The 55,917-nt window shown below is 66.1% G+C and carries 48 protein-coding genes, 1 other RNA gene and 1 pseudogene (2 of these 50 only partly in view); 27 read left to right on the top strand and 23 right to left on the bottom strand.

The genetic code is table 11. The features are described 5' to 3' along the window. On the top strand, nt 1-715 hold the 3' portion of the coding sequence (locus ACLB1G_RS13535; protein WP_491627731.1) for a GGDEF domain-containing protein. Its footprint begins 269 nt before the window's first position; 715 of the gene's 984 nt are visible here — the last part of the coding sequence; its start codon lies beyond the left edge, outside the window; it ends in the stop codon at nt 713-715. Nucleotides 716-746: 31 nt separating this feature from the next. On the opposite strand, the gene ACLB1G_RS13530 is transcribed toward ACLB1G_RS13535, so the two are convergent. Beyond that, on the bottom strand, nt 747-1,355 hold the full coding sequence (locus tag ACLB1G_RS13530; protein WP_491627730.1) for a DUF5610 domain-containing protein: 609 nt from the start codon (nt 1,353-1,355) through the stop codon (nt 747-749). 73 nt (nt 1,356-1,428) lie between these two features. On the opposite strand from ACLB1G_RS13530, the gene sbcB reads away from it, so the two are divergent. Further along, entirely contained in the window at nt 1,429-2,874 is a 1,446-nt protein-coding gene (sbcB, locus tag ACLB1G_RS13525; protein WP_491627729.1) for an exodeoxyribonuclease I, read from the top strand. Between the two features lie 135 nt (nt 2,875-3,009). On the opposite strand, the gene pyrF is transcribed toward sbcB, so the two are convergent. After that, a complete protein-coding gene (pyrF, locus tag ACLB1G_RS13520; RefSeq protein WP_491627728.1) occupies nt 3,010-3,831 on the bottom strand; it encodes an orotidine-5'-phosphate decarboxylase in 822 nt (273 codons plus the stop codon). Nucleotides 3,832-3,928: 97 nt separating this feature from the next. Between pyrF and ACLB1G_RS13515 the strand changes: the two genes are divergently transcribed. From ACLB1G_RS13515 to ACLB1G_RS13505, 3 genes are all read left to right on the top strand, one after another. Next, the gene (locus tag ACLB1G_RS13515) at nt 3,929-4,690 is read left to right on the top strand and encodes an SDR family NAD(P)-dependent oxidoreductase (protein ID WP_491627727.1); all 762 of its coding nucleotides are present in this window, start codon (nt 3,929-3,931) and stop codon (nt 4,688-4,690) included. A 428-nt stretch (nt 4,691-5,118) separates the two neighbouring features. After that, complete coding sequence (locus ACLB1G_RS13510) at nt 5,119-5,502, top strand: VanZ family protein (protein ID WP_491627726.1); 384 nt, start codon at nt 5,119-5,121, stop codon at nt 5,500-5,502. A gap of 364 nt (nt 5,503-5,866) precedes the next feature. Then, nucleotides 5,867-6,472 carry a hypothetical protein gene (locus ACLB1G_RS13505; RefSeq protein WP_491627725.1) on the top strand — a complete coding sequence of 202 codons (606 nt, stop codon included), beginning with the start codon at nt 5,867-5,869 and terminating at the stop codon, nt 6,470-6,472. Between the two features lie 8 nt (nt 6,473-6,480). Here ACLB1G_RS13505 and ACLB1G_RS13500 read toward each other — a convergent pair whose 3' ends face one another. Continuing rightward, nucleotides 6,481-7,410, bottom strand: a complete 930-nt coding sequence (locus ACLB1G_RS13500) for a TraB/GumN family protein (protein ID WP_491627724.1) — start codon at nt 7,408-7,410, stop codon at nt 6,481-6,483. A gap of 235 nt (nt 7,411-7,645) precedes the next feature. Between ACLB1G_RS13500 and ACLB1G_RS13495 the strand changes: the two genes are divergently transcribed. Next, nucleotides 7,646-8,653, top strand: a complete 1,008-nt coding sequence (locus ACLB1G_RS13495) for an LLM class flavin-dependent oxidoreductase (RefSeq protein WP_491627723.1) — start codon at nt 7,646-7,648, stop codon at nt 8,651-8,653. A 199-nt stretch (nt 8,654-8,852) separates the two neighbouring features. Next, nucleotides 8,853-10,016 (top strand): MFS transporter, encoded by a 1,164-nt coding sequence (locus ACLB1G_RS13490; RefSeq protein ID WP_491627766.1) that lies wholly within the window; start codon nt 8,853-8,855, stop codon nt 10,014-10,016. 33 nt (nt 10,017-10,049) lie between these two features. Here ACLB1G_RS13490 and ACLB1G_RS13485 read toward each other — a convergent pair whose 3' ends face one another. Then, nucleotides 10,050-11,693 carry a M28 family peptidase gene (locus ACLB1G_RS13485; protein ID WP_491627722.1) on the bottom strand — a complete coding sequence of 548 codons (1,644 nt, stop codon included), beginning with the start codon at nt 11,691-11,693 and terminating at the stop codon, nt 10,050-10,052. A 91-nt stretch (nt 11,694-11,784) separates the two neighbouring features. On the opposite strand from ACLB1G_RS13485, the gene gluQRS reads away from it, so the two are divergent. Both gluQRS and ACLB1G_RS13475 read left to right on the top strand, forming a co-directional pair. Beyond that, on the top strand, nt 11,785-12,765 hold the full coding sequence (gluQRS, locus tag ACLB1G_RS13480; RefSeq protein WP_491627721.1) for a tRNA glutamyl-Q(34) synthetase GluQRS: 981 nt from the start codon (nt 11,785-11,787) through the stop codon (nt 12,763-12,765). Continuing rightward, nucleotides 12,750-14,357 carry a CYTH and CHAD domain-containing protein gene (locus ACLB1G_RS13475; RefSeq protein ID WP_491627720.1) on the top strand — a complete coding sequence of 536 codons (1,608 nt, stop codon included), beginning with the start codon at nt 12,750-12,752 and terminating at the stop codon, nt 14,355-14,357. Before gluQRS ends, ACLB1G_RS13475 begins: the two co-directional genes overlap by 16 nt. Before the next feature lie 32 nt (nt 14,358-14,389). Here ACLB1G_RS13475 and ACLB1G_RS13470 read toward each other — a convergent pair whose 3' ends face one another. Further along, nucleotides 14,390-15,346: a LysR substrate-binding domain-containing protein gene (locus ACLB1G_RS13470; RefSeq protein ID WP_491627719.1), complete on the bottom strand. Its 957-nt coding sequence runs from the start codon at nt 15,344-15,346 to the stop codon at nt 14,390-14,392. Between the two features lie 204 nt (nt 15,347-15,550). On the opposite strand from ACLB1G_RS13470, the gene ACLB1G_RS13465 reads away from it, so the two are divergent. Next, entirely contained in the window at nt 15,551-16,246 is a 696-nt protein-coding gene (locus ACLB1G_RS13465) for an HAD family hydrolase (RefSeq protein ID WP_491627718.1), read from the top strand. A gap of 2 nt (nt 16,247-16,248) precedes the next feature. Here ACLB1G_RS13465 and ACLB1G_RS13460 read toward each other — a convergent pair whose 3' ends face one another. Beyond that, nucleotides 16,249-17,733, bottom strand: coding sequence for an ATP-binding protein (locus tag ACLB1G_RS13460; protein ID WP_491627717.1), 1,485 nt, complete (start codon nt 17,731-17,733; stop codon nt 16,249-16,251). 182 nt (nt 17,734-17,915) lie between these two features. Between ACLB1G_RS13460 and ACLB1G_RS13455 the strand changes: the two genes are divergently transcribed. Next, on the top strand, nt 17,916-19,295 hold the full coding sequence (locus ACLB1G_RS13455; RefSeq protein WP_491627716.1) for a DUF3422 family protein: 1,380 nt from the start codon (nt 17,916-17,918) through the stop codon (nt 19,293-19,295). On the opposite strand, the gene ACLB1G_RS13450 is transcribed toward ACLB1G_RS13455, so the two are convergent. Continuing rightward, a complete protein-coding gene (locus ACLB1G_RS13450; protein ID WP_491627715.1) occupies nt 19,257-20,177 on the bottom strand; it encodes an alpha/beta hydrolase in 921 nt (306 codons plus the stop codon). The two genes, ACLB1G_RS13455 and ACLB1G_RS13450, sit on opposite strands and share 39 nt — an antisense overlap. 177 nt (nt 20,178-20,354) lie before the next feature. On the opposite strand from ACLB1G_RS13450, the gene ACLB1G_RS13445 reads away from it, so the two are divergent. Both ACLB1G_RS13445 and ACLB1G_RS13440 read left to right on the top strand, forming a co-directional pair. Continuing rightward, on the top strand, nt 20,355-20,498 hold the full coding sequence (locus tag ACLB1G_RS13445; protein ID WP_491627714.1) for a hypothetical protein: 144 nt from the start codon (nt 20,355-20,357) through the stop codon (nt 20,496-20,498). A gap of 119 nt (nt 20,499-20,617) precedes the next feature. Further along, nucleotides 20,618-21,430, top strand: coding sequence for an alpha/beta fold hydrolase (locus ACLB1G_RS13440; protein WP_491627713.1), 813 nt, complete (start codon nt 20,618-20,620; stop codon nt 21,428-21,430). 10 nt (nt 21,431-21,440) lie between these two features. Here ACLB1G_RS13440 and lpdA read toward each other — a convergent pair whose 3' ends face one another. From lpdA to aceE, 3 genes are read right to left on the bottom strand one after another with little or no spacing between them, the layout of a single operon-like run. Next, nucleotides 21,441-23,219, bottom strand: a complete 1,779-nt coding sequence (lpdA, locus tag ACLB1G_RS13435) for a dihydrolipoyl dehydrogenase (protein ID WP_491627712.1) — start codon at nt 23,217-23,219, stop codon at nt 21,441-21,443. 10 nt (nt 23,220-23,229) lie between these two features. After that, nucleotides 23,230-24,891 carry a dihydrolipoyllysine-residue acetyltransferase gene (gene aceF, locus ACLB1G_RS13430; RefSeq protein ID WP_491627711.1) on the bottom strand — a complete coding sequence of 554 codons (1,662 nt, stop codon included), beginning with the start codon at nt 24,889-24,891 and terminating at the stop codon, nt 23,230-23,232. Between the two features lie 21 nt (nt 24,892-24,912). Further along, on the bottom strand, nt 24,913-27,609 hold the full coding sequence (gene aceE, locus ACLB1G_RS13425) for a pyruvate dehydrogenase (acetyl-transferring), homodimeric type (protein ID WP_491627710.1): 2,697 nt from the start codon (nt 27,607-27,609) through the stop codon (nt 24,913-24,915). A 255-nt stretch (nt 27,610-27,864) separates the two neighbouring features. On the opposite strand from aceE, the gene folD reads away from it, so the two are divergent. The 8 genes and pseudogenes from folD to ACLB1G_RS13385 all read left to right on the top strand — a co-directional run bounded on the left by folD (nt 27,865) and on the right by ACLB1G_RS13385 (nt 35,079). Further along, entirely contained in the window at nt 27,865-28,710 is an 846-nt protein-coding gene (folD, locus tag ACLB1G_RS13420; RefSeq protein ID WP_491627709.1) for a bifunctional methylenetetrahydrofolate dehydrogenase/methenyltetrahydrofolate cyclohydrolase FolD, read from the top strand. A 23-nt stretch (nt 28,711-28,733) separates the two neighbouring features. After that, complete coding sequence (locus ACLB1G_RS13415; RefSeq protein WP_491627708.1) at nt 28,734-30,830, top strand: M3 family metallopeptidase; 2,097 nt, start codon at nt 28,734-28,736, stop codon at nt 30,828-30,830. A 6-nt stretch (nt 30,831-30,836) separates the two neighbouring features. Then, on the top strand, nt 30,837-31,262 hold the full coding sequence (locus tag ACLB1G_RS13410) for a DNA polymerase III subunit chi (RefSeq protein WP_491627707.1): 426 nt from the start codon (nt 30,837-30,839) through the stop codon (nt 31,260-31,262). After that, entirely contained in the window at nt 31,259-31,678 is a 420-nt protein-coding gene (locus ACLB1G_RS13405; RefSeq protein ID WP_491627706.1) for a DUF2486 family protein, read from the top strand. Before ACLB1G_RS13410 ends, ACLB1G_RS13405 begins: the two co-directional genes overlap by 4 nt. A 203-nt stretch (nt 31,679-31,881) precedes the next feature. Next, a complete protein-coding gene (locus tag ACLB1G_RS13400) occupies nt 31,882-33,015 on the top strand; it encodes a branched-chain amino acid ABC transporter substrate-binding protein (protein WP_491627705.1) in 1,134 nt (377 codons plus the stop codon). 83 nt (nt 33,016-33,098) lie between these two features. Further along, a pseudogene (locus tag ACLB1G_RS13395) lies at nt 33,099-34,150 on the top strand (PDDEXK nuclease domain-containing protein). Nucleotides 34,151-34,258: 108 nt separating this feature from the next. Next, entirely contained in the window at nt 34,259-34,657 is a 399-nt protein-coding gene (locus ACLB1G_RS13390; protein ID WP_491627704.1) for a BPSL0067 family protein, read from the top strand. Next, a complete protein-coding gene (locus ACLB1G_RS13385; RefSeq protein ID WP_491627703.1) occupies nt 34,654-35,079 on the top strand; it encodes an STY0301 family protein in 426 nt (141 codons plus the stop codon). The genes ACLB1G_RS13390 and ACLB1G_RS13385 overlap by 4 nt, the downstream gene beginning before the upstream one ends. Nucleotides 35,080-35,090: 11 nt before the next feature. On the opposite strand, the gene ACLB1G_RS13380 is transcribed toward ACLB1G_RS13385, so the two are convergent. From ACLB1G_RS13380 to ilvD, 4 genes are all read right to left on the bottom strand, one after another. Beyond that, nucleotides 35,091-36,170 (bottom strand): SMP-30/gluconolactonase/LRE family protein, encoded by a 1,080-nt coding sequence (locus tag ACLB1G_RS13380; protein ID WP_491627702.1) that lies wholly within the window; start codon nt 36,168-36,170, stop codon nt 35,091-35,093. Between the two features lie 4 nt (nt 36,171-36,174). Then, the gene (locus tag ACLB1G_RS13375; protein ID WP_491627701.1) at nt 36,175-37,194 is read right to left on the bottom strand and encodes a lysozyme inhibitor LprI family protein; all 1,020 of its coding nucleotides are present in this window, start codon (nt 37,192-37,194) and stop codon (nt 36,175-36,177) included. Nucleotides 37,195-37,264: 70 nt separating this feature from the next. Continuing rightward, nucleotides 37,265-37,585 carry a c-type cytochrome gene (locus tag ACLB1G_RS13370; RefSeq protein WP_491627700.1) on the bottom strand — a complete coding sequence of 107 codons (321 nt, stop codon included), beginning with the start codon at nt 37,583-37,585 and terminating at the stop codon, nt 37,265-37,267. 192 nt (nt 37,586-37,777) lie between these two features. Beyond that, the gene (gene ilvD / locus ACLB1G_RS13365; RefSeq protein WP_491627699.1) at nt 37,778-39,640 is read right to left on the bottom strand and encodes a dihydroxy-acid dehydratase; all 1,863 of its coding nucleotides are present in this window, start codon (nt 39,638-39,640) and stop codon (nt 37,778-37,780) included. Between the two features lie 107 nt (nt 39,641-39,747). On the opposite strand from ilvD, the gene ACLB1G_RS13360 reads away from it, so the two are divergent. Both ACLB1G_RS13360 and lgt read left to right on the top strand, forming a co-directional pair. Next, nucleotides 39,748-40,638, top strand: coding sequence for a LysR family transcriptional regulator (locus ACLB1G_RS13360; protein ID WP_491627698.1), 891 nt, complete (start codon nt 39,748-39,750; stop codon nt 40,636-40,638). Then, nucleotides 40,632-41,495: a prolipoprotein diacylglyceryl transferase gene (gene lgt, locus ACLB1G_RS13355; RefSeq protein ID WP_491627697.1), complete on the top strand. Its 864-nt coding sequence runs from the start codon at nt 40,632-40,634 to the stop codon at nt 41,493-41,495. Before ACLB1G_RS13360 ends, lgt begins: the two co-directional genes overlap by 7 nt. Here lgt and ACLB1G_RS13350 read toward each other — a convergent pair. The 4 genes from ACLB1G_RS13350 to ACLB1G_RS13335 all read right to left on the bottom strand — a co-directional run bounded on the left by ACLB1G_RS13350 (nt 41,476) and on the right by ACLB1G_RS13335 (nt 42,811). Continuing rightward, nucleotides 41,476-41,937 (bottom strand): EVE domain-containing protein, encoded by a 462-nt coding sequence (locus ACLB1G_RS13350; RefSeq protein WP_491627696.1) that lies wholly within the window; start codon nt 41,935-41,937, stop codon nt 41,476-41,478. The genes lgt and ACLB1G_RS13350 overlap by 20 nt on opposite strands. Before the next feature lie 85 nt (nt 41,938-42,022). After that, a non-coding RNA gene (gene ssrS / locus ACLB1G_RS13345) (6S RNA) lies at nt 42,023-42,202 on the bottom strand. Nucleotides 42,203-42,248: 46 nt separating this feature from the next. Next, entirely contained in the window at nt 42,249-42,560 is a 312-nt protein-coding gene (locus tag ACLB1G_RS13340; protein ID WP_491627695.1) for a cell division protein ZapA, read from the bottom strand. Beyond that, complete coding sequence (locus ACLB1G_RS13335) at nt 42,557-42,811, bottom strand: hypothetical protein (protein WP_491627694.1); 255 nt, start codon at nt 42,809-42,811, stop codon at nt 42,557-42,559. The genes ACLB1G_RS13340 and ACLB1G_RS13335 overlap by 4 nt, the downstream gene beginning before the upstream one ends. Nucleotides 42,812-43,067: 256 nt before the next feature. Between ACLB1G_RS13335 and groES the strand changes: the two genes are divergently transcribed. Then, nucleotides 43,068-43,358 (top strand): co-chaperone GroES, encoded by a 291-nt coding sequence (gene groES / locus ACLB1G_RS13330; RefSeq protein WP_491627693.1) that lies wholly within the window; start codon nt 43,068-43,070, stop codon nt 43,356-43,358. Nucleotides 43,359-43,406: 48 nt separating this feature from the next. Beyond that, nucleotides 43,407-45,056 carry a chaperonin GroEL gene (gene groL, locus ACLB1G_RS13325; protein ID WP_491627692.1) on the top strand — a complete coding sequence of 550 codons (1,650 nt, stop codon included), beginning with the start codon at nt 43,407-43,409 and terminating at the stop codon, nt 45,054-45,056. An 89-nt stretch (nt 45,057-45,145) separates the two neighbouring features. Here the strand turns inward: groL and aroG are convergent, their stop codons facing one another. Then, nucleotides 45,146-46,207: a 3-deoxy-7-phosphoheptulonate synthase AroG gene (aroG, locus tag ACLB1G_RS13320; protein WP_491627691.1), complete on the bottom strand. Its 1,062-nt coding sequence runs from the start codon at nt 46,205-46,207 to the stop codon at nt 45,146-45,148. Nucleotides 46,208-46,302: 95 nt separating this feature from the next. Continuing rightward, on the bottom strand, nt 46,303-46,578 hold the full coding sequence (locus tag ACLB1G_RS13315) for a hypothetical protein (protein WP_491627690.1): 276 nt from the start codon (nt 46,576-46,578) through the stop codon (nt 46,303-46,305). On the opposite strand from ACLB1G_RS13315, the gene ACLB1G_RS13310 reads away from it, so the two are divergent. Then, complete coding sequence (locus tag ACLB1G_RS13310; protein WP_491627689.1) at nt 46,577-49,225, top strand: TonB-dependent receptor; 2,649 nt, start codon at nt 46,577-46,579, stop codon at nt 49,223-49,225. The genes ACLB1G_RS13315 and ACLB1G_RS13310 overlap by 2 nt on opposite strands. A 91-nt stretch (nt 49,226-49,316) precedes the next feature. After that, nucleotides 49,317-50,204, top strand: coding sequence for a hypothetical protein (locus tag ACLB1G_RS13305; protein WP_491627688.1), 888 nt, complete (start codon nt 49,317-49,319; stop codon nt 50,202-50,204). A 10-nt stretch (nt 50,205-50,214) separates the two neighbouring features. Here ACLB1G_RS13305 and tldD read toward each other — a convergent pair whose 3' ends face one another. The 3 genes in view from tldD to ACLB1G_RS13290 are tightly spaced (at most 53 nt apart) and all read right to left on the bottom strand, a layout consistent with a single transcriptional unit that may run on beyond the window. After that, nucleotides 50,215-51,675 carry a metalloprotease TldD gene (gene tldD, locus ACLB1G_RS13300; protein ID WP_491627687.1) on the bottom strand — a complete coding sequence of 487 codons (1,461 nt, stop codon included), beginning with the start codon at nt 51,673-51,675 and terminating at the stop codon, nt 50,215-50,217. Nucleotides 51,676-51,728: 53 nt separating this feature from the next. Then, on the bottom strand, nt 51,729-52,526 hold the full coding sequence (locus ACLB1G_RS13295; RefSeq protein WP_491627686.1) for a carbon-nitrogen hydrolase family protein: 798 nt from the start codon (nt 52,524-52,526) through the stop codon (nt 51,729-51,731). Nucleotides 52,527-52,560: 34 nt separating this feature from the next. Then, nucleotides 52,561-55,917: the 3' portion of a YhdP family protein gene (locus ACLB1G_RS13290; protein ID WP_491627685.1), read on the bottom strand. The gene runs 822 nt beyond the window's last position; only the last 3,357 of its 4,179 coding nucleotides appear in the window; its start codon lies off the right edge, out of view; it ends in the stop codon at nt 52,561-52,563.

Raw genomic sequence — 55,917 nt, 5'->3', positions numbered from 1 at the left:
GTCGGTGCTGGACGAGGAAGCGAACCTGTCCTCGATCACGGCGCTGGCGCCGTCCGAGCTGCTGGTGATCGAGGCCGAGCTGGTGTGGCGGCTGATCGATGAATCGGACGTCCTGGCCCGTAACCTGCTGCGCCTGCTGTCATTCCGTATCCGCGCCGCCAACGCCCAGCTGCGGCGGCGCCAGAAGCTCGGTGAATTCTACCGTCAGCTGTCCATGGTGGATGGCCTTACCGGCCTGTACAACCGGGCCTGGCTCAACGACCTGCTGCCCTCCATGGTGACCACCGCGCACGGCACCCAGGCCCCGCTATCGCTGATCATGCTGGACCTGGACCACTTCAAGCGCTTCAACGACAGCCACGGCCACCTGGCAGGCGACCAGGCCCTGCGCACCGCCGCCCAGGTGCTGAGCGGGGCGCTGCGGCCGACGGATTTCGCGGTGCGCTACGGCGGCGAGGAAATGATGGTGCTGCTGCCAGATACGCCGGACACGGTGGCGGTGGCGGTGGCCGAGCGCCTGTGCGAGCGTATGCGCCAAGCCCTGGTGTTTGCCGACATGCGGCTGCCGCTGCCGCACATCACGGCCTCGTTCGGGGTGGCCGCGCTGCAGCCGGACCAGGACGAGCACGCCTTGATCGCGGCGGCTGACGCGGCCCTGTACCGCGCCAAGGAAAGCGGGCGTAACCGGGTGGCGCGGCAGGAGCTGGCGGCATAGAAAGGCGGCGCGCCCATGCCGGTTCTGCTGCCTAAGCCGCCTTGGCCTGGCCTGGGCCGGCGCCGGCCGCCTGCTTGATCTGGTCCTGCTGGGCGCTGGTGAAATCGGCAAAGCCTTGCTGCACCAGGTCGTAGGTCTTGTCGATATTGCTGGCGATATCGCCATTGAGCACACCGAGGCCCTGCAGCACCTCGCGCGCCTCCTTGAAGCCCTGCTCCACGCCTTTCTTGATGGTGGCCATGAAACTGTTGAGCGCCTCGCCATCTTCCATGCCGGGATTCTGCTGCTTGTAGGCGCCCAGGAAGGCGGTGGACAGGGACACGATGCGGCCGGCCGTGCCCTCCGGCGTATTGTCCTGGGACATGGCGTTCTGGATGGCGTCCTCGCCGAAGTCGGCCTTGAGCGCTTCGTTGATGCCGTTCAATGCCGTCTTCAGCAGCACCGACATCGGTTCGTTGCCGGAGTTGATGGAGACCGACAGCGAGGATTGTACGATGGCGGCGTTGAACTGGGCCTTGGCCTTGGCGGTGGCCGAGACCGGGGCGCTGTCCTGGGCGCCGTCCGCCCTGGCGGCGCTGTTGGCGGCAAGGTCGGCCGCGCGGGCGGAAGATGAATTGGTGGCGCTGACGGGATTTGCCATGTTGCCCTCCTGTTCCGGCATACTGTGTACTTCGCCCCATTATCGGCACTTTCCAAAAAAACTGTAGCACCCTATGAGCACACAGACTTTCCTCTGGCACGACTATGAGACTTTCGGCGCGCGGCCGCGCAGCGACCGCCCGGCCCAGTTCGCCGCCATCCGCACCGATGCCGAGCTGAACGAGATAGGCGATCCCATCATGCTGTACTGCCAGCCGGCCAATGATTACTTGCCGGATCCACAATCCTGCCTGATTACCGGCATCACCCCGCAGCAATGCCTGGAATGGGGCGTGCCCGAGCACCAGTTCGCGGCCACCATCGAACAAGCTTTCTCCCAGCCCGGCACTATCGGCGTGGGCTACAACACCATCCGCTTCGACGACGAGGTGACCCGCTTTCTGTTCTGGCGCAACCTGATCGACCCCTATGCCCGCGAATGGCAGAACCAGTGCGGGCGCTGGGACTTGCTGGACGTGGTGCGCATGACCTACGCCCTGCGTCCGGAAGGGATAGAGTGGCCGCAGCACCCGGACGGACGGCCCAGCTTCAGGCTGGAAGACCTTGCGCGCGCCAACGGCCTGCTGCACGAGGCCGCGCACGACGCGCTGTCGGACGTGCGCGCCACCATCGCGCTGGCGCGGCTGATACGCTACAAGCAGCCGCGCCTGTTCGATTTCTGCTTCGCCCTGCACAAGAAGGACCGCGTGGCGGACGAGATCGGCATGCATTTGGCGCCGGCCCTGCGCGCGCCCTTCCTGCACGTGACCGGCATGTTTCCGGTGGAGCGCGGCTGCCTGGGCCTGGTGTTCCCGCTGGGCATGCATCCGACCAACAAGAACGAGGTGCTGGTATGGGATTGCGCCCACGATCCCAGCGAGCTGTATGCGCTGGACCCGGACACGGTGCGCACCCGTATGTTCACCCGCAGCGACGCGCTGCCGGAAGGCATGACCCGCCTGCCCATCAAGAGCATCCACATCAACAAGTCGCCCATGCTGGTGGCCAACCTGAAGACGCTGACGCCCGCCATGGCGGCGCGCTGGGGACTGGACCTGGAACAGGGCCGCGCGCACGCGGCCGTCATTGCGGCCGGGCCCGACCTGTCGGCGCTGTGGGAACAGGTGTTCTACCGCCCGCCGGGCGAACCGCTGGACGTGGATGAGGATTTGTACAACGGTTTTGTCGGCAAGGAGGACCGCCGCCTGCTGGATCAGCTGCGGCGCGAAAGTCCCGCGCGGCTAGCGGCGGCCTCGCCGGCCTTCAGCGATGGCCGCCTGGGCGAGCTGCTGTTCCGCTACCGCGCGCGCAACTTCCCCGACACCTTGAGCGAAGCCGAGCACGAACACTGGGAACAGCACCGCGCCGCCCGACTGTACGAGGGCGAAGGCGGGGCCCGCACGGTGGACCAGCTGTTCGGCGAGCTCGATGAACTGCAGGCAAGCGCCGACGAGCGCGGCGAGACCATCCTGGCCGCGCTGGCCGAGTACATCGAGATCGTGGCGCCGGCGCAGTACTAGCGAGGCAGCATGGACTGCCGGCGGCAGTGACGCGCATTATCCACCTGCCGGACCGGGATGCTCCTCATGCCCCGCGCCGGCCACACATCATTGCCGCGTACGCGGCAATCCATGCCGAGCTTCCAGGCCAGGAACTCAGGCGCGGTGGGCGTTGATGGCGTCGCGCGTTTCCTGGGCCACGCGGCGCGCGGCGGCGGCGAAGTCCTCGCCCGCCTGCGGCGCCGCGTACAGGATGGCGCGCGAGGAATTGATCATCATGCCGGCGCCGTTGGCGCTGCGGCCAGCCTTGACGGTGGCTTCGATATCGCCGCCCTGGGCGCCGATGCCGGGCACCAGCAGCGGCATGTCGCCGACAATGGCGCGCACCTGGGCCAGCTCCTGCGGGAAGGTGGCGCCCACCACCAGCGCGCACTGGCCGCTCTTGTTCCATTTTTCCGCCACCAGGCGCGCCACATGCTGGTACAGGGGCTGGCCGTTCACGTCCAGGAACTGCAGGTCGGAACCGCCCGCGTTGGAGGTGCGGCACAGGATGATCACGCCGCGTTCGGCCCACTCCACGTAGGGCTCGACGGAATCGAAACCCATGTAGGGATTGACGGTGACGGCGTCGGCGCCATAGCGCTCGTAGGCTTCGCGCGCATACTGGCGCGCGGTGGCGCCGATGTCGCCGCGCTTGGCGTCCAGGATCAGCGGCAGGTGCGGGTAGTGCTCGCGCGCGTAGGCGCAGATGCGTTCCAGCTGGTCCTCGGCGCCCAGCGCCGCGAAATAGGCGATCTGCGGCTTGAAGGAGCAGGCCAGGTCGGCGGTGGCGTCGATGATCTCGCGGCAGAAGTGGTAGATGCCTTGCGGGTCATTGCGGAACTGGGCCGGCAGGCGTTCCACGTCCGGATCCAGGCCCACGCACAGCAGGGACTCGTTGCCGCTCCAGGCAGCATTCAGTTTCTCGATAAATGTCATGGCGCGCTCCCGGCTGTGATTGCAAACCCGCTATTGTAGCGCGCCCCGGAGCCGCTGTTAAAATTTGCCGGGTCTCCACTCCAACAGAAAGCATTCCATGAAACTGTCGAATCAAGTAGCCATCGTCACCGGCGCCACCCAGGGCATAGGCCTGGCCTGCGCGCGCCGCCTGGCGGCCGAGGGCGCCCGCGTCATGCTGGTCGACATCAAGCCTGAGGGCGAGCAGGCCGCGCGCGAGCTGGGCGGCGAGGCCCGCTTCTTCGCCGCCGACGTCAGCCAGAAAGCCGACGTGGACGCCATGGTGGCCGCCACCATCGCCGCCTACGGCCGCATCGACATCCTGGTCAACAACGCCGGCGTGACCCACGCCGCCGACTTCCTCGACCTGGCCGAGGAGGATTTCGACCGCGTGCTGCGCATCAACCTGAAGTCCATGTTCCTGTGCGGCCAGGCGGTGGCGCGCCACATGGTCAAACAGGGCAGCGGCTCCATCATCAACATGTCCAGCGTGAACGCGGAACTGGCCATCCCCAACCAGGTGCCCTATGTGGTGTCCAAGGGCGCCATCAACCAGCTGACCAAGGTCATGGCCCTGAACCTGGTGCGCCACGGCGTGCGCGTGAATGGCATCGGCCCCGGCACCATCCTGACCGAGCTGGCCAGGCAGGCCGTGATGGCCAGCCCGGAGGCGCGCCACACGATATTGTCGCGCACTCCCATGGGGCGCTGCGGCGAGCCTGAAGAAGTGGCTTCCATCGCGGTCTTCCTGGCCAGCGCCGACGCCAGCTACATGACCGGACAGACCCTGTACGTGGACGGCGGCCGCATGGCGCTCAACTACACCGTGGCCGTCGAATAAAGTGTAGTTATAGTTCAGGATGATGACTGGTATCCGCAATGGCAATTAGACATATAACGGAGGGAACCGCATAATTACACCTGTCTCCACTATTCTCCTCCAAGAAAATAGTTTTAAGCCCGCTCAACAGCGGGCTTTTTTTTTATCTGTCATTACGGCGTAACAAACCATCCCTATACTGGCCACATCTTCGATACATCGCAACCGATAGGCATGATTGAAGATGCGGTGCGCCGGCCTGCCGGCGCACCAGTCCCCTTATCGTGGAATGCTGCCGCCGCAGCGTGCCGCTTGTTTGTTCGTGTTGTCCGTGTGTTGTTTACTGCTCAGTCTCTTGCCTCATCATGGGTATTTACCGGCCCGCTGCCTGCAGCGGGCCTTTTTTTTCCGGACATGGTATTGTTTTCATTTTTCGCGCAAGGTTGCCCGTGTTGAAACAATTAATCCTGACTTCGTCGCATGCCCGGCTGCGCTACTGGACTGCGATTACGCTGTATCTTCTGATACTGATACTGGGCTCGCTGCCCGGCGCCCGCCAGGATATCGGCCAGGTCGCCACCGGCGTGGTGCTGCATTCGATTGCCTATGCCGGCCTGGCGTTCCTCGTGTTTACCGGTGTCGGCGGCAGTCCGGCGCGGCGCGCCGTGCTGGCCGTGGCCCACATTGCCGTGATGGGGGCGTTGGACGAATATGTCCAAAGCTTTTTCCCCTACCGCCATGCGGCGGTGTCGGACTGGGCCGTCGATTGCACGGCGGCCAGCCTTACCGCCTTGGTACTGTGGCTGCTCTGGCGCCGCCGGCCGCCGGCCTAGTGCGAGGTCGACGTCCTGGCGCAGCTGCAGCAATTGCTCGGCCTTGGCCACCCGAACCAGGCTGTACAGGGTGTGTGCGTACCAGTGCCGCAGGCGCGCGTCGGCGGCGTCGCCCAAGGTGAAGTCGATTAGCTCTTCGATAATGCGGTCTGTCACGAGTGTCAACATATCGGGTGTCCTATAAAGTGATACCCGACAATTATTGCGTGGTGTAAATCCGTTGCGGTTGAGTTTGGTCAAACCTATCGCGCGACGATAAAGCGCGTTCGATTGAGGCAGCGCAAAGCTGTACGGACCCGAGAGAACCAAGCGCGCCGCCTCTCCCTCTTAACGGTGTCACAACCATCGTCATGAGGAGATCGACATGAATATCAAGCAATCTGTAGGACGGCAGGCGGCCGCCTGCCTGGCAGCGGCCTGGCTGGTGGTGGCGTCCGGCTGCAGCAACCTGGGTGGCAGCGGCAGTTCAAGCAGCTATGGCAGTGGCAGCGGTTCCGGCAGCGCAGGCACCAGCACCACCGGCAGCGGCAGCGGATCGGGCAGCACCCCGGCCGGCAGTTCGGAAGGCAGGAATAGCGGCAGCACAGGCGTGACCGGCGCCGGCAGCAGTTCCAGCGGCACTGGCAGTGGCTGGGGCAGCACCGGCGCCAGCAGTAGCGCCGGCAGCAGCGGCGCGGGAAGCGGCAGTAGCAGTGGCGGCATGGCCGGCGCCAGCGCAACCCAGGCCAGCTATGGCACCGTGCAAGCCATCGACCAGATGTCGCGCCAGGATGCGGGCGTGGGCGTGACCGGTTCGGCTGGCGCGGCGGCGGCCGGCGGCGGCAGCGGCGGCTCGCCCACCGACAAGGTGTACCGGGTCACCATCAAGCTGGACGACGGCAGCAGCCAGATGGTGGTGGTGGACAGCCAGCCCGGCTACCAGATCGGCGACCGGGTCCGCTATAGCAACGGGACGGTGGAGCGCTACTAGTAAGGCCGCTAGTACAGCTGCTCGACCTGGTAGCCGCGCCGCTTGAGCAGCTGCGGCACGCCCTCGTCGCCCACCAGGTGCAGCAGGCCCACGCCCACGAAGGCGACCTGGTCCTGCTGCATGATGCGCTCTATCGAAGTGGCCATTTCCGGGTTGCGTTGGCCCAGCAGCACGCTGTGCATGAAGGCAGCCGATACCGATTTGCCCTTGGTCAGCTCACGCAGCACGCCATCGATGCGCGGACGGTCGGCGCGGCTCCAGGCCTCGATCAGTTCCTGCGATTTCTTGAGCGAGTTGCCATCCTCCAGGTCGGCCAGGTTTTCCAGCATATAGGTTTCCTGCTTCTGCTCGTCCAGCTGGTCGAACAGGCTGAGCTGGTAATCGGCGCTCTCCAGCTCGCGCACGGCCTTGGATTGCTTTTGCGCCACGTCCAGCAGCGCGTATTCCACACCCTGGCTGCGCTGGTAGCCATGGCGCTCCATTTCCATCCCCACCAGCATGTTGGCGATCAGCCAGGGCTTGTACTGCTGCACCGACTGCAGCGAGACGCCGGCGCGGGCCAGCGCCGTCACCAGCTTGTCCAGCGCGGCCCTGGACAGGTGGCGCTGCACGCTGTCGCCTTCCGGATAGCGGCCGTGGCGGGCCAGCGCCAGCTGGAAGGGCTGCTCCTCGCGGATGTCGAGTTCGATCACGAGCGCGCGCGAGTCCTGCAAGGCGCGCGACACCACCGGTTCCAGCGGATAGAAAGCGTCCTTGCCGACGTGGATGGTGCCGAACAGATAGCTGGTCTTGCCCTCATGCTGGACCCGGTACAGGGCCCCGCGGCGCGGCTGCACAGCTTCGGACGAAATTTCCACGCTCTCGACTGCGTAGACGGCGTGGGCGGCGGACTGGCCCAGGACCAGGGCGAGTAAAATGGAACGCAAAAACTTAGGCATGCGGCATCCCTGCCCGGCAGCGCGCAGGCAGCCGGGATAAGCGGTTTGAAGAGGGGGTTTGGATTTCTTATGGTAAAGCAGGTCTGCGGCCGGGAAAATATTTTTTGGAGAAAATCCCTTAATCTCAGCAAAATTCAGACACTTCGATAGCGGTCCGACAATCATTCGGTAACCAAAACCCTGCAACCTGCAGGGAAATCATTGAATAATGAAATAACGGCCCTACCTGCACCTCATGATCCCATTTTCCATACTCGACCTGTCGCCGATCGCCGAGGGCAGCAACGCCTCCGCCTCGCTGCGCAACACCCTGGACCTGGCGCAGCACGGCGAGCGCTGGGGTTATCAACGCTACTGGGTGGCCGAACACCACGGCATGCCCGGCATCGCCAGCGCCGCCACGGCGGTGGTGATCGCGCATGTGGCCGGCGGCACCTCCACCATCCGGGTCGGGGCCGGCGGTATCATGCTGCCGAATCACTCGCCGCTGGTGATCGCCGAGCAGTTCGGCACCCTGGAGGCGCTGCATCCGGGCCGTATCGACCTGGGACTGGGCCGGGCGCCCGGCTCCGACCAGACCACGGCGCGCGCCCTGCGCCGCGACCTGCAATCGGACGCCGACCAATTCCCGCAGGACGTGCTGGAATTGCAGGATTACCTGTCCGACCAGCCGCGCCAGCGCGTGCTGGCGGTGCCGGGACATGGCGCCAAGGTGCCGCTGTGGATACTGGGCTCCAGCACTTTCGGCGCCCAGCTGGCCGCCCACCTGGGCCTGCCGTTTGCCTTTGCCTCGCACTTCGCGCCGCAAATGATGATGCAGGCGCTGGAGCTGTACCGGGCCAATTTCCGCCCGTCGGCGCAGCTGGCCCAACCGTACGCCATGCTGGGCTTTAACGTGTTCGCAGCCGACACCGACGAGGAAGCGCAGCTGCGCGCCACCTCCATGCAGCAGGCTTTCGTCAACCTGCGCAGCGGCCGGCCGTCGCGCCTGCCGCCGCCGCGTCCCGGCTACCGCGAGCAGCTCGGCCTGCCGGAGCAGATGATGCTCGACAGCGTGCTGTCCTGCTCCGCCATCGGCGGCCCGGACACCGTGGCGCGCCAGCTCAAGGCCTTCATCGCCCGTACCGGCGCCGACGAGCTGATGATCACCTCGCAAATCTACGAGCACGCCCACCGCCTGCGCTCCTACGAGATCACGGCCGAGGTGCGCCAGCAACTGGCGCGCGAACAAGCCGGACTGTAACAGCTCACCCGCGCCTGGGTGCTCATTGCGCCCAGCGCTGCCCCGCCGGCCGGCGCGTCCACCCGGCGGTCGGACGGCATGCCGCCTGCATCCCGGCATCTCCTGCAGAGTTGGCCCATCGCCGTTAAAATGGCCGGCTTGATTAGTGCAGGAGTACGTCGTGAGCCAGTCCCCGGCCCAGCCTGACATCCGCCCCGGCATGGTCTGGCTGCTGGCCAGCGCCACCGGGCTGATCGTCGCCAACCTTTATTACGCCCAGACCCTGATCGGCCCCATCGCCCGCGCCACCGGACTCGATCCGGGCGCGGCCGGACTGATTGTCACCCTGACCCAGATAGGCTACTGCCTGGGCCTGCTGTTCATCGTGCCGCTCGGCGATCTGCTGGAAAACCGCCGCCTCATTTTCAGCGCCCTGCTGCTGTCGGCCCTGGCCCTGGTGGTGGCCGCCAGCGCGGGCAGCGCCCTGCTGTTCCTGGCCTCGGCCTTCTGCATTGGGCTGGGCTCGGTGGCGGCGCAGATCGTGGTGCCGTTTGCCGCGCATCTTTCGCGTCCGGAGACCCGTGGCCAGACGGTCGGCAAGGTGATGAGCGGGCTGCTGCTGGGCATCATGCTGGCGCGGCCAGTGGCCAGCCTGGTGGCCGATGCGCTGGGCTGGCACGCGATTTTCGTGCTGTCGGCCATCACCACCACGGCGCTGGCCTTCCTGCTGCGCCAGCGCCTGCCGCTGCGCACGCCCGAGCACGCCGGGCTGCACTATTTTTCCCTGCTGGGATCGATGTGGCACCTGCTGTGCAGCACACCCATCCTGCGCCGCCGCGCGGCCTACCAGGCGTGCATGTTCGGGGCCTTCAGCCTGTTCTGGACCACGGTGTCGCTGGAATTGACGGGTCCCCACTTCCAGCTGAGCCAGACCGGCGTGGCCATCTTCGCGCTGGTGGGCGTGGCAGGCGCGATCGCCTCGCCCATCGCCGGCCGCCGCGCCGACCAGGGCAAGAGCCGTTCGACCACCGCCATGGCATTGCTCCTCGGCGCGCTGTCCTTCCTGGCGCCGCTACTGGTGGACGGCGGCTGGCTGATCGACCTGGGCGTGCTGGTGCTGGCGTCCATCGTGCTGGATATGGGGGTGTCCGCCAGCCTGGTGACGGGCCAGCGCGCCATCTTTGCCCTGGCGCCGGAAGTGCGCAGCCGCTTGAACGGGCTGTACATGGCGTTGTTCTTCATGGGCGGCGCGCTGGGATCCTCGCTGGGCGGCTGGATGTTTGCCCGCCACGGCTGGCACGGCGTGCTGCTGGCCGGCCTGTGCTTCCCGGCCGTCGCCCTGTGCGTATTTGCCACCGAATTCCTGGGGCGCCGGCGCGGATAGCAAACCCGGGGTCAGGTGTTGACCCCGGTGTTTTTACTTGGCGTTGCGCGGCTGACCGAACGGGTCGCCGGCCTTCCATTCCGGCATCCTGGCGCCGTTGGCGATCAAGCGGCCCAGGTTGAGCGTGTATTGCGCCATCTGCACCATGCCGCCCAAGTCCCAGCTGGGATCGTATTCATCGCCGACCTGGTGGTAGCGCTTGCCATATTCCTTGGATTTGGCGGCCGCGCCTTCCGGGTCCTTGAGGTAGTTGCGCCCGGACGAGATCGAGAACGCCGGCACCCCTTGCTTGGCAAAGCTGAAGTGGTCGCTGCGGAAGTAGCCGCCGCCCAGGTCCGGACGCGCCGGCGCGATCGCCAGCCCCATGCCCTTGGCCGCCTGCGCGGCCAGCTCGCCCAGCTCGGTACGCTCGCTGCCCTGCACGCCGATGTCGCGCGTGGCGCCAATGAAGTTCAGCGAGTCCAGGTTCAGGTTGGCGGCGGTCTTGTTGAGCGGCCACAGCGGCGCATCCGCATAGGCCGCGCTGCCCAGCAGGCCCTGCTCCTCGGCCGCCACCCACAGGAACATCTGGCTGCGCCTGGCCGGCGACTTGACGGCTTGCTGCGCCATGGCCAGCAGCGCGGCGCTGCCCGAGGCGTTGTCCACCGCGCCGTTGAAGATGGTATCGCCCGGACCGTCACCCTGCTTGCCCAGGTGGTCCCAGTGCGCGCTGTAGATCACCACTTCATCCTTCAGCTTGGGATCGGTGCCCGGCACCACGCCCGCCACGTTGAACTGCTCGATCTTGCGCACCGCCGCCTTCATCTCACCATCGAGCTTGAGGTCCAGCGGCACCGGCTTGAAGTCCTTGCGCTCTGCGGCCACGCGCAGCGCGTCCAGGTCCTGTCCGGCCGCCTTGAACACGGCGCGCGCCGCCTCTTCCGTCACCCAGCCCTGCAGCGGCGTGCCCAGGGTGCCGGCCGCCAGCTGGAAGCGCTCCACGCCCGACCAGCTGTTCTGGATCACGCTCCAGCCATACGAGGCGCTGGGGGTGGTGTGTATCAGCAGCACCCCGGCCGCGCCCTGGCGCTGGGCTTCCTCGAACTTGTAGGTCCAGCGGCCGTAGTAGGTCAGGCCCTTGCCGTTGAAGCGGTCGGGCTGCTCGGCCGTGGGCTGCGGATCGTTGACCATCATGACCAGGATCTTGCCCTTCACGTCCATGCCCTTGTAATCGTCCCACTGCTCGTCCGGGGCCGTGATGCCGTAGCCGACGAACACCAGCCCGGCGCCCTGGAAGCGGTGCGCGGCCTGGGCGTCGCCCGGCGCATACACCCAGTCGGCGCCGAAGTTCAGCGGCACGGCCTGGCCGCCGGCCACCAGCGCCAGCGTGCTGTCGGCCGCCTGGGTCTTGACGCCGGCGATCTTCACGGCCTGGCGGTAGCTGTTGCCGTTGGCCGGCTTCAGCCCGGCCGCCAGGGCCTGGTTCTCCAGGTAGGACACGGTCAGGTCGGCGCCGCGCTGGCCGGTGCCGCGCCCTTCCAGCAAGTCGCTGGACAGGAAGGCCAGGTGGGCGCGCAGCGGCGCCTCCTGCACGGCGGCGTCCCTGGCGCCGGCTGCAGGGGCAGAATGTACGGGATAGGCCAGCGCCAGGCTCATGGCCAGGGCGCAGGCAAGCAGGGTGGGGGTGGGTTTCTGCATGGTGTCCTATGGGGCGAGATAGCAAATGGCGGCCTTGGTTTTGCCGCGCGCACATTGTAAGTCATGGCACGGCCCGCGCTACAATGCCGGCATGACTGTTTCTTCCGCCCTGCCCTACGTGGGCCGTTTCGCGCCCTCGCCCACCGGCCCCCTGCATATCGGCTCGCTGGTGGCCGCCATGGCCAGCTACCTGGACGCCAAGGTGCACCACGGCGCCTGGCTGGTGCGCATCGAGGACGTGGACGGCGACCGCAACGTCGACGGCGCCGACCAGCACATCCTGGCCTCGCTGCAGCGCTGCGGCATGCATTGGGACGACGAAGTCACATGGCAGAGCCGGCGCACCTATCTTTACCTGGACGCTATCGCGCGCCTGGGCCATCGCGCCTATCCCTGCGGCTGCTCGCGGCGCGACATCGCCGAGGCCCAGCTGCGCCTGTCCGGCCGCCAGTCGCAAATCTACCCCGGCACCTGCCGCCACGGCCTGCCTCCGGGCAAGGAAGGACGCGCCCTGCGCCTGCGCCTGCCCCAGCCCTGCGTGGTGGCCTTCGAGGACCGCTGGGCCGGCCCGCAGCGCCAGGACCTGGAGGCCGAGGTGGGCGATGTCGTCATCCGCCGCGCCGACGGCTACTGGGCCTACCAGTTGGCCGTGGTGGTGGACGATGGCGACCAGCACGTCACCGACATCGTGCGCGGCGCCGACCTGCTGGACTCCACCCCGCGCCAGCTGGTGCTGCAACAGATGCTGGGCCTGCCGCAGCCGCGCTACCTGCACGTACCGGTGGTGGTCAATGAGCTAGGCGAGAAGCTGTCCAAGCAGACCGGCGCCCAGGCCTTCGACCGCGGCGCCGATCCCATCACCCTGCTGCGCGAGGCCCTGCTGCCGGCAGCGCGCTTCCTCGGCCTGGACCTGCAGGCCGCCAGCATCGAGGCTTTCTGGCGGGCGGCGGTTCCCGCCTGGGCCGCCCTGCTGCGCCAGTTACCGCGCGCCGATGCGTGCGGCATGCCGGCCGCCATCCGTCCTACACTGTCGGATTCTCTCTCGGAGGCGGCGCCATGGAAATCGAACTGAAGCTCTCGCTGAATCCGTCCGACAACGAACGCATGCAAGCGCACCCGCTGCTGGCCGGGCAAACGCCGGGGCGCAAGCACACCGTGGCCCATTACGTCGATACGCCGGAATTACTGCTGATGCGCCACGGCGCCGGCCTGCGCGTGCGCCGCAGCGGCGAAGCGTGGACACAGACCATGAAGGCGGGCGGCAGCGTGCAGAGCGGCCTGCACAGCCGCAACGAATGGGAAACGCCGGTCTCCGGCGCCCGCCCGCAGCTGGGCCGCCTGCGCAAGCAGATGGATGACGCACCCGAATGGCAGGCGCTGCTGGCCAAATCCGCTCTCAAGGACCAGCTGCAGACCCTGTTCACGGTCGAGGTGGAGCGCAGCCGCTGGGAACTGGCCTTCGAAGGCAGCCGCATCGAGCTGGTGCTCGATGTGGGACACATCATCTGTGGCGAGGCGCGCGAGCCGGTCAATGAAATCGAACTGGAGCTGCTGGAGGGCGAACCGGCCAGCCTGTTCCACGCCGCCCTGCAATTGCTGGACACCTTGCCGCTACACCTGAGCAATGCCAGCAAGGCCGAGCGCGGCTATGGGATGCTGCTGCAGCAGTTGCCCGCGCCGCACCACGCGGACCCCGTGCAGCTGGACCCGGAGGCCAGCACCGGAGAGGCTCTGCTGGCCATCGCCCACAACTGCCTGGCGCAAGTCCAGCACAATGAGGCCGCCGTCCTGGCCGGCGAAGGTGAAGGCGTGCACCAGATGCGGGTCGGGCTGCGCCGCCTGCGTTCCGCGCTCAAGCTGTTCGACGCCGTCGCGCCCTGCCCGCCAGAGCTGCAAGAGGAACTGTCATGGCTGGGCCAGGAACTGGGCGCCGCGCGCGACTGGGACGTGCTGGGCACATCGACCCTGGCCCAGGTCCCGGCTGCAGGGGCGTCCGATGGCGCCCTGCCAGGCGAGAGCGCCAAAGCCGGCCAGGCTGCCGCAACGCCGCGTGGCAAGGCGCAGGGCGGCGCGCGCGTGGCAAGCGGCGCGCCACGCGATGATGGCCAGGCAGGCCTGTCCGCCCTGGTGCGCGCCGAGGCCGACCAGCGGCGCACACAGGCGGCCGCCGCCCTGCGTTCGCCGCGCTATACCCGCCTGCAATTGACGCTGGCCCTGTGGCTGCTGGAACTGGAGTCGGCCCGTGCCGCCGCGCCGCTGTCCGAGCCGGCCATCGCCTACGCCCAGGAAGCGCTGGACCAGCTGCACCGCCGCCTGTTCAAGCGCGCCCGCCGCGCCCGGCACGGCGACGAGCAGGATGTGCATCGCCTGCGCATTGCCGCCAAGCGCGCCCGCTACGCGCTGGAATTCTTCCAGCCCCTGTACCGCGCCAAGGCCGCGCGACGCTACCTCAAGACCCTGGCCGGCCTGCAGGATGCACTGGGCCTGCACAACGACCTGGCCGTGGCCGGCGGCCTGCTGCGCGAGTTGGCCCAGCGCCAGCCACAGGCTGCGGCCGACATCGGCTACGCGCGCGGCTACCTTGCACGCCATCAGGCCGACGGCGCCCGCATCCGACGCGCCCACCGCCAGCTGTCTTCCCTCAAGCTGCCGCGCCCCGCCTGAGCAGCTGCGCAGGCCGGCAGCAGCCCCACGCCCTAGGCGCGCGTCCGCCTGCCCGCCCCGGCCCGCCCCTGCTGGCCCTCCAGCTCCTGCCGCACCAGGGCCTGGCCGTGCTCGGCCACGAAGTCCTGGAACGAAGCCGCCACCTTGGGGATGGGCTCGTCGCGCAAATGCATGATGTGCCAGTCCGCCTCCACCGGATGCTCGCGCATCGGCAGCACCGCCAGCAGGCCGGCCTCGAACTCCAGGGCGCAGGCGTGTACGGACAAAAAGCCCACACCCAGCCCGGCCGCCACCATGCGCTTGATGGCCTCGTTGCTGGACACCTCGGACCCAAAATCGAAACGGTGACCCTGTTCGCGGAACAGGCGCTCGATGGCGGTACGCGTGCCCGAACCGCGCTCGCGTACCAGCAGGTTGGATGCCATCACCTCGTCCAGCGTCACGCGCCGCTTGCGCATCAGCGCATGCCCGGGACTGGCCACGAACGCCATGGGATGGCGCGCGAAGCGGGCCGCCCGCAGGCGCAGCTCGCGCGGCGGGGTACCCATGATGGCCAGGTCGATTTCCTGGCGCGCCAGCATGCTGACGATCTCTGACCGGTTCCCCACCTGCAGCTTCAGGCGCACGTCGGGCCGCTCCAGCGTGAACGGCACCAGCAGCGGCGGCAGCAGGTGCTCGGCGGTCATCACCGCGCCTATGCGCAGGGTGCCGCTGGTGACGCCCTGCAGCGCCGCCAGTTCGTCGCCGGCCTGCTCCCACAAGTGCAGGATGCGCTCGGCGAAGGTCAGCATCACCTCCCCGGCCGCCGTCAGCTGCACGTTGCGGCCCACCTTGCGCGTGAGGGCCATGCCCGCCACCTGCTCCAGTGTGCGTAATTGCAACGATACGGCAGGCTGCGTGACGTGCAGCGCATCGGCCGCGCGCGACACGCTCTCGTGGCGCGCCACCAGCTGCAGCGCCTGCAGCTGGCGGAAACTGGCGTGATACATAAGGCGTTCCTTATCAATTGTTGAAAAACTTTAATTTTTCTTGGAATATTAACCGATTTATATTTAGAGGGCGTTCCAAAATGAGCGTGGCAAGGCGCGGCTACGAAGACAGTGCGCCTGCACGGCGAGGAGCTGCAACGCCGCCATGGTCATTTTGAAACGTCCTCTTAGCCTCATCCCCTCACCCACTGCGTAAGGTTCGCCATGAGCATAGACGTGATCTTCATCGGCCTGGACGGCGTTTTGTTCGACACCGAAGCCCAGCACCTGGCCGCCTGCAACGCGGCGCTGGCCGATTCCGGCCTCGCCCCCTGGACCCTGCCGGCCCTGCGCCTGGCGGCGCGCAGCCACGGCTACGCGCACGCCCTGTGCGGCGCGGTCGCCTCCGAACCGCTGGCGCGCGACCGCCGCTGGAAAGCCCGCCTGCTGGCCGATTGGGCGCGCCACTTCCAGCGCGAGATCACCTCCCGCGCCCCGCAGGCCGCGCGCGCCACCCTGGCCCTGATCGAGGAAGCGCGCGAAGCCGGCTGCAAGCTGTCCGTGATTTCCGACCTGCCGGCCGCCGCCAGCGCCGCCCTGCTGGAGCAAGCCTTTGGCGACGAGGTCACCAGCCTGTTCGCGGTGGTGGCCGGGGACGCCCGCTTCAAGGGTCCGGCCGGCACCGGCCCCTACGCACGCGCCCTGCACGCCATGGGCATCGCCCCGGCCGACGGCATCGCCATCGATACCTCGCTGACCGCGCTGCGCGCCGCCGAGGACAGCGGTTTGTGGACGGTGTCGGTGCCGCCCTGCGGCAGCGAAGCGGCGCGCGGCCGCCTGATCGGCTACCACGACCTGCGCGAACTGCGCATCAGCCCCTTCACCGCCAACCCGCAGGAGCGCGACGCCCTGGCCGCCTGACATCAACCGGCCAGCGGCAGGGTCAGCACGAAACGGGTGCCGGCCCCCAGCGTGCTCTCGACCTCGATGCGCCCGCGCAGCACGCCGTACACGATGTTGTAGACGATGTTCAGCCCCAGCCCGGAGCCGCCGCGTCCCAGCTTGGTGGTGAAGAAGGGATCGTAGATGCGGCCCAGGTGCTCGGGTGCGATGCCGTCGCCGTTGTCGCTGACGGTCAAGGTGACCTGGCCCGGCCCGGCGTGGCGCGCCGACAGCACGATCTCGCCCGCGCCGCGCCGCTCGAAGGCGTGCGTCAGGCCGTTGTTGATCAGGTTGATCAGGACCTGGCCCAGCGGACCGGGGAAGCTGTGCATTTCAATGTCGGCGGCAATCTCCTGGCGCACCGTGTGGCCGGACTTGCGGAAAGTGGGCGCCAGCACCAGCAGAATCTCGTTCACCAGGTCGGACAGCAGGAAGCTGCGGCTCTGCGAACTGGTGCGGTCCACCGCCACCTGCTTGAAGCTGGCCACCAGGTCCACCGCGCGGTGCAGGTTGCGCTGCACGATCTCGGTGCCATTGACGATATCCTGCACGAAGCCCGCCAGCGCGGAGCGCTTGACGCCCTCCTCGCAGGCCTGGCGGAACATGCGGGTCTGGTCGACCAGGGTACTGACCGCCAGCAGGCTGTTGCCGATCGGCGTATTCAGCTCATGCGCAACCCCCGCCACCAGGGCGCCCAGCGCGGCCAGCTTCTCGCTGCGCACCAGTTCATCCTGGGCCCGCTGCAAGGTCTCCAGCGAGGCCGCCAGTTCGCGGTTGGCGCCCTGCATCTGGGCTGTGCGCAGCTGCACCAGCTCCTCCAGCCGGTCGCGGTACTGCATCAGCTCGATCTCGACCTTCTTGCGCTCCGAGATGTCGGTCGAGACGCCGCCGATGGCCCACATCTCGCCGCGTTCGTCGCGCAGGCAGAATTTCTCGGACAAATAGGTATGCCACACGCCGCCGGCGTCGGGCACAGACTCTTCGTAGGTGTAGGCTTCGCTACATTCCAGCACGGCGCGGTCGCCCTCGTTGATGGTGCGCGCCGCTTCGGGCGGGAACAGCTCGGCGTCGCGCCGGCCCAGCGGATCGGGCGAACCGGGCGCCAGCAGTTCGCGGAAGCGCCGGTTCACCATCAGGTAGCGGCCCTGGGTATCCTTGATGTAGATCACGGCCGAGGACTTGTCGACGATGCTCTCCAGCAGCGACTGGCTGCGCCGCAGTTCGGCGTCGCGCGTCTCCACCGCCGACAGCATGCTGTTGAAGGCGCGCGCCAACTGGCCCACCTCGCCATCGCTGCCGCCCGGTACGCGCACGTCGTAGCGCTGCTCGCGCGTGACCTGGTCGGCCACCCGCGACAGCGCCTGCAGTTCGCGCTGCAAGGCCAGCTCGCGCCAGCCAGCACGGCGCTGCGGCCGCTGCCGCCGCTTCGCACCGCCCCGCATCTTCCCCACCGGCGTCGCGCCCATGGCCCGTCCTTTCGTGTGGCTTTGATTCTATCCCAAAGGCAAGCTCCCCCTGTTCCTGTGGCGCAACAGTAAATACAGTGAATTCATCGCAGCAGTCAAAAAAATGATCGCTGGCCAGTGCGGTTGTGCCGGCTTGCTTCCAAAGCTATACTCGGATGCAACAAAACCAGGGAAATAGCACCATGTCCGCCGTCTACCGCGCCGCCGCCGACTTCGCCAAGCTGAACCACCCGATGCGCGTGCCGCTCTCCGCCGAGATCCATTCGCGCCCCTTCCTGCAACTGCAATCGCCCGAGACCCTGACCCACTTTGCGCTCTACTGCGCCCAGGAGCAGCCCTCGCAAAAGGTGCACCGCGCCACCCAGCACCGCATCCTGCAGGAGCTATGCCAGCATTTCGGGGTGCCGGTGCCCCACGGCCAGGCGCGCTACTTCTACCACGACTTCGGCCGCTTCCGCCTGAAATGGGAGTGCCACACCGAATTCGCCACCTATACCTTCGTCGAGCAAGGCGATGCCGCGCTGGACTGGCAGCAAGCCTTCGAACAGGCCCCGCTGCAGCACGTGCCGCAGGACTGGCTGGCCAGCCTGCACGGCAAGATCATCGTGGCGGCCCACGTGGTGCTGACCAATAACGGGCGCGACCAGCCCACCGACCTGGACAGCCTGCGCCAGCTCTTCCAGGGCAAGTCCCTGGTCGGCAGCAGCGTGGGCAGCGGCGCCGAGGTGTGGACCGACTTCCTGATACAGCCGGACGGCTTCAGCCGCTTCGTGGTGCGCGACCTGGGCCTGCGCGAGTTCCAGGCCGGCCGCCTGGTCGGCCGCCTGCTGGAAATCGAAACCTACCGCACCATGGCCCTGCTGGGCCTGCCGCAGGCGGAAGCCACCCAGCCCGAGCTGAACGGCATCGAAAATGAATTGTCGGAACTGACCGCCAAGCTGGTGCAGGCAGACGACAATGGCGCCGAGGAGCGCGAGGAACAGGCACTGCTGAACCGCATCAGCGGCCTGGCCGCGAGGGTCGAAAAGCTGTCGGTGGCCAACAGCTACCGCTTCGCCGCCTCGCAAGCCTATTTCAGCCTGGTGCAGGCGCGCATCCACGAGCTGCGCGAGACGCGCACGGTGGGCATACCCACCCTGGCCGAATTCATGGGCCGCCGCCTGGCGCCGGCCATGCATACCTGTACCTCGGTGGCGCAGCGGCAGGAGACCCTGGCGCAGCGTATCGCGCGCGGCAACGACCTGCTGCGCACCCGCGTCAGCATCGAACAGGAACGCCAGAACCGCAAGATCCTGCAATCGCTGGACGCGCGCGCGGCCCAGCAGCTGCACCTGCAGCAGGCTGTCGAAGGCCTGTCGGTGGTGGCGATCTCCTACTACACCCTGGGCCTGGTGGGCTATGCCGGCAAGGCGCTCAAGTCGGCCGGGGTGCCGGTCAACCCGGACGTGCTGACCGGGATGGCGGTGCCGGTGGTGCTGGCCGGCGTCTGGCTGGGCTTGCGCAAGCTGCACAAGCAGCTGACTTCAGCCGCCAGTGGCCTGGCCAAGCGCGGCAGAAATTGAACCCTCGTCCGGCAGCGCGTTGAGCTGCTCGCCGGCGGTCTCTGTCCACACCTCGGCAAAGCGGCCGGCCAGGAAGCTGGCGATGCGTTCCTGGGTCGCGGCCAGGTAGGGAATGTTCAGGTGGTCGGAATCGGGCACGATTTCGTCCGCGTGCAGCAGCGGCCCCAGGCGCTCCACCAGCAGGTCGGTGTGGGCATGCGGCACCACATCGTCCACCGCCGCGCGCAGCACATAGGTCGGCGCCTTCAGCAATGCGGCGTGCTTGACCGACTCGAAGCGGTGCTTGAGCACGTATTCGATGGGAATCGCGCGGAACTTGCGCTTGGCCAGTGACAGGATGGAATCGTAAGGGGTGATCAGCACCACCGAATGGGCGTCGCAACGCTGCGCCACCTGCACCGCCACCCCGGTGCCCAGGCTGCGGCCCACCACCGCCACCCGCCCGGCATCGACGTGATGGCGGTCGGCCAGCCACTGGTACAGCATGCAGCCGTCCGCAATCAGGTGTTCCTCGGCCGGGTCGCCGTGGGAATCGCCGTAGCCGCGGTAGTTTACGGCCAGCACCGCCATGCCGGGGAACAGGCTGCCGGCGTCGCGCGCCACCCACGACACTTCCTCCGAGCGCCCGCCGAAATACACCACGGCCGGATGCGGTCCGCGCTCGTACGGCGTCATCAGCCAGCCGTGCAAACGGGTGCCATCCTTGGAGCGCAGCAGGATTTGCCGGGTGCGGTGGCCGCTGCTGGCCGGCCGGTCGACCTCGCGTTTGTTGACCGGGTTGAACAGGATGCGCTTCTGGTTGGCCGCCACGGCCGCCGTCAATCCGGCCCAGGCCAGGCCGGCCAATCCCGCCAGCAGCCTGATTTTATTGATGCGTTTCATGTTTCGACTCTACTCTCGTTGCTTGCCGCTATTGTACGTTAGCGCACATAAAACTTGTATTTTCAACCATGCGCCATGCTTCCCCGTATCATGGTAGCTTGATTTCTTTTTGCTAGGAATATCGCCATGCGCGCCGACTTGTTTTCAGTCCGCCCCGACCTGAGACGGGCACAAACCGTGGATCAGGGGATCGCCCTGATCGAAAGCCATGGGCGCGCCGTCGCCTCGGCCTTCCTGGTGGGCGCCAACGTGCCGTTCAGCGTGATCGCACGGGTGCTGTCAGAACCGCCATCACGCCGCCGCGCCGGTCCGCGCCACTGACGGCGGCACGCCGGGCCAGATCCATCGGCGTCACCAAGGGGGCGTCCCCAAGGGCGGGGCCCAAGGGCGAGACCCAAGGGCGGGAGTATAATCCGCGCTTTTGAGCGCCGCGCACCGCCATGTCCACTACCGTCCCGCCATCGCCAGGCCGTCCGGCCGTCGTCCTGCTGCACAGTTCCATGAGTTCGCGCGCCCAGTGGGCCGAGCTGTGCGCCTTGCTGGCTGACCGCTACGAGTGCCACGCCATCGACCTGCTGGGCTATGGCGAGGCGCCCTTCCCGGCCGGCCCTGCGGCCGATTTCTCGCTGGCGGTGGAAGCCGGCGCGGCAGCGGCCGCCATCGATGCGCAGCTGGGCCCGCAGCGCCCCTTCCACCTGGTCGGACACTCCTACGGCGGCGCCACCGCGCTGCGGCTGGCGCGCCAGATGGGCGCACGCATCCTGTCGCTGGCCGTGTTCGAACCGGTGGCCTTCCACCTGCTGGAGCGCGGCGACCGGGCCCGCGCCGAAATCGAGGACGTCACCGCGCGCATCGCGGCGGCCGCCACGCCGCGCGACGCCACCCGCATCTTCATCGATTACTGGAACCGTCCCGGCGCCTTCGACGGCGCGCCGCCGGCCGTGCAGGACCGCTTCGTCGCCCAGATCGCCAAGGTCATGCTGGACTTCCAGGCCCTGATCGGCGACCCGGCCAGGCTGGCTGGTCTGGCCGCGCTGGAGATGCCGGCGCTGGTGCTGTCCGGACAAAGCAGCCCGCCGTCGACGCGCCATCTGGCGCAGCAGCTGGCCGCCGTGCTGCCGCACGCCAGCCATGCCGAAACGCGCGGCGGCCACATGGCGCCGATCACGCACGCGGCCGCCGTCAACCCGCACCTGATTGCATTCCTGGACCGCCAGGGCGAAAAAAAACCGGGCGCGCAGCCCGGTTTCTGATGCTACCCGCTTAGCGCTTGCGCGGCGGCGGCAGGTCCGTGCACGAACCTTCGTACACCTCGGCCGCCATGCCGATCGACTCGCCCAGGGTCGGGTGCGGGTGGATGGTCTTGCCGATGTCCACGCCGTCCGCGCCCATCTCGATGGCCAGCGCGATCTCGCCTATCATGTCGCCGGCATGGGTGCCGACGATGGTGCCGCCGATGACGCGGTGGGTCTCGGCGTCGAACAGCAGCTTGGTGAAGCCCTCGGCGCGGCCGTTGGCCACCGCGCGGCCGCTGGCGGCCCACGGGAAGTGGCCCTTCTCGACCTTGATGCCCTTGGCCTTGGCCTCGTCTTCCGTGATGCCGGCCCACGCCACTTCCGGATCGGTGTAGGCCACCGACGGTATCACCTTCACATCGAAGTGCGACTTCTGGCCGGCGGCGGCTTCGGCCGCCACGTGGCCTTCGTGCACCGCCTTGTGCGCCAGCATGGGCTGGCCCACCAGGTCGCCGATGGCGAAAATGTGCGGCACGTTGGTGCGCATCTGGCTGTCGACCGGGATGAAGCCGCGCTCGGTGACGGTCACGCCGGCCTTGTCGGCGGCGATCTTCTTGCCGTTCGGGCTGCGGCCCACGGCCACCAGCACCAGGTCGTACAGCTGCGGCGCCGGCGCGGTGGCGCCCGCCTCGGCGGCCTCGAAGCTGACCTTGATCCCTTCGGGCAGCGCTTCCACGGCCACCGTCCTGGTCTTGGTCATGATGTTATCGAAGCGCTTCTCGTTGTACTTCTGCCAGACCTTGACCGCGTCGCGGTCGGCGCCCTGCATCAGGCCGTCCATCATCTCGACCACGTCGATGCGCGCGCCGAAGGTGGAGTACACGGTGGCCATTTCCAGGCCGATGATGCCGCCGCCGATGACCAGCATGCGCTTCGGGATCTGGCGCAGTTCCAGCGCGCCGGTGGAATCGACGATGCGCGGGTCTTCCGGCACGAAAGGCAGCTTCACCACCGAGGAACCGGCGGCAATGATGGCCTGCTTGAACTGCACCACCTTCTTGCTGCCGTCGGCGGCCGTCACTTCGATGTGGTTGGCGCTGATGAACTGGCCCACGCCCTGCACCACGCTGACCTTGCGCGCCTTGGCCATGCCGGCCAGGCCGTTGGTCATGGTGGAGATCACGTTTTCCTTGTACTTGCGCACGCCGTCGATATCGATCTCGGGCTTGGCGAAGGTGATACCGCTCTTGGACAGGTGCGCGGTCTCGTCGACCACGGCGGCCAGGTGCAGCAGCGCCTTGGACGGGATGCAGCCCACGTTCAGGCACACGCCGCCCAGGGTCGAATAGCGCTCGACGATGACGGTGTTCAGGCCCAGGTCGGCGGCGCGGAAGGCGGCCGAGTAGCCGCCCGGGCCGCCGCCCAGCACCATCATGTCGACATTGAAGTCGACCTGGCCGCTGAACGAGCCGGCCACCGGGGCCGGCGCAGGTGCGGCGGCGGCAGGAGGTGCAGAGGCAGGTGCGGCGGCAGGCGCCGGTGCGGGAGCGGGAGCGGCGGCAGCGCCGGCGCTTTCCTCCACCAGCAGCACGACCACGCCTTCCTTGACCTTGTCGCCCACCTTGACCTTGAGTTCCTTGACCACGCCGGCGCGGTCGGACGGGATCTCCATCGAGGCCTTGTCGGACTCCACGGTGATCAGCGACTGGTCGGCCTTGATGGTGTCGCCCACCTTCACCATCACTTCGATCACTTCGACTTCGCTGAAGTCGCCGATGTTGGGTACTTTGACTTCTACAGTGCTCATCAATGGCTCCTTACAGCAAGACTTTGCGCATGTCGCCCAGCACTTCGCTCAGGTACACAGCGAAGCGCGCTCCCATCGCGCCGTCGATCACGCGGTGATCGTAGGACAGCGAGGTGCCCATCATCAGGCGCGGCTGGAAGGCCTTGCCATCCCATACAGGCTTGATGGAGGCCTTGGACAGGCCCAGGATGGCCACTTCCGGCGCATTCACGATAGGCGTGAAGTGGGTGCCGCCTATCCCGCCCAGCGACGAGATGGTGAAGGTGGCGCCCTGCATGTCGGCCGGTTTCAGCTTGCCTTCGCGGGCCTGCAGCGACAGCTCGGTCATCTCGCGGGCGATCTGCGACACCGATTTCTGGTCGGCGTTCTTGATCACGGGGACCACCAGGCCGTTCGGCGTGTCGGCGGCGAAGCCGATGTTGTAGTACTTCTTCAGGATCAGGTTCTCGCCCTTGGCGTCCAGGGACGAGTTAAACGCCGGGAATTTCTTCAGCGCGGCCACCGAAGCCTTGATCACGAAGGCCAGCATGGTCAGCTTGGCGGCATCCTTGTTCTTGGCGTTGGCGTTGTTGGTGTCGACGCGGAACTGCTCCAGGTCGGTGACGTCCGCCTCGTCGAACTGCGTGACGTGCGGGATCTGCACCCAGTTGCGGTGCAGGTTGGGACCGGAAATCTTCTTGATGCGCGACAGCGGCTGCAGCTCGGTTTCGCCGAACTTGCTGAAGTCCAGCGACGGCCATGGCAGCAGGTTCAGGCCCGCGCCGCCACCAGCGGCGGCAGCGGCCACCGGCGCGGCGGCGGCGCCGCTGATCACGCCCTTGACGTAGCTCTGCACGTCGGCCTGGGTGATGCGGCCTTTCGGACCGCTGCCCGGCACCTTGCCCAGGTCCACGCCCAGTTCGCGGGCGAACTTGCGTATCGAGGGCGAGGCGTGCGCCAGCTTGCCGGTGGCGACCGAACCTGCCGAAGCAGCGGCGGCAGGAGCCGGTGCGGCCGGGGCAGCGGCAGGCGCGGCGGCAGGAACAGGAGCAGAAGCAGGAGCCGGTGCGGCGGCTGCGGCCTGGGCGGCGGCAGCAGGTGCAGCAGGTGCGGCAGCACCGCCGGCGGCTTCCACCACCAGCACCAGCGAACCCTCGGCAACCTTGTCACCCACCTTGACCTTGATTTCCTTGACCACGCCGGCGGTGCTGGCCGGGATTTCCATCGAGGCCTTGTCGGATTCCACCGTGATCAGCGACTGGTCCACCTTGATGGTGTCGCCCACCTTGACCAGCACTTCGATGACTTCCACTTCCTTGAAGTCGCCGATGTCCGGCACCTTGACTTCCACCGGACCGCCGGCGGCGGCCGGGGCCGCAGCCGGGGCTGCAGCAGCGGCGGGCGCCGGGGCTGCGGCGGCAGGGGCCGGAGCGGCGGCCGGCGCGGCGGCGGCGCCATCGGCCTCCACCAGCAGCAGCAGCGAACCTTCGGCGACCTTGTCGCCCACCTTGATCTTGATTTCCTTGACGATGCCGGCGGCGCTGGACGGAATCTCCATCGAGGCCTTGTCCGACTCCACCGTGATCAGGGACTGGTCGACCTTGATGGTGTCGCCCACCTTGACCATCACTTCGATGACTTCGACTTCCTTGAAATCGCCGATATCCGGGACTTTAACTTCCACAATGCTCATAGCGTTTGCTCCGTATTCTCGTTATTGGGTCACCGGATTGGGTTTGTTCGGGTTCAGGCCGTACTTGGCGATGGCTTCCTCCACCACCGACACCGGCACCTTGCCTTCTTCCGACAGCGACTTCAGGGCGGCCACGGTGATGTAGTAGCGGTTCACCTCGAAGAATTCACGCAGCTTGACGCGGCTGTCCGAGCGGCCGAAGCCGTCGGTGCCCAGCACGCGGTAGGTGCGGTCCTTGGGCATGTACGGACGCACCTGCTCGGCGAACATGCGCACGTAGTCGGTGGTGGCGATGATCGGGCCTTCGCTGTCCTTCAGCACCGTGGTGGCGTACGGCACGCGCGGTTCCTTGTTCGGATTGACCAGGTTCCAGCGCTCGGCGTCCTGGCCGTCGCGCGCCACCAGGGTCAGCGAAGGAGCGGACCACACGTCGGCGGCGATGTTCCAGTCGTTCTTCAGCAGTTCCTGGGCGAATTGCGATTCGCGCAGGATGGTGCCGGAGCCGATCAGCTGCACGCGCTGCTTGAGCGATTTATCCCCTTCCTGCAGCAGGTACAGGCCTTTCAGGATGCCCTCTTCCTGGCCCGGCTTCAGGCCCGGATGCGGGTAGTTCTCGTTCATGATGGTGATGTAGTAGAACACATCTTCCTGTTCCGTCACCATGCGGCGCAGGCCGTCCTGCACGATCACCGCCAGTTCATGCGCGAAGGTGGGGTCGTAGGGCACGCAGTTGGGGATGGTGGCGGCCAGGATATGGCTGTGGCCATCCTCGTGCTGCAGGCCTTCGCCGTTCAGCGTGGTGCGGCCGGCGGTGCCGCCCATCAGGAAGCCGCGTGCGCGCATGTCGCCGGCGGCCCAGGCCAGGTCGCCGATACGCTGCATGCCGAACATCGAGTAGAACGTGTAGAACGGGATCATCACGCGGTTGTTGGTCGAGTACGAGGTCGCGGCGGCGATCCACGAGCTCATGCCGCCCGCTTCGTTGATACCCTCCTGCAGGATCTGGCCGGCCTTGTCTTCGCGGTAGTACATCACCTGGTCTTTATCGACCGGCTCGTACAGCTGGCCCTGCTGGTTGAAGATGCCGATCTGGCGGAACAGGCCTTCCATGCCGAAGGTGCGCGACTCGTCCACCAGGATGGGGACGATGCGCTGGCCCAGGCTGGAATCCTTCAGCAGCGCGGTGATGATGCGCACGAACGATTGCGTGGTCGAGATTTCACGGCCTTCGGCGGTGGCGTCCAGCACGTTCTGGAAGGTGCTCAGCGGCGGCACCACCAGGGTTTCATCGGCCTTCTGGCGGCGGTGCGGCAGGTAGCCGCCCAGCGCGGCGCGGCGCTCGTGCAGGTACTTGATCTCGGGCGCGTCGTCGGACGGCTTGAAGAACGGGATCTCGGCCAGCTTGTCGTCCGGGATGGGGATGTTGAAGCGGTCACGCATTTCGCGGATGGCTTCATCGTCCAGCTTCTTGGTCTGGTGCGCGGTGTTGCGCGCCTCGCCGGACTTGCCCATGCCGAAGCCCTTGACGGTCTTGACCAACAGCACAGTGGGCTGGCCCTTGTGTTCCTGCGCGACCTTGAAGGCGGCGTAGATCTTGTGCGGATCGTGGCCGCCGCGGGTCAGGCGCCAGATGTCGTCGTCGCTCATGTTGGCGACCATTTCCAGCAGCTTGGGATGCTTGCCGAAGAAGTGCTTGCGCACGTAGGCGCCATCCTTGGCCTTGTAGTTCTGGTATTCGCCGTCCACGGTTTCCATCATGACGCGCTGCAGGATGCCGTCCTTGTCCTTGGCCAGCAGGGCGTCCCAGCCCGGGCCCCAGACCACCTTGACCACGTTCCAGCCGGCGCCGCGGAAGTCCGCTTCCAGTTCCTGGATGATCTTGCCGTTGCCGCGCACCGGACCGTCCAGGCGCTGCAGGTTGCAGTTGACGACGATGACCAGGTTGTCCAGGCGTTCGCGCGCGGCCATGCCGATGGCGCCCATCGATTCCGGTTCGTCCATCTCGCCGTCGCCGCAGAAGGCCCACACCTTGCGGTTGGCGGTGTCGGCGATGTTACGGGCGTGCAGGTACTTCAGGAAGCGCGCCTGGTAGATGGCCATCAGCGGGCCCAGGCCCATGGACACGGTGGGGAACTGCCAGAAGTCCGGCATCAGTTTCGGGTGCGGATACGAGGACAGGCCCTTGCCGTCCACTTCGCGGCGGAAGTTCAGCAGCTGTTCTTCGCTCAGACGGCCTTCCAGAAAGGCGCGCGCGTACACGCCGGGCGAGGAGTGGCCCTGGATGTACAGCAGGTCGCCGCCGTGGTTTTCGGTGGGGGCGTGCCAGAAGTGGTTGAAGCCTATGCCCAGCATGTTGGCCAGCGAGGCGAAGGACGACAGGTGGCCGCCCAGGTCGCCGTCGGCGCGGTTGGCCTTGACCACCATGGCCATGGCGTTCCAGCGCATCCAGGAGCGCAGGCGCTCCTCGTATTCCAGGTTGCCGGGGCAATGCGCCTCCAGGTGGGCCGGGATGGTGTTGACGTAGGCAGTATTGGCGGAGAAGGGAATCTGGGCGCCGCGGCGGCGGGCCAGGTCGACCAGGCGCTCCATCAGGTAATGCGCGCGCTCCGGGCCTTCCTGTTCCAGCACCGCTTCCAGTGCCTCCAACCATTCTTTGGTTTCTTGCGAATCAGGATCGTTGGCGGTGAGCGCCGTAACCTGGTCGAGTTGAGCTGACATTGTGAGTCTCCTGTGTGATTGCCCGATTCCTGAAACGCCGTCGGACAGGTGGCGCTGATTATTTACCAATACTTCAATGGGTGCAGCGATTCTAGCAGTCCTTTTTTGCTTTTTCAAATTACGGTAAGTGATTTTACAATGTGAAATTTACCTTGATTTTTGGCGAATTTGTGTTGTGCGATGCAGCATGGACAGCGGGCCGGAAATGGCGCTGCCCATTTATAATGCGGTTTTCCTCTCCACCCGCCTATTACCATGTCTGCCCAACTGATCGACGGAATCGCCCTCTCCCAAAAACTGCGCGCCGAAATTGCTGCACGTGCGGCCAAACTGACTGCCGAAGGCAGGCAACCCGGCCTGGCCGTGATCCTGGTCGGCGAAGACCCCGCCAGCCACGTGTACGTGCGCAACAAGGTCAAGGCCTGCGGCGACGTCGGTTTCCATTCGGTGCTGGAAAAGTACGACGCCGACCTGACCGAGGCCGCCCTACTGGACCGTATCGCCGCCCTGAACGCCGATCCGTCCATCCACGGCATCCTGGTGCAGATGCCCCTGCCCAAGCACATCGATCCCACCAAGGTGATCGAAGCCATTTCCACCTCCAAGGACGTGGACGGCTACTCGGTGCTGAGCGCCGGCGAACTGATGACCGGCCTGGACGGCTTCCGCCCCTGCACCCCCTACGGCTGCATGAAGCTGATCGAATCCACCGGCCTCGACCTGCGCGGCAAGCACGCCGTGGTGATTGGCCGCAGCAACACGGTCGGCAAGCCCATGGCCCTGCTGCTCTTGCAAGCCAACGCCACCGTCACCATCTGCCATAGCGCCACCCCGGACCTGGGCGTGTACACCCGCCAGGCCGACGTGGTGGTGGCCGCCGTCGGCCGCCGCAACGTGCTGACCGCCGACATGGTCAAGCCCGGCGCGGTGGTGATCGACGTCGGTATGAACCGCGACGACGCCGGCAAGCTGTGCGGCGACGTGGATTTTGCAGGCATCAAGGAAGTGGCGTCGCACATCACGCCGGTGCCGGGCGGCGTCGGTCCGATGACCATTACCATGTTGCTGATGAACACGGTGGAAGCGGCCGAACGCAAGTAAGCTCAACAATATAGGAACTGACGATGACCAACGATGCCCTGAACCCGCTGCTCGACTTTACCGGCCTGCCCCGCTTCGACCTGATCAAGGCCGAGCACGTCACCCCCGCCATCGCCCACCTGCTGGCCGCCAGCCGCCAGGTGGTGGCGCAGTTGGAGGCACCGCTGGAAGCGCCGGCGGAGCAGGTCAGCTGGGCCAACTTCGTGGCACCGCTGGAAAACAGCACCGAGCTGCTGGGCCGGGCCTGGGGCATCGTCAGCCATTTGAACAATGTGGTGGACACGCCCGAGCTGCGCGCGGCCTACAACGAGAACCAGCCCAAGGTGACCGAGTTCTGGACCGCCCTGGCCCAGAACGAAGCCCTGTTCGCCAAGTACAAGGCGCTGCGCGCCAGCGCCGAATTCGCCACCCTGTCGCCGGCCCGCCAGCGCATCATCGAGAACGCCATCCGCGATTTCCGCATGGGCGGCGCCGAACTGCCAGCCGAACAAAAGGAACGCTTTGCCGCCATCCAGGAGGAGCACGCGGCCACCTCGACGCGCTTCTCGGAAAATGTGCTGGACGCCACCAACGACTACAAGCTGCTGGTGGAAAACGAAGCGGACCTGGCCGGCCTGCCGGACGACGTCAAGCAAGCCGCGCGCGCCGCCGCCGAGAAGGATGGCAAGCAGGGCTGGCAATTCTCGCTGCACTTCCCGTCCTACTTCCCGGTGCTGCAGTTCGCCGACAAGCGCGAACTGCGCGAGACCGTGTACCGCGCCAACGCGACCAAGGCCTCCGGGCAGGGCACCATGTTCAGCGAGAAGGACAAGTGGGACAACAGCGCCAACATCGACACCCTGCTGCGCCTGCGCAGCGAGGAAGCGCAACTGCTGGGCTACAAGAACTTCGCCGAAGTCTCGCTGGTGCCCAAGATGGCGCAAAGCCCCGAGCACGTGATCGAGTTCCTGGAAGACCTGGCGCGCCGCGCCCGCCCCTACGCCGAGCGCGACATGGAAGAGCTGCGCCAGTTCGCCCGCGAGGAACTGGGCCTGGATGAGCTGCAGGCCTGGGACGTGCCCTATGCCTCGGAAAAACTGCAGGAACGCCGCTACGCCTTCTCGGCCCAGGAAGTGAAGCAATACTTCCCCGAGCCCAAGGTGGTGGACGGCCTGTTCCGCCTGATCCAGAAGCTGTTCACGGTGGAGATCAAGCCGGACGTGGCCACTGTCTGGCATCCGGACGTGCGCTTCTACCGTATCGAGCGCGACGGCAAGCTGGTGGGCCAGTTCTACCTCGACCTGTACGCCCGCGCCGGCAAGAGCGGCGGCGCCTGGATGGACGACGCGCGCGGCCGCCGCGTCAACCACGAGGGCCAGCTGCAAACCCCGGTGGCCTACCTGACCTGCAATTTCACGGAACCGGCCACGGTGGACGGCCGGCTGCAGCCCTCCCTGTTCACGCACGATGAAGTGATCACCCTGTTCCACGAATTCGGCCACGGCCTGCACCACATGCTGACCCAGGTCGACGAGCTGGCCGTGTCCGGCATTGCCGGGGTTGAGTGGGACGCGGTCGAGCTGCCCTCGCAATTCATGGAAAACTTCTGCTGGGAGTGGGAAGTGCTGTCGCACATGACCGCCCATGCAACGACCGGCGAACCGTTGCCGCGCGCCCTGTACGACAAGATGCTGGCCGCCAAGAACTTCCAGTCCGGCATGCAGACCCTGCGCCAGGTCGAGTTCGCCCTGCTGGACATGCATTTGCACTACGACTACGTGCCGGGGGGCGAGCGCAGCGTGCAGCAGGTGATAGACGAAGTCCGGCGCCAGTTCGCGGTGGTGATCCCACCCGCGTTCAACCGCTTCCAGAATTCCTTCGGCCACATCTTCGCCGGCGGCTATGCGGCCGGCTACTACAGCTACAAGTGGGCCGAGGTGCTGTCGGCCGACGCCTATGCAGCCTTCGAGGAAGCCCAGGCCCTGGGCGGCGGCGCGCTGACCGCCGACACCGGCCTGCGCTTCCAGCGCGAAATCCTGGCCGTGGGCGGTTCGCGGCCGGCGCTTGAGTCGTTTACCGCCTTCCGTGGCCGCGAACCCAGCATCGACGCCCTGCTGCGCCACAGTGGAATGGCCGCCTGATCTGTTATGACGCGCATCGATTTCCACACCAACATCCCGGACAAGATCGCCTACGCCTGCCGCCTGGTGCGCAAGGCCTGGGGGGCGAAACACCGCATCGTGCTGCTGGCCGACGATGAGGAACAGCTGGCGCAACTGGACGCGGCGATGTGGACATTTTCCGCCACCGATTTCCTGCCGCACGTGCTGGCGGGCGATACGCTGGCGGGCCAGACGCCGATCATTCTTACCGACAACGATGAGGCGGAAATGCCACATACGGAATTGCTGGTGAATATATCAAGACGTATGCCTGGCTGCGTCGACCGTTTTGAGCGCATGATAGAAGTCATATCCTCCGATGAGGACGATGCGGCTGCCGGCCGCAAGCGCTACGTCGCCTACAAGCAGCAAGCCTACCCTCTTACTCACTTTGTCGCAGGAAAATCATGAGCCAAGCCCACACGTTTGACGCCAGCATCCCTGTCTTGACCGAAGTCCTCAAAGCCGAGCCCTTGCGCGATGAATTACTGCCCGGCGAAACGCCGCAGGAAGCGCGCACCGCCATGCGCGTCAGCAAGCGCAGCGAACAGGCGGCGCACTTGGAGGCCGCCGCCGTCGAACAGTGGGGCCAGGAGGAATGGGCCGCGCTGGAACACCGGCTGGCCGAGCGCATCCTGCACCAGCTGCACAGCCGGGTCGATTTCGTGCTGGAGCAGCGCATCAAGGACAGCATGGCCGAGGTGCTGACCCACGCGCTGCAAGGCCTGACCCAGGAGATCCGCGTCGGCCTGCACGACACGCTGGAAAAAATCGTGGCGCGCGCCGTGTCGCAGGAACTGACCCATTTGCAAGCCCAGAAGAAGTAATAGAAGAAGTAATTCCTGCCGCGCGCCGGCCTTCGCTCCGGCGCGCATACTCGGTGCATACACCGCACCAATTTCGCATTCCGCGCCACAAAATGGGGCAACTTTCACCTGGCGCGTAAAACCCTGCAAACGCTGCTTTGCGCTGCGGATAATTTGTTGTATTTTCTGACCTCATACCACCACCCACTCACTGGAGAGACCGTATGCAGTTCAACACCAAGTTCATTCCACTTGCCATCGCCCTCGCCTTCGCGGGCAGCGCCGGCGCGCAGGAAACGATCAAGATCGGCCACGTGGGCCCCATCTCCGGTCCGTCCGCGCACCTGGGCAAGGACAATGAAAACGGCGCCAAGATGGCGGTCGAAGAGCTGAACGCCAAGGGCTTCAAGATCGACGGCAAGCCGGTCAAATTCGTGCTGCAGTTGGAAGACGACGGCGCCGATCCCAAGCAGGGCACGGCAGTGGCGCAGAAGCTGGTGGACGCCAAGGTCAAGGGCGTGATCGGCCACCTCAATTCCGGCACCTCCATCCCCGCCTCCAAGATTTACTACGACGCCGGCATCCCCCAGATCTCCCCCTCCACCACCCAGACCAAGTACACCCAGCAGGGCTTCAACACCGCTTTCCGCGTAGTGGCCAACGACGCCAAGCTGGGCGGCACGCTGGGCAAATACGCCATCGAGAAACTGGGCGCCAAGAAAATCGCCATCATCGACGACCGCACCGCCTACGGCCAGGGCGTGGCCGAGGAATTCGCCAAGGGCGCCAAGAAAGCGCTGCCCGGCGTGCAGATCGTGGCCAAGGAGTTCACCACCGACAAGGCCACCGACTTCAACGCCATCCTGACCACCATCAAGGGCAAGAATCCCGACCTGGTGTTCTTCGGCGGCATGGACTCGGTGGGCGGTCCGCTGCTGCGCCAGCTGCGGGCGCTGGGCATCAAGGCCAAGTACATGGGTGGCGACGGCATCTGCACCGAAGCCCTGCCCAAGCTGGCCGGCAACACCGACGACGTGGTGTGCGCGGAAGCGGGCGGCGTGACGGCCGACCAGGCCAAGGCCATGGAAGACTTCCAGGCCCGCTACAAGAAAAAATACAATGCCGACGTACAGCTGTATTCGCCCTACGTGTACGACGCCGTCATGACCATGGCCACCGCCATGGCCGAAGCCAAGTCGGCCGAGCCGGCCAAATACCTGCCGGTGCTGGCCAAGATCAAGTACCAGGGCGTGACCGGCCTGATCAGCTTCGACGCCAAGGGCGACATCAAGGACGGCGCCCTGACCCTGTTCACCTACAAGGACGGCAAGAAGACCAAGATCGAAGTGGTGAAATAAGCTCCGCTATCGACACGGAATGCCGCCCAGCGCAAAGCGGGCGGCATTTTTTTGTTCCACCATGATCCTGCACAGGAGGAGTCATGGTAAATATCAAGGAAGTTCATCCGGCGGACCCGGCGCTGCTGCTGGGAGACATACGCGCACTGATAGAAACAGCCCGCCGGCGTGCGGCGACGGCGGTCAACAGCGAGCTGACCATGCTGTACTGGCGCATCGGTCAGCGCATCCACTCAACCATACTGGACGGCCGGCGCGCCGGCTACGGCAAGGAAATACTGTCAGGGCTGGCAGCCCGGCTGACAGTGGAATATGGCGATGGTTTTTCCGCCAAAAATCTGGGGCGAATGATGCAATTCGCCGTTACTTTTCCAGATGAGGCAATTGTCGTATCACTGATACGACAATTGGCGTGGACACATTTTATTGCGCTAATCCCGCTAAAGACCCGCACCAACGGGAATTCTACGCCCATATGGCCAGCACCGAGAACTGGAGTGTGCGCACCCTGCGCGAACGCATCGGCTCCATGCTATACGAGCGGACGGCACTTTCCAACAAGCCCGATGAACTGATCGAGCAAGAGCTCACCGCCTTGCGTGACACCGAGCGCATGTCACCCGAGATGCTGATGCGCGATCCTTACATCCTCGATTTCCTCGGCCTGCAAGACACCTGGCACGAAAGCGATCTGGATACGGCGATCATCCGCGACATGGAATCGTTCATGCTGGAACTTGGCGCGGGCTTCACCTTCGTCGCGCGTCAGAAGCGCATACAGATCGACGACGAGGACTTCCACCTCGACCTGCTGTTCTACAACCGCAAACTGCGGCGGCTGGTGGCCATAGAACTGAAGGTTGGCGAATTCAAGGCGGCGTACAAAGGCCAGATGGAACTCTACCTGCGCTGGCTGGACAAGCACGAGCGCGAACCGGACGAGGCCCCGCCGCTGGGCATCATCCTCTGCACCGGCAAGAAAGCCGAGCAGATCGAACTGCTGGAACTCGACAAGTCCGGCATCCACGTCGCCGAATACCTGACCGCACTGCCCCCGCGCGAATTGCTAAAGGAACGCCTGCGGCAGTCAGCGGCGCGGGCGCGCCACCTGCAATTCGCCAAGAAAAACCGTTAGCCCCGGAATGACCGTCACCTGCGCCTTGCTCGTTGCTTGTTTTACCTCTAAATCCCCATTTCCAGCAGCCCTAAAGTGAATATCCCGCTGACTCGCTCAGCAATGTTCATGGAAGACAAAATGGGATACAAATACGAGAAGGTGGACGATCTTGACGGCCATGACCTGGTTGGTTCACATCAATGCGTGGCGCTGGTGCAGCTCTACGCGAACGCACCGGTTACCAGCGCCTGGCGCCAGGGCGACCCCGTGTTCAAAAACAACTCGATAAAAAAGGGAACTGCGATTGCGACCTTCGTCAAGGGCCGTTACCAGAACCATAGCCACGGGAATCATGCGGCGATATTCCTGCGTCAAGCTACAAACGGCATTTGGGTCATGGACCAGTGGAAGACAAAGAAAGATCACATTATCTCGCCGCGCCTCATCAAGTCGCTGGGGGTCGACAAGCAGGGGAAATTCATATTCCCCAGCGACAACGCAGACGCGTTCTTTGTCATTGAATGATGCGTACCCTTTTTCTGACTTTGCTGGTACTCTCGGCAACCGCCGACTCGGCTGCTGCGCCTGCGCAGCAATATGTTTGTCCGGCCTCGATTCCCGTCTCGGTAAAGGCTAATGCGGGCAACGGCTGGATCCCGCACGTGGCATCCGACCTCTACCTTAACTCCGCGACCCCGATCAGCGGCCCACCCGAAATGAAGGCGGATCTGGCCGATTACCTCAGCCGGCCAGGCAAGAAAGAGTGGTCGTATACCTATGACCTGGCTCGCCCGTTCCCAGATGGAAAATGGCTGGAATGCGGATACGGCACGCATAATGAAGTAACGCTCTCCCGCCGGCTTCCGGATACTGTGAAGCAGTGCATCTTCACGTACCGCAAAGGCGCAAGAGCTGGGCAGCATGAAATCCGCATCAGTTGCCAGTAAAAGCTCAGCGATCATGGGCGTGGCAGCCAGCCCAGGCTGGCGCCGTCCACGCTTTGGATGTAGAGGCGGCCCGGGAGTTCGGTGGCGCCGGTGGTCTGCGGGGAGTGGCCGCTGGGGTCTTGCAGGTCGGCGACCACCGTGCCGTCTTCCTTGAAGGCGAACACGTGGCCGTAGGGTTTCGGTTCCGGCCACAGCGCGCGGGGGACGCGCAGCATCACGCGGCGCAGGAAAGGGCGTTCGGCCATCTTGTCGAGGTCGTTGCGCGGGCCGGCGAGGCCGGCCCAGATATGGCCATCCTGCCCGCGCGTCAGGTTGTCCGGAAAGCCGGGCAGGTTGTCCAACAGCACGCGGGCAAGTGGCGAGCCGCTGGCGACATCGAGCCGGTCCGCCGCTACCGCTATCTTCCATACGCGGTAGCGGCCGCTCTCGATGACCAGCACATGGCGCTCGTCGGCGCTCAGCACCAGGCCGTTGGCAAAGCTCAGTCCTTGGGCCACCACGCGCATGCGCCTGGTGGACGGGTCATATTCCAGCACGCGCCCGGTGGCCGACTGTTCCAGCACATCCAGGGTCGCCGCTTGCTGCGCAGTGCCGGACTGCCCGGGCCAGAAACGCGCCGAGCCGTCGGTGACATAGATTTTGCCGCTGCGCGCCACCGCCACGGCCTCGGCGAATCGCAGCGCCCCCTCGGTGGACGCGTCCGCCAGCACCGCCACGTTCCCGTCTGGCGTCACCGACAGCAGGCCACGGGTCGCGTCGGCAACGATCAGATGGCCAGCGCCATCGAACGCCATGCCCAGAGGACGGCCGCCAGTGTCGGCAACCACTGCCGGCGCCGCATCATCCGTGCCGAGGCGCAGGATGCGTCCGCTGGCGACACCAAAGTAGAGCTTGCCATCAGGGCCGGCCACGATGTGTTCCGGCCCGGTGTCGCCGTTCAGCGGAATCTGCTGGACTGCCGCCAGCGCAGCGTTGGCGGCATGGGCGCCGGTATAGCCCGGCGCCGGCGGCGCCTGCCACGCCACTGGATCAATCGGCACCGGCCACAGGCTGAGATACGCCGCCAAGGCAATCAGCGCCAGCATCAGCATGCTTTCATCGGTAAGCCGCCACGTCGCGCAGGATGGTGATGCGCTGGGCAGTCAGCAGGGTCTTGATGGCGAGGGCGTCGGGAGCGCCCGGCAGGGTCGCGGCGAAAGCCACGAAGGCGTCGCGGTAAGCCAGCCACAGGCGTTCGGCGTCGCGCACGTCGCTTCGCTCTATGGTGGAGTCGCCGATGCGGCCGGGATGATCGCTGTCGGCCGCACGCGCCGTCATGATGCTCTGGTAGACCTCGTTCAGCTCGCGGTCGCGTCGCGCATGGCCCTCGGGCGAGGCGGCCAGGACCAGGCCTGCACCGGTATCCAGGGCCGCCTGTGCGAATTCCTCGTCCAGCCTGGCCTCGCGTTCGATCATGAACTGGCTTGCCGCCGTGCCTTGGCGGTCCACCTCGGCGGCGCCGGCTTGCGCGTAACGGTGGGCCGCCGCGCGCAATTTGGTGAACGCTGCCTTGCCTGCCGGGCTGAGCGTTCCCGCCAGTTTTTCCAGCTGGCCATGGCGCACGCGGTCCTTCTGCCCCTCGCTGATGGCCGCGCACACACCACCCATGTAGCCGCTGGTGATGTCATCGCACTGGTCGTAGCGCTTGCCGCCATCCGGCAGCGCAGCGAGGTGGTCGATGCGGCTTTCCATTTCCGCTTTTGCCACATGTTCCATTTGACATGCCTGCTGGATGGCGAGGTCGCGGCTGCGCGGCACGCCCAGGCCATTGGCATAAAGCATGGCCAGCACCGCGTGGTCACCCTGGGCGCTGGCGCAGGCGCGCACCTGGTCCCACTCGGCCTGGCTGGTGACGGCCTGGTTGACCTTGGTGTAGTACAGCGCAACCGCATTGCAGCCAGCCGGCGCGGCAGCGGCCGCCGGCATGGGCAGCTTTTCCACGCGCTTGCATTGCTGGTACCAGGCCTCATCCTCGTCGAACTTGACGCCGAAGTAACTGGTGTTCGGATACTGGGCGGCGGCGGCCAGCGGCACACCGGCCAGCACCAGCGCCAGCAGGCGCGACGTTGCAAACATACACACTCCACATAAAAAAACGGCCCGCTCCACAGGGAGCAGGCCATCGTGACAGGGCTTCAGCGCGCGGTCATTTCTGCGACAGCACCCATTTCACCAGGGTCTTGGCTTCCGCTTCGTTCACTTGCGGGTTGGCCGGCATGGGTATCGCGCCCCACACGCCGCTGCCGCCTTTCTGGACCTTGGCCACCAGCTTGGCTTCGGCATCCTTCTGGCCCGCGTATTTGGCGGCCACATCCTTGTAGGCCGGGCCGACCACCTTGGTCGCCACCGCGTGGCAGGCCATGCAATTCTTGGCCTTGGCCAGGTCCAGCCCGGCATCCGCCATGGCCGCCTGCGAAGCCAGGCCCGTCGCTGCCAACATCGTTACCATCATCAAAGTGCGTTTCATCGTTTTCTCCGTGGTGTACTTGCCCGGGCCATTCTACCGTTTTTTGCCTTGGCGCATATATGACCAATCGTCCTAGCCATCATAACGCGGGCCTGATGCCGGAGGTTGACCGGGGCGGCCGATATTGCCCTCTACAAGAGAAAAAGGCCGGCCCGCAAGCGGACCGGCCCCTTCAGCGAACGCCTGTGCGCATCAGCGCTTGAGCTGCGACAGGTCGCGCACGGCGCCGCGGTCGGCCGAGGTGGTCAGCGCCGCGTAGGCTTGCAGCGCCTGCGACACATAGCGCTCGCGCTCCACCGGCTGCCAGGCAGCCGCGCCCCGGGCTTCCATGGCCACGCGGCGCGCCGCCAGTTCCTCGGCGCCCACACGCAGGTTGATGCTGCGGTTGGGGATGTCAATATCGATCAGGTCGCCCTCTTCCACCAGGCCGATGGCGCCGCCCTCGGCCGCTTCCGGCGAGGCGTGGCCGATCACCAGGCCCGAGGAGCCGCCCGAGAAGCGGCCGTCCGTGAACAGGGCGCAAGCCTTGCCCAGGCCCTTGGACTTGATGTACGAGGTCGGGTACAGCATTTCCTGCATGCCCGGACCGCCTTTCGGGCCTTCGTAGCGGATGATGACCACGTCGCCCGCATGCACGGTGTCGCCCAGGATGCCTTCCACGGCCGCGTCCTGGCTCTCAAACACCCGCGCCTTGCCGCTGAACTTGAGGATGGATTCATCCACGCCGGCGGTCTTGACGATGCAGCCCTTCTCGGCGATGTTGCCATACAGGACAGCCAGGCCGCCGTCCTGCGAATACGCGTGTTCCTTGTCGCGGATGCAGCCGGCGGCGCGGTCCAGGTCCAGGGTCTCGTAGCGCTCGGACTGCGAGAACGCGACCTGGGTCGGCACCCCGCCCGGCGCGGCGCGGAACAGCTGGTGCACGGCCGGATCGTCGGTGCGGGTGATGTCGTTGCGGGCGATGGCGTCGGCCATGGTGGGCGCGTGGATGGTGGGACGGCTGGTATCCAGCAGGCCGGCGCGGGCCAGTTCGCCCAGGATGGCGATGATGCCGCCGGCGCGGTGCACGTCCTCGATGTGGAACTTGTCCGTCATCGGCGCCACCTTGCACAAACAGGCCACCTTGCGCGAGATGCGGTCGATGTCGGCCATGGTGAAGTCCACGCCGGCCTCGTGGGCGGCGGCCAGCAGGTGCAGCACGGTGTTGGTCGAGCCGCCCATGGACACGTCCAGCGCCATGGCGTTTTCAAAAGTGGCCTTGCTGGCGATGGAGCGCGGCAGGATGGAATAATCGTCCTGCTCGTAGTGGCGGCGCGCCAGCTCCACGATCAGGCGGCCGGCGCGCAGGAACAATTCCTTGCGGTCGGCGTGGGTGGCGACGATGGTGCCGTTGCCGGGCAGGGACAGGCCCAGCGCCTCGGTCAGGCAGTTCATGGAGTTGGCGGTAAACATGCCCGAGCAGGAACCGCAGGTGGGGCAGGCCGAGCGCTCGATCTCCGCCACGTCGGCGTCCGACACGGTGCTGTCGCCGGCCTTGATCATGGCGTCCACCAGGTCCAGCTTGATGATTTTCTGGCCACCGTTGACCACCTTCAGCACCTTGCCCGCTTCCATCGGGCCGCCCGACACGAACACCACCGGGATGTTGATGCGCATGGCGGCCATCAGCATGCCGGGCGTGATCTTGTCGCAGTTGGAGATGCACACCATGGCGTCGGCGCAGTGGGCGTTGACCATGTATTCGACCGAGTCGGCGATCAGGTCGCGCGAGGGCAGCGAGTACAGCATGCCGCCGTGGCCCATGGCGATGCCGTCATCGACCGCGATGGTATTGAATTCCTTGGCCACGCCGCCGGCCGCCTCGATCTCGCGCGCCACCAGCTGGCCCAGGTCCTTCAGGTGCACGTGGCCGGGCACGAACTGGGTGAAGGAATTGACCACGGCGATGATGGGTTTGTCGAAATCGCCATCCTTCATGCCGGTGGCGCGCCACAGGGCGCGCGCGCCGGCCATGTTGCGGCCGTGGGTGGTGGTGCGGGAACGGTATTGCGGCATGATGGGTCTCCAGATTTCTGCTATGACGAGGGCAACAGCTTGCCCAGTCCGCATCACCATGTCAAATATATGATAATGCCGTCTGTGATTCGTATAAGATATCAAGCATGGAATTACGCCAGCTACGCTATTTTGTCACCGTGGCCGAGGAACTGCACTTCGGCCGTGCCGCCGCGCGCTTGCACATGACGCAGCCGCCGCTGTCGCAAACCATACAGGCGCTGGAACAGGAACTGGGCGCGCCGCTGTTCGACCGCGACCGCCGCGGCGTCGCGCTCACCGCCGCCGGCGCCGCCCTGCTGCCCGAGGCGCGCCGCCTGCTGGCCCAGGCGCAGGAGCTGCCCCAGCTGGTGCAACGGGCCGCCGCCGGCGTCACCGGGCGGCTGTCGCTGGCCTTCGTGTCCTCGGCCGACTACAGCGTGCTGCCGCCCTTTTTGCGCGCCTACCGCGCCGCCTTTCCGCAAGTGCAGATCACGCTGCAGGAAGCCACCTCCGACCTGCAACTGGACGAGCTGCTGCAGGGCCGTATCGACGCAGGCCTGCTGATACCGCCCCTGCCCGAGAAAGCCCGCGCCACCCTGGACTACCTGCCGGTGCTCAAGGAGCCGCTGATACTGGCCGCGCCACAAGGCCTGCTGGCCGGCGATGGTCCGGTGCCGGTGGCGCAGCTGCCCGCGCTGCCGCTGATTATCTTCCCGCGCGCCATCGCCCCGGCCCTGTACGACGCCGTGCTGTCCGTGTTCGGCGCGGCCGGCGTCACGCCCGCCATCGGCCAGCAGGCCATACAGATGCAGACCATCGTCAGCCTGGTCTCGGCCGGCATGGGACTGGCGCTGGTGCCGCAGTCGGTCTCTAAGCTGATGCGGCCCGGGGTAGAATACCGGGCGTTGGCCGATCCCACGCCGCTGGTCGAAACGGGACTGGCCTGGCGCCGCGACCACGCCTCGCCCGTGCTGCAAGGCTTTTTGGATTTGATGAGAAAGAACACCCTATGCTGATACACCCCATGCCCGATCCCGTCGCCATCCATCTGGGTCCGGTCCAGGTACACTGGTATGGCCTGATGTACGTGCTGGCCTTCGGCCTGTTCATCGCGCTGGGCCGGGTGCGCATCCGGCAGCCGCATATCGCGAAACTGGGCTGGAAGAAGGAAGACCTGGACGACATGCTGTTCTACGGCATGCTGGGCGTGGTCTTGGGCGGGCGCCTGGGCGAGGTGCTGTTCTACCGCCCTGCCTTCTTCTTCGCCAACCCGCTGGAAATCGTGCAGGTCTGGCATGGCGGCATGTCCTTCCACGGCGGCTTCATCGGGGTGCTGATCGCCATGTGGCTGTGGGCCCGCCGCGCCGGCCGCAACCTGCTGGACGTGTACGACTTCATCGCGCCCATGGTGCCGCTGGGCTATGCGGCCGGGCGCCTGGGCAACTTCATCAACGCCGAACTGCCGGGCCGGGTGGTCGGCGACCCTTCCCTGCCCTGGGCCATGCAGTGGCCGGACACGGCTTATCCGCTGTTCCCCAATCCGGTCTTTTTGCAGGGCCTGCGCCACCCGTCGCCCATCTACCAGATGCTGATCGACGGCATCCTGGTGTTCATCATCCTGTGGCTGTATGCGCGCAAGGAGCGTCCACGCCTGGCGGTGGGCGCCATGTACACCCTGCTGTACGGCTGCGCGCGCTTCTTCACCGAGTGGTTCCGCACCCCGGACTGGGAAACCACCGTGTTCGGCCTGCCGATCACCTCGGGCCAGGTGCTGTCGCTGCCCATGATAGTCGGCGCCATCGTCATGCTGGCCTGGGCCTACAACACGCGCCAGCAGGCCAGCGCACCGAAGATCACTGCTCCAGCAGCTTGACGATGGTATTCCATTGCGCCGGCGTGACCGGCGTGATGGACAGCCGGCTGCCCTTGCGCAGCAATTCCATGTCTTCCAGCGCGGGAATGGCGCGCAGCTCGGACAGCGGCAGCAGCCGGGTCTTGTTCGTGCCGCGCACGTCGATGGAGATCCAGCGCGGCTGCTCTTGCGTGGCCTTGGGATCGTGGTATTTGCTCTTGGGGTCGAACTGGGTGGCGTCCGGATACGGGCCGCTGGCAATCACGGCCAGCCCGGCGATGCCCGGCTGTGGACAGCTGGAGTGATAGAACAGCACGCCGTCGCCCTCGCGCATGGCGTCGCGCATGAAGTTGCGGGCCTGGTAGTTGCGCACCCCGAACCAGGCCGTGGTCTGCCCGGGCGCGGCCATCAGATCATCGATGCTGACTTCATCGGGCTCGGACTTCATCAACCAGTACTGCATGCAGGGCTCCTTCGGCGGGCGTAAAAACTCGACAGGCGTAAAAAAAGCGGCTGCGCGCACCGGCTGCAACCGCTTCTTTCTGATATGTGGCCCCACCTGTGCCGCTGTGCCGGCATCCCGAACCAAACGGTTCAAGGCGGTCTCAGTTAGTCCAATTTCGGGTTCGTCGGACTAGCGACGCTCACGCCCATCAAACAAATTCCCGAGACCTGTGCGTAATAATGGTTCAAGGAATATATGGCAATCGCGAACACTGCAGGGTAAGCCGGAGTTTACTCTTTTGTCCGCGCCAGGGGAAGGCTCACGGCAAATTAAAACAGGGTTTCCTGTGGCGTCAGCGCACTGTCCAGCACCTTGTGCATGGCGGCCAGCTTGTGCTGCACTTCCAGCAGGCTCATGTCCGACAAGGGTCCCTGCGGCGCCTTCACCGACAGGAACTCGGCCGCCATGCCCAGCGCCGCCATGACGGCGATGCGGTCGTTGCCCTTGACCTTGCCGGCGTTGCGGATGGCCGTCATCTTCTTGTCCAGGAAGGCAGCCGCCTCGCGCAGGGCGCGTTCCTCCTCGGCCTGGCAAACCAGGCGGTAGGGCGCGCCCATGATGGTCACATCGAGGTGGATCATTGCACTTGCTCCTGCTCGGCAACCGGGGCGGCCTGGGCCGCTTCAGCCGCGGGCTGCTCCAGCGAGGGCACATGCTCCAGCAGGGCGGCGACACGGCTGGCGGCCTGGGCCAGACGCTGCTGCACGGCCTGGTTCTCGGCCTGCAGGCTGGCGTTGGCCTGGCGCAGCTGGGCGTTCTCGCGGCGCAGGGACACGGTCAGCTCGGCCAGTTGGTCGATTTTATCGGATAGGTCTTGGAATTCTGAAATCATCCCGCCACTATAGGGAGGGCACGGTACGCCGTCAACCAAATCCCGTGGATAAGCGGTATGCGCGCACGATGTTTGCGCATTGTCAAGGCCCGTGCCGAATCGTCACGTCCTGCCTTATTCCTGCATTAAATAACCACATACCAACCTTGAAATACCGAATAAGCGTCCCTATAATTGGCACTCGCTACGGGAGAGTGCTAACAGCCTCCCTGCAACCGAACACGTAGTGTCTATCCATTGAATAAAGGAGTTTTGTATGAACCTTCGCCCTTTGAACGATCGCGTCATCGTCAAGCGTCTCGACCAGGAAACCAAAACCGCCTCCGGCCTGATCATCCCCGATGCAGCCGCTGAAAAACCGGACCAGGGCGAAGTGCTGGCCGTTGGCAATGGCAAGATCCTGGACGATGGCAAAGCCCGTCCGCTGGATGTCAAAGTAGGCGACCGCGTGCTGTTCGGCAAATACGCCGGCCAGACCGTGAAGATCGACGGCCAGGAACTGCTGGTCATGCGCGAAGAAGACATCATGGCGATCGTCACCAAGTAATCATTACTTGAGACCATCCCACCTAACCCGAATTCAGGAGCATCAAACATGGCAGCTAAAGAAGTAATCTTCGGCGACGCAGCGCGCGCCAAAATGGTAGAAGGCGTCAACATCCTGGCCAACGCCGTCAAAGTCACCCTGGGCCCGAAAGGCCGCAACGTGGTGCTGGAGCGCTCCTTCGGCGCCCCCACCGTCACCAAGGACGGCGTCTCGGTGGCCAAGGAAGTCGAACTGAAAGACAAGCTGCAGAACATGGGCGCGCAAATGGTCAAGGAAGTCGCTTCCAAGACCTCCGACAACGCCGGCGACGGCACCACCACCGCCACCGTGCTGGCCCAGGCCCTGGTACGCGAAGGCATGAAATTCGTGGCAGCCGGCATGAACCCGATGGACCTGAAGCGCGGCATCGACAAGGCCGTGGCCGCCACCGTGGAACAGATCGCCGCCATCGCCCGTCCCTGCACCACCTCCAAGGAAATCGCCCAGGTCGGTTCGATCTCGGCCAACTCCGACGCCTCGATCGGCGAGCGCATCGCTGAAGCCATGGAAAAAGTCGGCAAGGAAGGCGTCATCACCGTGGAAGACGGCAAGTCGCTGAACGACGAGCTGGACATCGTGGAAGGCATGCAGTTCGACCGCGGCTACCTGTCCCCGTACTTCATCAACAACCAAGAGAAGCAAGTCGCTATCCTGGACAACCCGTTCGTCCTGCTGTGCGACAAGAAAATCTCCAACATCCGCGACCTGCTGCCGGTACTGGAGCAAGTGGCCAAGGCCGGCCGTCCGCTGCTGATCATCGCTGAAGACATCGAAGGCGAAGCCCTGGCGACCCTGGTGGTCAACAACATCCGCGGCATCCTGAAAACCTGCGCCGTCAAGGCGCCTGGCTTCGGCGACCGCCGCAAGGCCATGCTGGAAGACATCGCCATCCTGACCGGTGGCCAGGTGGTGGCGGAAGAAGTCGGCCTGACCCTGGAAAAAGTGTCGCTGGCCGAACTGGGCCAGGCCAAGCGCATCGAAGTCGGCAAGGAAAACACCATCGTCATCGATGGCGCCGGCGAAGCCTCGAACATCGAAGGCCGCGTCAAGCAGATCCGCGTGCAGATCGAAGAAGCGACCTCGGACTACGACCGTGAAAAACTGCAAGAGCGCGTGGCCAAGCTGGCCGGCGGTGTTGCCGTGATCAAGGTTGGCGCCGCCACCGAAGTCGAAATGAAAGAGAAGAAAGCCCGCGTGGAAGACGCCCTGCACGCTACCCGTGCTGCCGTGGAAGAAGGCATTGTTCCTGGCGGCGGCGTGGCCCTGCTGCGCGCCCGTTCGGCAGTGCAGAACCTGAAAGGCGACAACGCCGACCAGGACGCCGGCATCAAGATCGTGCTGCGCGCCATGGAAGAGCCGCTGCGCATGATCGTGCAGAACGCCGGCGAAGAAGCCTCGGTGGTGGTGAACGCCGTCGTCGGCGGCACCGGCAACTACGGCTACAACGCCGCCAACGGCACCTATGGCGACATGGTGGAAATGGGCGTGCTGGATCCGGCCAAGGTGACCCGTTCGGCCCTGCAGAACGCAGCTTCGATCGCCGGCCTGATGCTGACCACCGACTGCATGATCGCCGAGATCGTGGAAGACAAACCGGCCGGCGGCATGGGCGGTATGGGTGGCATGGGCGGCATGGGTGGCATGGACGGCATGATGTAATCTGCCGCACACCACAGTGCTGAAAAAAAGCCGGCTTGCTCACGCAAGCCGGCTTTTTTATTGCCGCCACAACGGGCGGCATACCAACCTCAGTCCCGCTGGGCCAGGCGGCGCTGGCGCACGGCGGCGGCCAGCCCTTGCAGCACTTGCACGCTGCTGTCCCAATCGATGCAGCCATCCGTCACGGACTGGCCATACACCAGCTCCTGGCCCGGAACGATGTCCTGGCGGCCGGCCACCAGGTGCGACTCCACCATCACGCCCACGATGCGGCTGTCGCCGCCGGCCACCTGGGCGGCGATGTCGGCGCACACCGGCACCTGGTTTTCCGGCTTCTTGCTGCTGTTGGCGTGCGAGGCGTCTATCATCACGCGCGCCGCCAGGCCCTGGGCCGAAATCGCCTTGCACGCTTCTTCCACGCTGGCCGCGTCATAGTTGGGCGCCTTGCCGCCGCGCAGGATGATGTGGCAATCCTCGTTGCCGTTGGTGGACACGATGGCCGAGTGGCCGCCCTTGGTCACCGACAGGAAATGGTGCGGCTGCGACGCGGCCTTGATGGCGTCCACCGCGATCTTGACGTTGCCGTCGGTACCGTTCTTGAAGCCCACCGGGCACGACAGGCCGGAGGCCAGTTCGCGGTGCACCTGCGACTCGGTGGTGCGGGCGCCAATCGCGCCCCAGCTGATCAGGTCGGCCACGTACTGCGGGCTGATCACGTCCAGGAACTCGGTGCCGGCCGGCAGGCCCAGCCCGTTGATGTCGCGCAGCAGTTCGCGCGCCATGCGCAGGCCGTCGTTGATGCGGAAGCTGTTGTCCATGTAGGGGTCGTTGATCAGGCCCTTCCAGCCCACCGTGGTGCGCGGCTTTTCGAAGTACACCCGCATCACGATTTCCAGGTCGGCGCCCAGTTCCTGGCGCAGCGGCGCCAGGCGGCGCGCGTATTCCATGGCGGCCTTGGGATCGTGGATGGAGCACGGGCCGATCACCACCATCAGGCGGTCGTCCTGGCCGTGCAGGATGCGGTGCAGCGCGATGCGCGCATTGGCCGCGGTCTGCTCCGCCACTTCCGTGCACGGGAATTCACGGATCAGGTGGGAGGGTGGCGTCAATTCCTTCATTTCGCGTATGCGCAAGTCATCGGTACGGGGCATGCTGTGTTACTCCTATGGGTAAAAAAAAACCGCCATCGCTGGCGGTTTTCTTGGATTCTGCTGGAACTCGTGTTTGCTTTTACGTGTACCGGCCGCTACTCCACCGCCTTGGGTTGGAATTGCCAAAAGTAAAAGTAGCCGGTAAAGAAAAAGCGGATCATGTGAGTGTCCAGATAAGGTCTGACGACTATAGCAATAGACACGCGGGCTTGGCAAGCAAAATTTTGTTCGGCCAAGAAATGAATTTTAGAATTTTCTGTCTCCAAAGCGCCACAAACCATATGGGCGCCGACGCACCCCTGATGCAGATCATGCTTGCAGCAAGTGTTCACCTCAAGACTGGGGCTTCCCAATTCGAGGAGTATCACCATGCCATCCACCCCTACCTTGCTGCGCCTGTGCGCCGGCGGCGCCGTGCTGTTGAGCTGCACGGTCCAGGCCCAGACCGAAACCCAGGACCAGCCCGCCCCCGTGCAGCGCGTCGAAATCACCGGCTCGTCCATCCGCCGCATCGCGGCCGAAACGGCGCTGCCCATCACCACCGTGCGCGCCGAGGACTTCGCGCGCCAGGGCCTGACCACGGCCCAGGACGTCCTCAACAGCATCCCCATGAACCAGAGTTCGCAGGGCGCCAGCCAGTCGGTCGGCGCCGGCACCGGCGGCCAGGCCCAGGCCGATTTGCGCGGCCTGGGCGGGCAGCGCACCCTGGTGCTGCTGAACGGCCGCCGCCTGGCGCCGCATCCGTTCAACGGCGACAGCGTGGACTTGAACGTGATCCCGCTGGCGGCCCTGGACCGGGTCGAAATCCTGCGCGACGGCGCCTCCGCCGTGTACGGCAGCGACGCCATCGGCGGCGTGGTCAACTTCATCACCAAACGGCAGGTGACAGGCGGCGCCATCACCATCGAAGGCTACCAGCCGGAAGCCAGCGGCGGCGGCGACGAACGGCGCGCCAACATCAGCGGCGGCTTCGGCGACCTGGCCACGGACGGCTTCAACCTGTGGGGCGTGGCCGACGTGCACCGCCAGAAAGCGCTGCCGGCCACGGCGCGCGCCTTTTCCAGTACCGGGATACGGCCCGAGCACGGCGTCAGCAAAACCAGCGGCACGCCCTACCCCGCCAACTTCTATTCCGACAACGGCATCAGCGGCAACCCGTATTTCGCCAGCGGCTGCCGGCCGCCGGCCTCGGTACCCAACACGGGTGGCTCGCCCACATGCCGCTACGACTATTCGCGCGAGGTGGACGACCTGCCGCGCACCAAACAGGAAACGTATCTGGGGCGCGCCACCATCCGCCTCGACAACGACAACAACGCCGGCCTGGAACTACTGCATGCGCGCAGCACCAACGAAGCCAGGGTGGCGCCGCCGCCGCTGGCCGGCATCGCCATGATCATGCACGCCAGCAGCCCCTACTACCCGGGCGGCAGCGCCGGGGTGCCGGCCGTGGCCGGCCTGGCGGGCGAAGACCTGGACATCAGCTGGCGCCCGCTGGTGACGGGACGCCGGGCCGGCTTCGACACCAGCACCACCGACCGGGGCGTGCTGAGCGCCGAGGGCACGCTGCGCGGCTGGGACTACAGCGCGGGCCTGAGCCACTCGGTCAGCAAGGCCGCCAGCGCCTTCACCGGCGGCTACGTGGTCGACCAGCGCATGGTGGAAGGCGTGGGCAGCGGCCTGCTCAATCCCTTCGGCGAACAAAGCGCCGAGGGATTGGCCTACCTGAACGACTCGCTGCTATTGGGCGAATACCTGAACGCGCGCATGCGCAGCACGGCGCTGGACGTGCGCGCCAGCCGCGAGCTGGGCACGCTGGCCGGCGGCGCGCTGGGCTTTGCCATCGGCGGCGAGGCGCGCAAGGACAAGGCCCTGTACCGTGTCAACCGCGCCCTGGCCTCGCAGGCCTCCAGTTCCGGCTATGCGGACGCCCAGGACCAGGATGGCCAGCGCAAGCTGTACGCCGTGTTCGCCGAACTGAACGCGCCCGTCATCAAGGACCTGGAGCTGAACGCGGCGGCGCGCTACGACCATTACGACGACGTCGGCCACAGTTTCACGCCCAAGCTCAGTGCGCGCTGGCAGGCGCGGCCCGAAGTGCTGCTGCGCGCATCCTGGAACCGCGGCTTCCGCGCGCCCACCCTGTTCGACCTGCATGGGCCGCAGACGGTCACCAATTCCTCCGATACCTGGGATGATCCGCTGCTGTGCCCGGGCGGGGTGCTGGCGCCGGGCGCCAATCCGAATTTGTCCTGCAACCAGCAGCAGAACGTGCGCCTGGGCGGCAATCCGGACGTCAAGCCGGAGCGTTCCAAGACCTGGAGCGCGGGCGTGGTGTTCGAGCCGGTGCGCAGCCTGACCGTGTCGCTGGACTACTGGAACATCGCGCTGCGCAACCAGATCAGCGCGCTGGCCGAGCAGACCGTGTTCAACAACTATCCGAAGTATGCCGGGCTGTTCCACTACAACGCGGCCGGCAACCGCCTGGACTATGTCTCGCTGATCACCAACAACCTCGGTGAAGTGAAATCGGCCGGGGTCGATGTCGGCCTGCTGTGGCGCCTGCCGCGCAGCGCCTACGGCGCCTGGGCGCTGCAGGTGGACGGCACCTGGGTGCGCAAGTACGATTACCAGAACGAGCCGGGCGGCCCGTTCACGGAAAACGTGGGCGTGTACGCCGACGCCTCGCCGGTGTTCCGCTGGCGCCACAACGCCACCCTGCAGTGGCACCTGGGACCGTGGAGCGCGGCCCTCAGCAACCGCTACCTGTCCGGCTACACCGACCAGAACGCCGTCGATCCGCCATATGCGCGCGAGGTGTCCTCGTATTCGGTGTGGTCGCTGTCCGGCAGCTATACGGGCATCAGGAACGTCGACCTGACGGTGGGCGTGCGCAACCTGGCCGACAAGGAACCGCCCTACACCAACCAGGGCACCACCTTCCAGCAAGGCTACGATCCGCGCTACACCGACCCGCTGGGCCGCACCTGGTACGCGCGCGCCACCTACAAGTTCTAAGCCGTTGACAGCGGCCCGGCCCCGGCTTAGCATGGGATGACATTATAAAAAAATACATCCCATGACGTGCTTATACCGATGGCTTGCATCCATGGTGCTGCTGGCATGCGGCATGGCGGCGGCACAGCCCAGCCAGCAGCGCGCCATGCTGTCCAGCATGCGGCCCATGGTCATGCACGCCGCCGGCATCGGCCTGCAGCCAGGTTCGGGCTGGATCGTGCTGAGCGGCCCCATCGTCGACGCCATGGCCGATGCGCTCGGCAAGGCGGCAGCGCAGGACCGCAGCCTGCACAGCGTGCTGATCGATTCGGGGGGCGGCGACCTCGATGCGGCGCTGCGCATGGCCACCGTATTGCGCGAGCGGCGCATGCACCTGGTGGTGGATGGACGCTGCCTGTCGGCCTGCGCCAGCTATCTGTTCCCGGCAGCCGCCACCAAGTCCGTGATGCCCGGCTCGGTGCTGGCCATCCACGGCGCCACCGTGCATTACATGGGCGGCGGACGGCTCAAGTCCAGGGCCGCCAGCGAAACGGCTTCCGGTCTGGACACGCTGGAGCTCGCGCCGCGGCGCGCGGAGCTGATGGCCTTGCTGGAGCGGGCCGAACGGCAGCGGCGCGCCCTGGGCCTGCGCGACACCCTGGATGCCAGCTTCGCCCTCTACCTGGCGCATCGCAAGGCCTTGTTCGGCACCGACGCCATCACCGCCACCCAGCACGCCGCCGGCTGCCCGGCCCACCAGATGTGGGCGCTGGACCGGGCCCAGCTGGAAGCGGCAGGCGTGACCGGCATAGAAGAATTCTGGTATCCGGCGGACGCGGCCCAGCGCCAGCGCGTGGCCTCCACGACGGGACTGGCGCCGGGCTTTTTCTACTATGGTCCCGCCGCAGGCCTGGAGCAACTGTGCACCGCCCCGCTGCCGCTGCTGGAGCGCGTGCGGCTGTGGGGCGTGCGCGCCGTGACGGCGCTGCGCGGCAGCTAGCGGAGCAGCCTCACGCGGTGCCGCCCACCGTCACGCCGTCGATGCGCAGGGTGGGTTGGCCGACGCCGACCGGCACGCTCTGGCCCTCCTTGCCGCACACGCCCACGCCCGGGTCCAGGCGCATGTCATTGCCTATCATCGACACGCGGGTCAGCACCTCGGGGCCGTTGCCGATCAGGGTGGCGCCCTTGACCGGATGGGTGACCTTGCCATCCTCGATCATGTAGGCCTCGCTGGCGGAGAACACGAACTTGCCGTTGGTGATGTCGACCTGGCCGCCGCCGAAGTTGACCGCATACAGGCCGTGCTTGACCGAAGCCAGGATCTCGGCCGGGTCCTTGTCGCCCGCCAGCATGTAAGTGTTGGTCATGCGCGGCATGGGTAAATGGGCGAACGATTCGCGGCGCGCATTGCCGGTCACCGGCATCTTCATCAGGCGCGCATTCATGCTGTCCTGGAGGTAGCCGGTCAGGACGCCATCCTCGATCAGGGTGGTGCACTGGGTCGGGTTGCCCTCGTCGTCCATGTTGAGCGAGCCGCGCCGGTCCGGCAGGGTGCCGTCGTCCACCACGGTCACGCCGCGCGCCGCCACCTGCTCGCCGATGCGGCCGGCGAAGGTGGACGAACCCTTGCGGTTGAAATCGCCCTCCAGCCCGTGGCCTATGGCTTCGTGCAGCAGGATGCCGGGCCAGCCCGGCCCCAGCACGATGGTCATGGGACCGGCCGGGGCCGGACGCGCCTCCAGGTTGACCAGGGCGCCGCGCACCGCCTCGTCGGCGTAGGACTGCAGCAGCGCATCGCTGAAATAGCCATAGTCGTAGCGCCCGCCGCCGCCCGAGGAACCGGTTTCGCGGCGGCCGTTGTGCTCCACGATCACCGTCACCGAGACCCGCACCAGCGGCCGGATGTCGGCCGCCAGCAGGCCATCGCTGCGCGCCACCAGCACCACGTCGTATTCGCCGGCCAGGCTGGCCATGACCTGCACCACGCGCGGGTCGCGCGCCCGGGCCATGTGCTCGATGCGCTCCAGCAGACTGACCTTGGCGGCCGCGTCCAGCGAGGCCAGCGGATCGTGCGGCAAATACAGCGAACGGCCGCCGTGGGGCGTCATGGCGCCCGCGACCTTGACCTTGCCGGAACCGGCGCGGGCGATGGTGCGGGTGGCGGCCGCCGCTTCCAGCAGGGCCGCTTCCGAGATATCGTCCGAGTAGGCAAAGGCGGTGCGCTCGCCCGACACGGCGCGCACGCCCACGCCCTGGTCGATCGAGAAGCTGCCGGTCTTGACGATGCCTTCCTCCAGGCTCCAGCCCTCGTTCTTGGTGAACTGGAAGTAGAGGTCGGCGTAATCGACCTTGTGGGTGTACATGCTGCCCATGGCCTTGAGCAGCTTGGCCTCGTCCAGGCCGAAGGGCGTCAGCAGCAAGTCGCGGGCGACGGCCAGCGCGGACAGGTTGGGTTCGAATAATTTCATGGGATGCCTTTACATGAAGGACGTGCGCGCGGCGCACGCCCTCCTTCGATACTTTACATGGTACGGTGCTTGAGGGCCGGCAGGCTGCTGCGCACGCCCTCGATGTAGGCGGGATCGATCTCGCCGCTGACCACGCCCTCGCCTTCCGGCAGCATGGCCTTGACCTCGCCCCAGGGATCGACCAGCAGGCTGTGGCCCCAGGTGCGGCGGCCGTTGGGATGCAGGCCGCCCTGGGCCGCCGCCAGCACATAGCACTGGTTCTCAATGGCGCGCGCGCGCAGCAACACTTCCCAGTGGGCCTGGCCGGTGGTGTAGGTGAAGGCGGCCGGCACCACGATCAGGTCCAGCGGCCCCATGGCGCGGTACAGCTCGGGGAAACGCAAATCGTAGCAGACCGACATGCCGACCTTGCCCACCTCCGTCTCCACCGTGCCCATGTGCTTGCCCGGCACGATGGTTTTCGATTCGTTATAGGACTCGCTGCCCTTGGTGAAGCCGAACAGGTGGATCTTGTCGTAGCGGCCCACGTGCGCCCCCTGCGGGTCGTACACCAGCGTCGTGTTGATCACCTTGGCCGGATCGTCCGAGGCCAGCGGCAGCGTGCCGCCGATCAGCCAGATGCCGTGCTGGCGCGCCGCCGAGGACATGAAATCCTGGATCGGACCGCTGCCCAGCGGCTCGGCGTGCGCCACCTTGTCGCTGTCATGGCGGCCCATGATGGCCCAGTACTCGGGCAGCAGCACCAGGCGGGCCCCGGTGGCGGCGGCCTCGGCGATCAGGCGGCGGGCGGTCTCGATGTTATCCTTGACCTCGGGCGAGGACACCATTTGTACGGCGGCGACTTTGTTCATGGCGGCAGATCCAGAAAGGGAAATAAGCGTTAGCTTAATGCATACCGGACGGTTGTGCCTCGGCCTTGGGCGCATCCAGCTTGGTCACCACCGGCGCCTTCCACGGGCCGCTCACCTGCATGTGGTAGGTCAGCGCCTTCATCACGGGTGCGCTGAGGAACAGCTGGGCCAGGAAGCTGCCCAGGCCGATCACCGGATTGACGGCCAGCGCATACACCAGCGGCGCCGTGCCCAGGTTGACCTCGGGGATCACCACCACGTGCAGGTTGGCGGTTTCGTTGGCGATGTCGGCCTGGCCGTCCATCAGCACGGTGGCGGCCACGCCATGCATTTTCAGGTTGTCGGTCTTGAGCACGCCCTTGCTGATGGCGGCGTTGGCCGTGATGCCGTCGAAGGCCAGCCCTTCCGAGAACACGTCGTGGAAATCCAGCTTGAGCAGGCGCGGCAGGGCCTGCAGGCTGAGTACGCCCAGCAGCTTGGCCGCGCCCGGGTCCTGCTTGAGAAACTGGCCCTTGTCCACGCTCATGCTGATCTGGCCCGACAGGCTGGCCGTGTCGAAGGCGTAGGGCAGGCCCTTCCAGCTGATGTCGCCCGCCAGCTTGCCGGTCCCGCCCTTGAGCGTGCCCGCGAAGCCGAAGCGGTCCAGCAGCTTGCCGGCGTCGGTGATGTTCAGTTCGAAGTTGAGCGCCGTGGTGTGCACCCCGCCGCGCGTGGTCCAGCGCCCGCTGCCACCCAGCTGGCCGTCCGGGTTGGCCAGCGCCAGCTTGCTGATGCGCCATTCGCGCACCCCATCCTGGGTGCTATTATAGGCTTGCAGGTCGAGCCGGCCCAGGGGCTTGTTGAACAGTTCGAAACGTTCCACCACCACGTCCAGCGCCGGGATGGTGGCGGCCGCGCTGCCCTGGCCGTCCAGCAAATCCTGCACCTCGCCCGCCGCCGATTCCGGTATCACCAGCGAAGACAGGCGCGCCGTCACCTTGCCCAGGGTGGCGCTGGTGGACGATTCGGCCCAGGTCAGGTAGCCGTTGGCCTGGGTCGATTGCAGGTTGGCTTGCCAGATGGCCTTCTGGTGAGACACGCCCAGCACCACGTTTTCCAGCTTGCGCTCGCCAACCACCAGTTCGCTGGTGCGCGCCGCGATGGCGTCCGGCACCACGTATTCGCTGAAGTCGGCGCCGCTATCGGCGCCGCCGCCATCCGCCGGGGCATCGTTGCCCGCCACCGCCTTGCCGAAATCGATCCAGTGGTCGGCGTTGACGGTGCGCAAGTTGACGTTGAGGGCCATGCCGCTGTCCGGCTCGGGCGCCGGCGCGTTCACGCCTATGCCGCCGCGCACCAGCTTCCACGCCGTCCTGCCAGCGATTTTCTGGCGCTGGTAGCGGGCCGCCACGGCCGGTCCCAGGTTGATGCGGATATCGTCGCGCAGCACGCCGCCGGCGTCCGCCTGCAAGCCGGTGTTAAGCACGAAGCGCAGCGGCATGGCGTCGGCGGCAGGCTTGGCCAGCGGCGCCGGCAAGTCCAGGCCCAGGCCATTGAGCGGCGACTCGACCGCCACCTGCAGCTGGTGGTCGTGCACGGTGACGGTGCCGGTGTAGCGCGTGCCGCCCGAAAAATGGCTGGCCAGGCGCTGCATGACAGGCGACGGATATTGTTTGCGGAAACCATCCGCCGTCAGGCCGCCGGCCAGGCGCACCACGATGGAGTTGTCCTTCTGGCTGCCGCCCGTAATCGACACCGGGCCGCCCAAAAAGCCGCCCGACAGCGCGTTCAGGTTGACGCCGTGCTCGTTGAATTCGATCTTCCCCTGGGCGCCGGTGACGGGCGGCATATCGTTCATGAGCACGATGTCATTGTTTTGCAGCTGCAGCGCGCCCTGCACCCGGGCGTCGATCACGTGCGCCAGCGGCAGGCCCAATTTCAGCGCCAGGCGCGCATTGCCGCTGGCCTGCGTTTCCTCGGTGAAGTGCGAAATCCATTCCAGCACCGGGCTGGCAGCCACGTACTTGAGGAATTCCTGCATGGGGCCGGCCGCGTTGCCCTCGATCTCCAGCTGGGAATCGTGGAGGGTCAGGTCGGGGATCACGGCTTTCACGCCGGTGAGGGCCACCCCGCCGGTGGTGGCGGTGTCGCCCCGGATTTCCATGCGGGCGCGCTCGAACACGAAGCTGCCCTTGATGTTCTCGGCCTGCGGCCAGTAGGGCGACTTGCCGTCGTGGGCGTAATGGCCGGGGGTGTAGTTCAGCTTGCCGTGCTCCAGGCGGCCGGCCACCCGGAACTCGCCCTTGGCGCGTTCGGCAGGAATGGCGGCGTTGAAGGGGAAATGCGCCAGTTCGCCGCGCAGGCGCAGGCTGACGTCGCTGGCGGTGCCGCCTTCCAGGGCGCCGGTCAGCCAGTCGCGCAGGTCGTGCGGGGTCTGCATGGGCAGGTAGCGGCCGATGCGGTTGATCTGAAAGCCGGTCAGCTTGCCGGTGATATCCACCGTGCCCATGCCCTTGCCGGCCAGCGGCACGGTGTGGCTGCCGGACAGCGAGCCGCTCAGGCCTTCCTGCACGAAGTCCATGGCGTCGATCTGGAACAGCAGCTGATTGTCCGGCTCGAACGACCAGCGCGCCTGCATGTCCAGCTTGTCGAAAGGCATGGCCGCATCGCTGAAGTAATCGGGCATTTGCAGCACCAGCTGCCGGGATTCCAGGCGGAAGCTGCCGCCGCGCTCGTTCGCATCGATGGAGCCGGTCAGGTTGTCGAAGCCGGGGATGGCGGGCACGCCGGCAATGGCCGGGCTTTTCGCGGTTTTCGGCTGGGCCGGGTGGGCCGGCTGCGGCTTCATGCTCAGCCCCACCAGCTCGCCCTTGATGCGGTAGCTCTGCAAGGCCGGGAAAGCGCCCTGCCATTCGGCCGAGAAATTGCGCAGCAGGCCGCTGGGGGCGATATCGGCCAGCATCTGGTGCTGGCGCTGCTTGAGCGGCAGGCGCGCGGCCAGGCCGGCCATGCTGCGCAAGTCCAGCTGCGGGGCGCGGATCTCGACCTGCTCCGCGCGCGCGCCGCTGGCCGCCGTGTAGCGCGCGCTGGCCGTGGTGGGCGCCAGCTCCAGGCCGTCGTGGGTGGTCAGGGCGATGTCTTTCAGCTCGGCGCTGAAGGCGCGCGCGCCGAAGATGGGCAGCGGCTTGACGGCGCGGCCGGCGGCCGGCAGCGCGGGCTGCTCCTCGCGCAGGGTCAGGCGGCCGGTCAGGCGGCGCAGGTCCAGCAGCGGCAACTCCGGGCCCAGCACGGCGCTCACGTTGCCCAGGGCAATATCGGCCGTGACGGCGGTCAGGCGCGCCTGGTCGATGCTGAGCCAGGTCCGCAGCCCGCCCTGGGCCGCGCTCAGCTCGAACGGGAAATCGGCATAGGC

This window comes from Duganella kummerowiae (assembly GCF_053572355.1).
Note: the sequence above shows the minus strand (reverse complement) of the source record. Positions and strands in the feature narration are given on the sequence as shown.

What these genes read in the sequence shown, in the direction of transcription:
- ACLB1G_RS13295 (WP_491627686.1), bottom strand. Translation starts at nt 52,526, where the DNA reads ATGAACAAAGTCGCCGCCGTACAAATGGTGTCCTCGCCCGAGGTCAAG.
- ACLB1G_RS13470 (WP_491627719.1), bottom strand. Translation starts at nt 15,346, where the DNA reads ATGTATCACGCCAGTTTCCGCCAGCTGCAGGCGCTGCAGCTGGTGGCG.
- ACLB1G_RS13475 (WP_491627720.1), top strand. Translation starts at nt 12,750, where the DNA reads ATGGAAATCGAACTGAAGCTCTCGCTGAATCCGTCCGACAACGAACGC.
- ACLB1G_RS13375 (WP_491627701.1), bottom strand. Translation starts at nt 37,194, where the DNA reads ATGTTTGCAACGTCGCGCCTGCTGGCGCTGGTGCTGGCCGGTGTGCCG.
- ilvD (WP_491627699.1), bottom strand. Translation starts at nt 39,640, where the DNA reads ATGCCGCAATACCGTTCCCGCACCACCACCCACGGCCGCAACATGGCC.
- ACLB1G_RS13350 (WP_491627696.1), bottom strand. Translation starts at nt 41,937, where the DNA reads ATGCAGTACTGGTTGATGAAGTCCGAGCCCGATGAAGTCAGCATCGAT.
- lpdA (WP_491627712.1), bottom strand. Translation starts at nt 23,219, where the DNA reads ATGAGCACTGTAGAAGTCAAAGTACCCAACATCGGCGACTTCAGCGAA.
- ACLB1G_RS13515 (WP_491627727.1), top strand. Translation starts at nt 3,929, where the DNA reads ATGAAACTGTCGAATCAAGTAGCCATCGTCACCGGCGCCACCCAGGGC.
- ACLB1G_RS13495 (WP_491627723.1), top strand. Translation starts at nt 7,646, where the DNA reads ATGATCCCATTTTCCATACTCGACCTGTCGCCGATCGCCGAGGGCAGC.
- ACLB1G_RS13460 (WP_491627717.1), bottom strand. Translation starts at nt 17,733, where the DNA reads ATGGGCGCGACGCCGGTGGGGAAGATGCGGGGCGGTGCGAAGCGGCGG.
- ACLB1G_RS13390 (WP_491627704.1), top strand. Translation starts at nt 34,259, where the DNA reads ATGGAAGACAAAATGGGATACAAATACGAGAAGGTGGACGATCTTGAC.
- groL (WP_491627692.1), top strand. Translation starts at nt 43,407, where the DNA reads ATGGCAGCTAAAGAAGTAATCTTCGGCGACGCAGCGCGCGCCAAAATG.
- ACLB1G_RS13410 (WP_491627707.1), top strand. Translation starts at nt 30,837, where the DNA reads ATGACGCGCATCGATTTCCACACCAACATCCCGGACAAGATCGCCTAC.
- groES (WP_491627693.1), top strand. Translation starts at nt 43,068, where the DNA reads ATGAACCTTCGCCCTTTGAACGATCGCGTCATCGTCAAGCGTCTCGAC.
- ACLB1G_RS13360 (WP_491627698.1), top strand. Translation starts at nt 39,748, where the DNA reads ATGGAATTACGCCAGCTACGCTATTTTGTCACCGTGGCCGAGGAACTG.
- ACLB1G_RS13340 (WP_491627695.1), bottom strand. Translation starts at nt 42,560, where the DNA reads ATGATCCACCTCGATGTGACCATCATGGGCGCGCCCTACCGCCTGGTT.
- lgt (WP_491627697.1), top strand. Translation starts at nt 40,632, where the DNA reads ATGCTGATACACCCCATGCCCGATCCCGTCGCCATCCATCTGGGTCCG.
- pyrF (WP_491627728.1), bottom strand. Translation starts at nt 3,831, where the DNA reads ATGACATTTATCGAGAAACTGAATGCTGCCTGGAGCGGCAACGAGTCC.
- gluQRS (WP_491627721.1), top strand. Translation starts at nt 11,785, where the DNA reads ATGACTGTTTCTTCCGCCCTGCCCTACGTGGGCCGTTTCGCGCCCTCG.
- ACLB1G_RS13450 (WP_491627715.1), bottom strand. Translation starts at nt 20,177, where the DNA reads ATGAAACGCATCAATAAAATCAGGCTGCTGGCGGGATTGGCCGGCCTG.
- ACLB1G_RS13530 (WP_491627730.1), bottom strand. Translation starts at nt 1,355, where the DNA reads ATGGCAAATCCCGTCAGCGCCACCAATTCATCTTCCGCCCGCGCGGCC.
- ACLB1G_RS13405 (WP_491627706.1), top strand. Translation starts at nt 31,259, where the DNA reads ATGAGCCAAGCCCACACGTTTGACGCCAGCATCCCTGTCTTGACCGAA.
- ACLB1G_RS13485 (WP_491627722.1), bottom strand. Translation starts at nt 11,693, where the DNA reads ATGCAGAAACCCACCCCCACCCTGCTTGCCTGCGCCCTGGCCATGAGC.
- ACLB1G_RS13490 (WP_491627766.1), top strand. Translation starts at nt 8,853, where the DNA reads ATGGTCTGGCTGCTGGCCAGCGCCACCGGGCTGATCGTCGCCAACCTT.
- ACLB1G_RS13455 (WP_491627716.1), top strand. Translation starts at nt 17,916, where the DNA reads ATGTCCGCCGTCTACCGCGCCGCCGCCGACTTCGCCAAGCTGAACCAC.
- aroG (WP_491627691.1), bottom strand. Translation starts at nt 46,207, where the DNA reads ATGCCCCGTACCGATGACTTGCGCATACGCGAAATGAAGGAATTGACG.
- ACLB1G_RS13500 (WP_491627724.1), bottom strand. Translation starts at nt 7,410, where the DNA reads ATGCCTAAGTTTTTGCGTTCCATTTTACTCGCCCTGGTCCTGGGCCAG.
- aceF (WP_491627711.1), bottom strand. Translation starts at nt 24,891, where the DNA reads ATGAGCATTGTGGAAGTTAAAGTCCCGGATATCGGCGATTTCAAGGAA.
- ACLB1G_RS13335 (WP_491627694.1), bottom strand. Translation starts at nt 42,811, where the DNA reads ATGATTTCAGAATTCCAAGACCTATCCGATAAAATCGACCAACTGGCC.
- ACLB1G_RS13505 (WP_491627725.1), top strand. Translation starts at nt 5,867, where the DNA reads ATGAATATCAAGCAATCTGTAGGACGGCAGGCGGCCGCCTGCCTGGCA.
- ACLB1G_RS13400 (WP_491627705.1), top strand. Translation starts at nt 31,882, where the DNA reads ATGCAGTTCAACACCAAGTTCATTCCACTTGCCATCGCCCTCGCCTTC.
- ACLB1G_RS13370 (WP_491627700.1), bottom strand. Translation starts at nt 37,585, where the DNA reads ATGAAACGCACTTTGATGATGGTAACGATGTTGGCAGCGACGGGCCTG.
- ACLB1G_RS13440 (WP_491627713.1), top strand. Translation starts at nt 20,618, where the DNA reads ATGTCCACTACCGTCCCGCCATCGCCAGGCCGTCCGGCCGTCGTCCTG.
- folD (WP_491627709.1), top strand. Translation starts at nt 27,865, where the DNA reads ATGTCTGCCCAACTGATCGACGGAATCGCCCTCTCCCAAAAACTGCGC.
- tldD (WP_491627687.1), bottom strand. Translation starts at nt 51,675, where the DNA reads ATGAAATTATTCGAACCCAACCTGTCCGCGCTGGCCGTCGCCCGCGAC.
- ACLB1G_RS13305 (WP_491627688.1), top strand. Translation starts at nt 49,317, where the DNA reads ATGGTGCTGCTGGCATGCGGCATGGCGGCGGCACAGCCCAGCCAGCAG.
- ACLB1G_RS13380 (WP_491627702.1), bottom strand. Translation starts at nt 36,170, where the DNA reads ATGCTGATGCTGGCGCTGATTGCCTTGGCGGCGTATCTCAGCCTGTGG.
- aceE (WP_491627710.1), bottom strand. Translation starts at nt 27,609, where the DNA reads ATGTCAGCTCAACTCGACCAGGTTACGGCGCTCACCGCCAACGATCCT.
- ACLB1G_RS13465 (WP_491627718.1), top strand. Translation starts at nt 15,551, where the DNA reads ATGAGCATAGACGTGATCTTCATCGGCCTGGACGGCGTTTTGTTCGAC.
- ACLB1G_RS13315 (WP_491627690.1), bottom strand. Translation starts at nt 46,578, where the DNA reads ATGGTGATACTCCTCGAATTGGGAAGCCCCAGTCTTGAGGTGAACACT.
- ACLB1G_RS13310 (WP_491627689.1), top strand. Translation starts at nt 46,577, where the DNA reads ATGCCATCCACCCCTACCTTGCTGCGCCTGTGCGCCGGCGGCGCCGTG.
- ACLB1G_RS13385 (WP_491627703.1), top strand. Translation starts at nt 34,654, where the DNA reads ATGATGCGTACCCTTTTTCTGACTTTGCTGGTACTCTCGGCAACCGCC.
- sbcB (WP_491627729.1), top strand. Translation starts at nt 1,429, where the DNA reads ATGAGCACACAGACTTTCCTCTGGCACGACTATGAGACTTTCGGCGCG.
- ACLB1G_RS13415 (WP_491627708.1), top strand. Translation starts at nt 28,734, where the DNA reads ATGACCAACGATGCCCTGAACCCGCTGCTCGACTTTACCGGCCTGCCC.